This is a genomic window from Cryobacterium sp. TMT1-62 (assembly GCF_004403145.1).
In the GTDB taxonomy this organism is placed as follows: Bacteria; Actinomycetota; Actinomycetes; order Actinomycetales; family Microbacteriaceae; genus Cryobacterium; species Cryobacterium sandaracinum.
On sequence record NZ_SOGZ01000040.1, the window covers coordinates 1 to 57,671 of the forward strand.

A 57,671-nucleotide genomic window follows, 5' to 3' on the forward strand; every position below is an offset into this window, starting at 1 on the left:
GACTTGATCGGTCTTTCCAAGAATCACGCGGTGGCCGCCTTACATCGGTGCAACACGCCCATCAGGGCCGGGGGTTACACCACGCTATTGGACGCAACCGAGCGCTTCGCGCGCTGTACCGGGGAAAGTGACATAGATCTGCGGCGCCATCATATGCAAAGCATACAGATCGACCTACCACCGATCGCTAGAACGCTGTGAGGGTTCGTTGTCTGATCGAGCTGGTGATCGTCGATTCGCTGAAGTAGGACATCCCTTGGCCGCGGTCGCGCCCTGGCGTTGGTGCACGTCATCAAGATCGGCGACGGTGTACCGTCCTCTACGGTTACGGTATCGGCTATTCACTGGCAACGGTCGCGCCATGATGCGATGGTACTGTCAGCTCGCCCGAGCGACACAGCCGCAACGATGGTGTCAGTCGGAAAACGAGAGAGGCACACCACTCAGGCCAAAATTCGTGCACGACACCCACTTCAAGATCAGCGGCGACCCGACATGATCCGTGGAGACTCGTCACGGCGCATGTACGCCGGCGGGCGCCCGAACCGGTGGGCGCGTTTCCTGAACCGAATAAGCGCGATGGTGTTCTCGCTCGGTATCGCTGGCCACGGCGCGGTAAGCCTCGAGACCGTCAATCCGAAGTCGCACACCCTGCTCACCCTGCCGCTCGTGGTGGCCCGCTACGAAGGTTGTGAGTACGTGGTTTCGATGCTGGGCCAGGGCTCGCGGTGGGTGCGCAATGTGCGGGCCGCGAATGGGAGCGCCGTCATCCACGCGGGGCGCAGGCGACCGGTGCTACTTGAAGAGGTTCGCGCGGATGCCTGCGCACCGATTACCAAGTCATACCTGGCGCAAGCACCCGGCGCCCGACCGCACATTCCGGTCGATCAGTCGGAGCCAGTCCAGGCATTCGAAACCATAGGAGCCGACTTCCCGGTGTTCATGATCCGGGATGTCCAGTAAGGCGCAACGGGCACCACTGGTGGTCGCGCACTATCCCGCTGAACCGTGGCTCACTGTTTGCGTAAGCGTTCCTTGACCCCGTGTTCGACGAGAACGGGAACAAAGTCACGTATCGGGCGGCCGGAGAAGTTCTGATGCTCCTCGCGGACAGCTCTTTCAACGCTCGACCGTGGCACATTTGGGAATCGTTTCGTGAGTCGATCCACCACTTTTTCGACGGCCTGCAATTCATCGTTGAGGTTCACAGTCTCCAGTGTGGCACCGTCGGGAGCTGCCTATCAAGGCGTTGCTATCACCGAAAGTTGCGCACTCTGCCCATCGCTTTCGTCAGCGACCAGCACGAAACGGGAATTACGCATCTCCCGGTCGAGGGTGCACGATGAAATCATGGGATCTTCACAAGATGCGCCTTGAGTTCGGGCCTTGCGTCCATCGCGATCAAGCCGGGACGAGCGAATACCGGGCCGAGACTTGATGGGGTCCGACGGTTGCCGCTGCCGCGCCGGCATTCATTGGCAGCGTGGTTGGGCGCGCAATTGACGGGATAGACGACAGCCTGATCTCGCCAACCCGATCGCCACGGCCTTCCTAGTTTTTCTTCTCCTGACGTGCCCGCCGATTCTGATCACACTCTTCATGCAAGAACATCGCCGTGCTCGCGCTCCTCGGCATCATCCCAGCAATGGTCAACATCTCGGGTACTCGGCGTCGTTCGAGTTATTCCCGGGCAGGAGCTATGACGAGACGGACCTGAAGACGTCGATGCGCCACAAGCCGGTCGCGCGGGTCACCCTGGCGAAGCACGCATCCGTGGCCACCGAGGACTACTCATCCCTGTTCCGGTCCGACACGAACCGCGCTCCCTACACCCAGGCACCCCTCAGCACGTCGCAAACGAACGCTCTGATAACCCTCGACCGACAGCTCCGCGTGGGTCCTGGCCGCATCCTTGCTCAAGCGGTTGTCGATACCCTCGTGCCGATGCCACTCTCGTGGGGGCTCCTTGCGACCCTCGATGCGCACCGCCTCATCAAGCGGGCGGTCTTCGAGCCATTCCCAGACCCTCAGCAGTCAATGATCCTCGACGGTTCCCGATCCCTGTCACCGCTGCGAAACAAGGTGAGAGGTTGCGATCGGCTCCCTGGCTGTCCCCGTGGCCTCGACCCCGGATGACAGCACGGTCCGCCGCACACCGCGGTATGCGGCGGACCCCCGACTTGCCGGTGCTGTCCCGCAGGTGGTTCTACTGTACGTCCGTCGGTTCTGGTTGCCCCGGTACTTCATCCGAAGTCGAGTGCCGTCCGGGTTGAGACGGATCGCTCGTGGTCGCGCCGCGCGCATCCGGTCTTCGTCCCATTCGGCGTCGGACGGGTCCGCGGTCAGATTCTCGTGCGCGACGCCTCCGGAGCCGGGTTCGTCATTCCGGTCAGGTTCAGGCGGCGGCAGCACAGGCGCTCTCGATCACCGATCCCCAGTACGGTACGAACATGGTGTTCGCGACGTTGTTGTAGCCGAGACTGTTGACCGAGTTCTGATAGCCGGCCGAACCGCTGCCGATGAACCGCGGGCCGCCGGATGTTCCACCGGTCATGTCGCAGGGGATGCCCTGCGATTCGGACTGGGCATATGGGGAGTCCGTGGCGGTGCCGGAGCAGGACTGCAGGGTGTTGCCGGTGAACGGTGCCGCTGCCGGGTAGCCGAAGGCCGAGTAGGTGAACCCTCTGCCGTCATTGAAGGCCACGCCCGATGCGCCGCGACAAAATCGACACCAGGCAGGTGGGCACCGGCACCGTCCACAACGACGCATCCGATACGCTCTGGCTCGACGGGGAGACGAACGGCCCTGCGTGAGTCACGATTTCCCGACCGTGCAGATTTCTCTGAACCGTCGCCGTACGGGGCGCCGTCAGCCGCCGCCGACGTGGATTCCGGGTCGGCGTGCCGGATCAGCTTCGCTCTGGCGAAGGATTTCGCGCACGACGGGTGCGGTATCTCCTTGGCCGAGGAGGAGGTAGCGCAGGAGGTGCCCTAGGGGGTTGCCCTCTGACCATTCAAAGTAAGCGTGAGGTCGCACTCCGGATGCGTCCTGCAATGCCAAGAGGATGGCGGCGATGGCGTTCGGAGCCGCGGGGCTCTGGGCTCGAAGCACCCGAAGCCCGTTGACTTCTTCACCGCGAACATGGAGCGTCTCGCTGAAACTAGACGGATCCACCACCTCGATCTCCAGGAACAGCACGTCAGCGCGACCCGGCACGGGATTCATCCCCCGCTGCGCCGTCTCCTTTCCGGCATAATCGGTCTGTTTGCCCGGCTTCGGCTTGTTCGCAATCAGGTTCAACGCGCCATCGAAGGCGAGCGAGTCGGTGATGAAGCGCCGCGCCTGTTCGTCCAGTTCGACCGTTTCCACCCGCAGTTCGGTGGTGCGTGAAACTCGGGATACGAGTGAAACGACGATGATGCCCAGAATGAAGAACGCAGAAATGGCTATGCCGTCTGGCTTCTCCAAGATGTTCTCGCCCAGGGCGTACAGGAGGATCAAGGTCAGAATGGTGAATGCGACACTGGCTCGGCGCTGGTGGCGTCGGATCGCCGAGATCGTGACGGCGACGGCTCCGGACACCATCATCGCCAGAATGCCGGTGGCGTAGGCGCCCGCCTGCGCGTTGACGTCGGCGTTGAAGCCAATCGTGATCAGGATACTGATGCCGGTGTAGACGAGAACCACGGGGCGCACGGCGCGGCTCCACTCGGGGGCCATGCCGTATGACGGCAGGTAGCGCGGGACAATGTTGATCAGGCCGGCCATCGCGGACGCCCCCGCAAACCACAGGATGAGGATGCTGCTCACGTCGTAGACGGTGCCGAAGGTGTTTCCGACGAGTTCGTGGGCCAGGTAGGCCAGTGCGCGGCCGCTCGCTTCGCCACCGTCTTCGAAAGCTTCCTCGGGGATGAGGAGGGTGGTGACGAAGGTGCTCGAGAGGAGGTGGGCGCTCATGATGAGGGCCGCCGCGGTCAGGAGCTTGCGGGTGTTGCGGATGCGTGAAGCCAGGCGCTCCTCGGTGGTTTTCCCTGCCGAGGCAACCAGGGGCATCATGCTCACCCCGGTCTCGAATCCGGACAGACCCAACACGAGCAGCGGGAAAGCGATGATGGCGGGACCGAGAAGATCACCGAACCCCCCGCCGCGGGAGGTGAGGGCGTCTGTCCATCCGGCGAGAGCGGCTGGTTCCGTGAGGACGTCGTAGAGGCCGACGCCGATGACGACGGCGTTTAGGGTGAGATACACCGCCACCAGCGGGATGGCAACCGCCACGGCTTCGCTGAAACCGAGAAGGAAGACGCCGCCGAGGGTGAGGAGCAGGACGATCGTGATCGTCACGGCATGCCCCTCGAGGAAGCTGGGCGCATATGGATTCTCAAGAAGGTGGACCGTGGCATCCGCCGACGACAGGGTGATCGTGATGATCCAGGACGTTGCGACGAAGCCCAGAAGTACCAGCACGAAGAACTTGCCCTTCCAGAACGGGAGGAGCCGCTCGAGCATCGCCACCGAACCCTGGCCGTGCGGGCTCTCCTTCGCCACCCGCCGGTACATCGGCAACATCCCCAGCAGGGTCAGTGCAACGATCAGCAGGGTCGCCAACGGCGCCAGTGCTCCGGCAGCCAGCACGGCGATGCTCGGCAGGTACGACAACGTCGAGAAGTAGTCGACGCCCGTCAGACACATGACCATCCACCAGGGACGCTTCGTCACCGTGTCTTCGTGGCTCTCCGGTCCGACGGGCTGCACACGGTTCCGAAGCAGCCACCGCACAAGGCTGCCCGCTGGCGCTCCCGAACGGACGGGGCTGGCAACGCTCGCCGGGATGACCGGAACGTCCAATGAATCCACTGTGATCTTCCATCCCGCCCGCGCCGGTCACCAGAGGGTGCGAGCAGATCTATCGAATGCGAACAACACCTCTATTGTGAGCCACACACGAGCGAGCGCCGCACGCTCAGGGCAAAGATCTGAGCTCGAAGTGCTGTCGGCCTCGAGCGCGGGTCACAGCCACTTTTTTTCTCGAAGACCACGTACCGGGCAACGCCAAGGAAGACCATCTCTCCGAGTGCGATCGGGTATCCGAAAGTCCAGTGCAGTTCGGGCATGAAGTCGAAGTTCATGCCGTCGACCGTGCCGACGAGGGCTGGGGCGAAGAGGATGGCCGCCCAGGAGGAAATCTTCTTGACCTGTTCGTTCTGAGCGAGGCTCGTCTCAGACATGTGGCGCATTTCGTCATTCTGCCGTTGATTCACCAGGGTGGAGTGCACGGTCAGTGCGTTTTGTAGGATGGCGCGGAATGAGTCCGCTCGATCGACGACGCGGATGGCGTGGTCCAAGACGTCGCGGAAGGAACGTTGGAGCTCCAGTTCGACCTGGTATTTTTCCGAGCCGCGGAGGACCGCTTGGAGCATCCCGATAAGGAGGGGTGCACCGCGCGCTGGAACTCGATAACTTCCCGGGAGAGGTCATAGATGCGTCGGGAGACGCTGGGGTCGCCGTCAAAGAGTTGGTTTCCGATTTCGTCGATATCGTTCTCGAGTCCGGCGATGACGGGTGCATACTCATCGACTACCTCGTCAAGGATGGAGTACAGCACGGCTTGTGGACCCTTCGCGATAAGCGGGAGATTCGCCTCGAGGCTGTGCCTGACCCGGCTGAGGGTCGTCGATTCGGCGTGGCGAAGGGTGACAACAAAGTCCTCGCCGATGAAGAGGTGAAGCTCACCGAATTCCACCTCTTCCTTCTCGTCGATGTATCGTGCGGGGCGCAAGACGAGGAACAACGTGGATCCGTACCGCTCGAGCATGGCTCGTTGATGGCCGGTCAGGGCGTCGATCAGGATGGGGCGGGAGAGCACCGCACGTGAGTGCGGGTCAGGATCCTAGATTCAGTCGTTGCGTTTGAGAAAACAACAGCGTGGAGAACCCCACGATAAACGCTACCGAACTGAAGAAGCCTCCGATCTCGCTAAACCCGGGGTAGGGCACGTTTTGGCCGTAGAAGCCGGTGACGGCCGTCGATATGGCGATGATGGCAGTCCCGGTACCTTCTTGGTGATCACGTTGAGCCGGTTTCCCTGGAGGGCCAGATTCGCTTCGAGGATACTCGTGGCGAGGTCGCGCAGGCTCTCCGTCCATTTCATAGCGCGCAGTACATGGTCGTAGACATCCTGACAGTAAGGACCCATCTCGTCGGCCACAAGGTGAAGGTCGCGACGGAGGAGCGTGTTCACCACTTCGCGCATCGGTAGGATCACCCGCCGAAGCGTTACCAGGCTCTTCCGGAGCGCGAAAGAACTCCGTTGCAGGGCTTCCTGGTCGGCCGAGGGCACGAATAGCTGGTTCTGGAGCTCTTCGATCTCCTCGTCGAGGGCGTCTACCGCCTCGAAGTACCCGTCGACAAGTTAGTCCAACAGTCCGTGCAACAGGAAGGCGACACCATGCTTCGCCAAGTCCGGGAAAGAGTCCCATCTGGCAACCACATTGTCCAAATCGATGCTCTCCTCCTTGTGCACGGTAACCAGTGCACGGGCCGTGATGAAGGCGGCAATCTCGTCGGTGGTAACCGCTTTTGAGGCCGGATCGAAGCCGACAGCGCAAGCAGACAAGAACGAGTGATTGGGATAGTGATCGAGCTTCGGCCGCTGACGCAGTTTCGTGGCGTCTTCGACGGCCAACTCGTGCAAACCCAGCTCCTCGGTGAGTAATGCGAGGTCGGCACCATCCGGGGTACAGAAGTCCACCAAACCATGGAGTTGGGCAACTCAAGATGTTCGGACACATCGGCCAGCGCAAAGTTCTCGTCGATGAGGACATCATCACGGTAACAGCGGGTACGAGGAGTGGAAACAGCATAGTCAACCATGTACACCCGTGATCTTCTGGGACCCCGTTTCGCGATTCACGAAGGTGCGTTGGGCGACTATCCCTCTCCAAACGGCATGGTCTTCGCACTGTTACGCCTCTGGCATGCGCAAGAACCCAGTCCCTGATGGCCAGACAGATCCCCACCAACCCCCGGCTGGATTTTAGGACGCGAGTCCCGCTATAGGCGGCCCGGGCTTGGCTAATTCGACGCGCGGCCGGACTAGTGTTCGGTCCAGCAGCCCAGGATGGCAGTAGCTACTTGATAGGAAAACGCGGTGCGGGTGACGCCATGCGGCCCGATCCTATCCGTCAACTTTCTGGCGTCAACTTGTAACGTCATGTTGTCTTTGAGGAAGACGACCACGCCGCCTGTGGTTTCGTAAGCAGGCAATCCGAGATTCGCGAGTCCTTCAATGGGTTGGACTGGGGCAAGGTTTCCTTGCATTGTGTCGAAGTAGCTGCGGGCAGACGCTGCGTCCGAGGATTCCTGCACCGAGATCACGAATTCTCCATCAGTCAGATGGTATGTGCAGGTGTATTGGCGATTGATCCAGCTGTCGACGGAGTGTGGCGGGGCGGCGAGAGTTAGCGCACGTGTGATGTTGTCGCGTGTTTCGGTGCCACAAATCATCTGTGATGCTGCGGACGGTCCTGCCTCCGCGCTGCCTGCCGAGCTCGACTGCGGAGTCGGGGAGGCCGACGTGCCTGGCATGGACATTCCGGGGGCCATTGTGTTCACGGCGCCGGAGGAGGTGGTGGCGCATCCAACCAGCAAAGCCGTGGAAGCCACCGCGATCGCAAGCAGCCAGTCGGGCCTGTTGACACGCGTCTTTGTCCTGCTACGCCGCATGGCTGGACACCAAGCTGGCGTAGACAACAACATTATCTGGGTACGTACGAGTGGTTTCGTTGAACTCTCCACCGCAGGTGATCAGCCGTAATCCCGCATGGTCGGTGTTGCCGTAGACGGCGAACTGCGGAAAATCATCTTTCGGGTATTCCTCCACTCCGTCGACCACGAATACCGCCACTGTCGCATCGGCTCGGGTAACCAAAATCTCGTCGCCGGGACGCATCTCGCCAAGTCGGTAAAACACCGCGCGCCCCTGCACCCTGGAGTCGACGTGACCCAGGATGACGGAAGGTCCGATCGCGCCAGGGGTGGGCGAACCGGTGTACCAGCCGGCCGGAGAGGCCTCGTCCAACGACGGCGTCTGCACCGTGCCATCAGGATTCTGTCCCAATTGCATCAGGACAGAGTCCACTTCAATCGCGGGGACATTGATCTGAGTGGGCTCGGAGTCGGTCAAGGTCGGGCCGACAACCTGGTCAACCCGCGGAGTCGGCGGATCTGAGATGGGCTCCGGTGAGGGTGTAACGGAGACGGACTCCTGCGATGGGGCTGATACGGCAGCCGAGGCAGGCGGCCGTGGAGGAGGAGGAGGGTTGCCCCACAGGGCGAAGCCGATCGCCGCACAGCCGACGGTGAAGAGCAGAACCGCCGCCGCGGTAGCCAGACGGCTACCGCGACGACGCTTTTCAGCCGGGATAATCACCGGGGATCAAACCGATCTCAGCCTCGTGCGGCAAGACGCCGACGAATCATCACCGCGCCACCTGCCGCGGTCAGGGCCCCGGCACCGAGGGCGAGAAGGCCCATGTCAGCACCGCTCGAAGTGCTGCCACCGCCGGTTTCCACGCCACCGTCAGGCATGTTCGCCTGCGACGCGCTCAGGGCGCCACACAGAGCCGGCGACGTTGCTGCCAAGGGCAGACTCGGAACCAAGTCACTCTTTGCGTCCTGTGCTGCTTTCGTCAGCGTGGCCGGGTCTAGCCCGTGGACCACCACAACCGCCGTGCCTGCCTCCAGCGAGGCCGCGGTGGCGGCATCCAGAGTGAAGGTTCGGTTGTAGTCGTAGTTTGCACCCATCCCGGCAAGCGTTAGATCAGTTCCGGCCGCCGGACTCGTGTCGCCGCTCGTGGACAACGTTGTGCCAATCTCTCCGTAGGACGGCTGACCTTCGGTCGTGCTGATCACACCATCTCCATCGGTGTCAGCTGCCGTGGTGGGACATTCCCCCTTCGCACCGATGTGGATGTGCTGTACGTGCGGGTACGGCTTACCGTCGAAGGTCTCGGCCAGACCCTTGACGGTCTGGGTGACTGTGGCCTGATCACCGGAAACCTCAACGGAGATGGTGCCGCTGCCGTTGCTGCCGTTGATCGCATCGAGCGTCCCCTGGTAGGACGCGTCACCAGTGGCTGCAAAGGCTGGACCACTCGTCAATACGGCGACACCTAAAGCAAACGCGGGCATAAAAAACACTGCTGTTTTCTTATTCATCAAAGTCCCTTACTAGGAGGTAGTTTCGAAAACATATCGGAGCGAAAACATAAAAGAGTATTCTTCAGATGAGTTTGTGCGTACAGGCCTTATATGTCAAGAGTGGCCCTGGCCCTGGTGGCCGACAACTCACAGGACACACTGTTTACTCTGGAAAGAACACGTCGAGAGTTCACTTTTGAGTAAGCAGACGAGGCCGTGAAGCTGATCATCACCACCGGCAAAACGGTCGCGACCGTCACCCGAGAGCGGAGTCAACGAGGCAACCCTGGGCCGCATGGTGACCGCGTTCAAGGCGCTCAACGAAACCCGACGGGCCGAAGTAATGGAGTCTGAAGGGGCCGAGCTGCAGCGGCTACGGCAAAAAGACGCGGATCTGAAGATGGACAGGGCGTGCTTGAAAAAAGCGTCGACCTTCTTCCACCAGGAAGCATCGAATACGAGGTCCAGGCGTATGAATCGATTGGCGTAATAGAGATCAATTTCACCATCACCCGCATGGTCCGCCTCGTCGACATCGGCCGTCCGCCATCGCCGGCGTCGATTGGGGGTGGAAATCATTTCCCGAAGAACTGTCGCCACGACCAGGAAACGCCTAACGATGGCGAGATCTGTCCGAAGAAATAGAAGACCTCCACCACCGCCACCACCCTTGGCCGAAACTTCTGTCGCGGCACCGCCGCCGGCGCCACTCCTCGATCGGGCCTGTCACACCAGTGGACTTCGAGTTGCCAGAGCTAATCGGACCTTCAAAGGTCGACCCGGGCGCTCGCTGGCAGAGCGTCATGAAGCCAGTCTCTAAGCGCCAATTACGTCGCTGCATCACAACATCGCTCGCGGAGCGGATGCCCTACTTAGCTCATATCCTTCGTCATCGGTGAGGCACACCTGCTCGCCAACACCCACCTCAAAATGCTCCGCATGCTCACAAACGTCGACATGGACACCGGATCGCACATCGCGATACGCCTTATCGGGCAGCACACACTTCGGCGTCGGTGAGCTCAAACTCGCGGTGCTCCCAGCGCCAGACCGAAACATCTCCACCCGGAACAATGATCGGGATGAACGCAGCCGATACGACCGATTACATCCGCAGCACCTTGAAGCTGCCGGCCAGTCCAACCCACAATTCGCCAACGACACCATCCACGCCGTCACGCCATCTACCTCGCACCGGAAACTTCCGACAAGGCTTTAACAAACCCGGTCGACGTCACCGACGGTGACCCCGCCACTGTCAAACAACGCGACGGGCGACACCAACGAGCGGGCGTAGGTCTTTGGCAATGTCACTGAGTCGTGGTGGCAGACGGTCGGTTTTTCACAAAAAGGATCGTGAAAATCAGAGCGGCCAGAGCGGTACCAGCGAGGAGAATTAGTCCGATCGCGTAGCTGTTTTCCGCAGCGTTGTAGGTGGCCCCCATCACCAGTGGCGGGAAGTATCCGCCTAACCCACCGGCAGCGCTGACGATGCCACTCACCGCCCCCACTCTGGCGGCCGGTGCGCTCCTCCCGATCCAGGCGAACACTCCCCCAGCACCGAGACCGAGTGCAGACGCCATCGCGACAAAGGTGAGGCCGGCGGGGATCTCGCCATCGGGACGGAGGTTCACCACCCAAGCGAGAACGGCCACCGCCGCCAGCGACCCGATTACCACTGGCTTCGGACCGATGCGGTCGGCAAGAATTCCGCCGATGGGGCGGAGAATAACGGCGGCAACCGCAAACCCAGCCGTTCGTGTCCCCGCGGCAGTGAGGTCGAAATCGTATATCTGGCGGAGATACGTGGGCAGGTAGGTGGAGAAAGCGACGAATCCGCCGAAGACCAGCGCATAGAGAAAACTCATCTGCCACGTCACGCTGAGCCGCGCCGCCGCGGTGAGCTTGGGAAGGAATGGATCAGTGCTGGCCGTGAATCCGGGGGCCTCTGCCATAAGTGTCCATACGCATATTGCGGTGACGAGGAGGAGCGTCGCGATGATGAGGTGAGTTGGAACGTATCCGAGCCATTCCACCAAACGTGGAGTGAAGAAGGCCGACACTGCGGTGCCGCCCATCCCTGCCCCGAAGACGCCGGTTGCAAAGCCTCGGCGGGATGGTTGGTACCACTGGCTCACGAATGGAATTCCCACGGCGAACACGGTTCCGGCTACGCCGAGCAACAGCGCTGCCACGACCAGGAAGGCAAATGCGTTGAGGGTTCCGGCAAGCGCGACGAGCAAGAGGGCGGGGACGGATGCAAGCAGTACCAGTGTGAATAGGAGGCGTCCGCCGAATCGGTCGGTGAGCACGCCCACTGGAATGCGGCCGATCGATCCGACGAGTATGGGCATCGCCACGAGTACAGACGTCTGGGCCGACGAGAGATTCATCGACTCGGTATAGCGGATGCCGAGCGGCGAGACACTCGTCCACGCCCAGAAGCACACGACGGAGGTGAGAGTCGCGAGGGTGAGGTTCACACCCTTGCTGTGGTGTGCCTTCTGCCGTGCAGTCATTTTCGAGCCCATCGGTGTGCCCATTACCCGCACCTCCGATCAGCGTTTGTCCCGGGTGCGATCCTGGGTTCCGATGGGCGCCCACCCGCGGCGCACCGGCCGAATCTGCCCGGGCTCTTGATCTCTGGACCGGTAGACGATGTAGGGCCGGAACAGGTAGTGCAGAGGTGCGGTGAAGGCGTGCACCAGCCGGGTGAAGGGCCACACGACGAACAAAATCATGCCCACGAGGGTGTGAATGTGGAAGGAGAACGGAGCTGCGGCCATGGCCGCGATATCTGGTTGCAGAATGAAAAGCGAACGAAACCAGGGCGACACGGTTTCACGGTAGTTGTGGCCATGCTCGCCGCTGAAAACGCTAGCGAGGGTGGTCCAGAGCCCCAGGACGATCGCGGCGGTCAACACGATGTACATCATCTTGTCGTTGGTGGTCGTGGCCATGAAGACCGGCCCGGTTTTGCGGCGCCGATAGATCAGGATCACAATGCCACCGAGAGTGCAGACCCCCGCAACGCCGCCGACCAGCAGAGCGTTGAGGTGATAGAAGTCCTGGCTCATCCCGAAAAAGAGTGTCCAGGACATCGGGATCACCAGGCCGAAGAAATGCCCGGCGATGACGGCGAGGAACCCGAAATGAAATATTGGCGATCCAATGCGCAGGAGCCGGGATTCGTAGAGCTGGGACGAGCGGGTGGTCCAACCGAATTGGTCGTAACGGTAGCGCCAGATAGTTCCACTGATCAGGATCGCCACCATCACATAGGGGAGAATTCCCCAGAGCAGCACGTCCCACATCACGAGCTCGCGTTCAAAGGAAGCAGGCGCGGGTCGTACGGTTCAAGTCCGACACTTTCGGCGGGGGGGCCGACGCCGGCCATGGCTTGCACGGCCTGCCGGTCGGCGGGCGAGGGGCCTGGAAGTGTGGCGCAAATGCCGTCCATCACGGTGGCGTACGGCGACCCGTGCTCCGTGAGTGAAAGCCGGAGCATTTCGACGCTGGGCCGGTACTGGATGAGCAGGTCCCGGCCTGCTACTGGGCTGGCCACAGCCGCGAACTCGAGCACCAGCGGCAAGAAGTCGGGCAACTCACCGTGCGTATTGGTCAGATAGTCGCTCCCCCGGTACACCTGCTTGAACGCAGCCAGCACGTCGCCCCTGCGCCGGGTGTCGCCATCCGTCCAATAGGACAGGTAGAGCGGATGATGCTTACTGAGGTCGAACGTCTCAACGTAGGAGCGCTGGAGGGTGCCGATCGCGGTGTTCTCAAGGTACGCGATGACCGCGGTGAGATCAGGTGCTGCCGGGCCCTGTTCGGCCAGTGCGGACCGCATCAACTCGCACCTTCCCACGAGTTGAGCGTCCGGATACGACAGGCACCACGAGGCAGCCTGGTAGAAGACCCGCAGCGCCAGGCTATGAGCTGCAGCCCGGTCACGCCTCACAGCGCACCGCCATCCGTCGGTGGGCGCAAATCAGCCGGTGACGGCGGTGCAGCGCGCGGCTGGTCGCGTTTCTCGGAGAAAGAACCCACGGGGCTTCCGTTGCCGTCCCAGTTGAGGAGGTTTACGCGGCCCCGGAGCGACTGCTCGCCGGCGGGAGTGTCGGAAGTCTGCCGATCTTTGAGCGCGTAGAAGTTCTCCACGGCGACGGGCGTCGGTCGACCACTCGCCTCCCCGAACGGCGAGTCTTCATACATGCCCGGCCCGCCCTCGAAATCGACCGAGCAGCCCATCTCCTCCAGGTCATGCGCCTGCTCGACGTGCGCCTTGGGGATAACGTAGCGCTCGTCGTACTTTGCGATCGCCATCAGCCTGTACATTTCATACATGTTGCCTGGCGTCATCCCCACAGCCGCGGGGATCGACGGGTCAGGTTTTTGTCCCATCGTGATGCCGCGCATGTAGGCGCGCATCGCCGCGAGTTTGCGCAAAACCTCGGTGATCTTGTCGGTGTCGCCAGCGGTAAAAAGTTCGGCGAGGTACTCGACGGGAATGCGCAGCGCGTCGATGGCGCCAAAGAGGTTGCCGTTGTCTTCGGCATCGTGGCCCTGTTCGCTCAGGAGATCGACAATGGGAGACAGCGGGGGCACGTACCAGACCATGGGCATCGTGCGATACTCCGGGTGCAGCGGTAACGCCACCTTGTACACCTTCGCGAGAGCGTACACGGGCGATTTCCGTGCGGCGTCCAGCCAATCGCTGGGAATGCCTTGGTCGAGGGCGGCAGCGGCCACTTCGGGGTCGTTCGGGTCGAGGAGCACGTCCATCTGCGATTCGTACAGGTCGGTGACATCCGTCACCGCTGCGGCGTCGGTGACGCGGTCGGCGTCATAGAGGAACAAGCCGAGATAGCGGAGGCGCCCGACACACGTTTCGGAGCAGACTGTGGGGAGGCCAATTTCCACCCGCGGATAACAGAAGGTGCACTTCTCGGCTTTGCCGGTTTTGTGGTTGAAGTAGATCTTCTTGTACGGGCAGCCGGTGATGCACTGGCGCCAGCCGCGGCACTTGTCCTGATCGACGAGCACAATGCCGTCTTCCACGCGCTTGTAGATGGCACCGGATGGACACGATGCCATGCAGGAAGGGTTGAGGCAGTGCTCACAGATCCGCGGAAGGTAGAACATAAAAGTTTGTTCAAAGGCGAACTTAATCTTGTCCTCCGACTCCCTCCGCACCTTCTCCACGATGGGGTCAAGGTGACCCATCTCAGGGGCGCCGCCGAGGTCGTCGTCCCAGTTCGCCGACCAACTGATTTTGGTGTCCTCGCCCGTGATCAAGGATTTCGGGCGGGCCACTGGGAAGTCGTCTCCCAGCGGTGCGTCGATCAGTGTTTTATAGTCATAGGTCCAGGGCTCGTAATAATCCTTCAACTCGGGCTGCACGGGGCTTGCGAAGATTCCGAAAAGCTTCTTCAGGCGTCCGCCCCCCTTCAGCACAAGTCGGCCCTTCTTGTTTAGCTGCCAACCGCCCTTCCACTGTTCCTGGTCCTCGTAGCGTCGCGGGTACCCCTGCCCCGGCCGGGTTTCCACGTTGTTGAACCAGACATATTCGGTTCCGGCGCGATTCGTCCACGCCTGTTTGCAGGTCACCGAGCAGGTGTGGCACCCGATGCATTTGTCGAGGTTCATCACCATGCCCATTTGAGCCATCACGCGCATCAGTACCGCACCTCCTGGGAACGCTTTCGGATTGTGGTGACCATGTCACGCTGGTTCCCGGTTGGGCCCAGATAGTTGAAGGCGTACGACAGCTGCGCATACCCGCCAATTAGGTGGGTGGGTTTGACGAGCAGGCGGGTGGGCGAGTTGTGAATTCCGCCCCGGCGGCCCGTCGCCTCCGACTTGGGTACATCGATCGTGCGCTCTTGCGCGTGGTAAACGTAAACGACTCCCGCGGGCATCCGATGGCTGACCACGGCGCGGCACACGTACACGCCGTTGAAGTTGACACACTCGATCCAGTCATTGTCAGAGACCGAGATGGCCGCCGCATCCATGGGGCTAATCCAAGCCGTCGGTCCTCCCCTCGATAGAGACAGCATAAAAAGGTTGTCCTGATATTCTGAGTGGATCGACCACTTCGAGTGTGGAGTCAGATAGCGCACTGTGATCTCGGTTGTTCCGTTCGGGCCAAACCGAGGTTCGCCAAACAGGCGCTGCATATCCAGCGGTGGTCGGTAAATCGGGAGGGCCTCCCCGAGGTCGCGCATCCAGTCGTGGTCGAGGAAGAAGTGCATCCGGCCGGTGAGGGTGTGCCAGGGTTTCAGCCGCTCGACGTTGATCGTGAACGGGGAATACCGACGCCCACCAGTCTCCGACCCGGACCACTCAGGCGAAGTGATGACAGGGACGGGCCCCGCTTGCGTCTGCGCAAAGGTCACCCGCTTCTCTTCGGATCCCTCGGCAAGGTCGACGAGCTTCATGCCGGTCTGCTCTTCCAGTTCGCGAAACCCCTGCACGGCCAGTTCGCCATTGGTGGTGCCGGAAAAGCTCAGGATGGCCTGGGCGAACTTCGCATCGGTATCGATGGCCGGGCGGCCGTTCCCCGCACCACCGAGCATCACCCCGTTGCTTCGGGCGAGCCGCTCGATCTCGTGCCCCATCCGATAGGTGATGTTCTTCACGGTGAAACCGCGTTCCTCCGCGAGGGGTCCAACCGTGGCTAGCTTCTCCGCGATAGCGGTGTAGTCCCGTTCGACGATCGAGAAGACAGGCATATTTTGACCGGGGACCGCCGGTATATCGGTGTTCCGCCAGTCGCGCACCACTCCACCCGGCTGCGCTATCTCCCCCGGCGTATCGTGTTGCAGCGGCACACTGACCAGGTCCCGTCGGGTGCCGAGGTGCGTCACCGCCTGCCGGGAAAACTCCTCGGCGAGCAGTCGAAACGTGTCAAAGTCGGTTTTCGCCTCCCACGGTGGGTCGATTGCGGGGCTGAAGGCGTGCACGAAGGGGTGCATGTCGGTAGAGGAAAGGTCGTGTTTTTCGTACCAAGTTGCAGCCGGAAAGACGATGTCCGACAACAGTGTGGTTGACGTCATCCGGAAATCAGCTGAGACGAGCAGGTCCAGTTTTCCTTCCGGAGCCTCGTCGTGCCATTTCACATCACGCGGTCGGGCAGCGTTCATGTGGTCGGCACCCATCACGTTGTTGTGAGTGCCGAGAAGGTTGCGCAAAAAGTACTCGTTGCCCTTGGCAGATGAGCCGAAAAGGTTGGAGCGCCAGAGCACCAGGGTGCGCGGCCAATTTTCGGGAGCGTCGATATCGTCGATGGCGGGGGTCAGCCGCCTGCTTTTGAGGGCATCGGCGATCCAGGTGGGGGCGTCGGGCGCCTCCCCCGCATCCACCGCCGCTTGCGCCTCATCGGCGAGGTCAAGCGGGTTGCGGTCGAACTGAGGGTAGAACGGCATCCAACCGAGCCTGTTCGACTGCGCGATCGTGTCCGCGGTGTGCATACCGTCGAAGTGCCCATCAGCGAGAGGGGACTTGAGCGAGTCGGCCGAGTACCCATCTGAGCGCCATTGGTCGGTGTGCATGTACCAATACCCGGTACCGATCATGGTGCGCGGCGGTCGACTCCAGTCCAGAGCGTTAGCGAGAGAAATCCATCCCGTGATCGGACGGGTTTTCTCTTGGCCGACGTAATGCGCCCATCCGCCGCCGTTTCGCCCCATGCATCCGGTGAGCATCACGAGCGAGAGAACCGCACGGTAGGTGGCGTCACCGTGGAACCACTGGCAGATACCGGCCCCCATAATGATCATGGACCGCCCCTTCGATTCCTCAGCGTTGCGGGCAAATTCTCGCGCCACCCGGATGCACGCGGCGGCCGGCACGCTCGTGATCTCCTCCTGCCAGGCCGGCGTGTACGGCGTCGACGCGTCGTCGTAGTCGGTCGCCCAGTCGCCCGGCAGTCCTGGACGCCCAACCCCGTATTGAGCGAGCATCAGGTCGAACACCGTGGTTACCAGGTGCCCGGCCACTCGCCGGACGGGAACGCCGCGAGTCACGATCGACCCCTCCCCGGAGGGTGCCTCGAAGCAGGGCATCCGGATCTCAGCGGTCTCCGGGGGCTGGCCTGAGACGGACTCATCGAGAAGGCTCAACGCCGGGTCGACACCCTCGAGGTCGAGGTTCCACTTGCCCTTACCCGCTTCACCGTACCGGTAGCCGATGGAACCATTGGGCACCACGGGAGCGCCAGTGGCTGAGTCAAGCAAGACCGTTTTAAACGCAGCATCCGGAATATGCGCCTTGTCGGGCAAGTCAGCCGCCATCAAAAATTTCGTGGGCACCAGCCCACCGCCAGCGTGCTCCTCGAGCCGGACAAGGAAGGGCAGATCTGTGTAGCGGCGCACATAGCCGCTGAAATAGGGCACCTGCCGGTCGACGAAGAATTCCTTGAGCATCACGTGCCCCATCGCCATCGCAAGCGCCGCGTCAGTGCCGGCCTGGGCGGGCAGCCACTCGTCGGCGAACTTCGTATTGTCGGCATAGTCGGGGCTGATCGCGACCACCTTTGTGCCGCGATACCGCACCTCCGCCATAAAGTGCGCGTCAGGCGTGCGCGTCACGGGAACGTTTGATCCCCACATCATCAGATAGGTGGAATCCCACCAGTCACCTGATTCAGGCACGTCTGTCTGGTCGCCGAACACCTGCGGAGAGGCCACGGGAAGGTCGGCATACCAGTCGTAAAAAGACGTCATCACCCCGCCGATGAGCTGGATGAACCGGTTACCCGCCGCGTGCGACACCATAGACATGGCCGGGATCGGGGAGAACCCGGAACACCGATCCGGACCGTACTTCTTGATCGTGTGGACGTGGGCGGCGGCGGCGATTTCGATCGCCTCCTGCCACGGAATCCGGACGAGCCCGCCCTTCCCTCGCGCTTGCTGGTAGCAACGACGTCGTTCAGGGTCGTCCACAACGTCGGCCCAAGCGAGCACGGGGTCCTGGAGACGAACCTTCGCCTCACGGTACATTTCGACGAGAACTCCACGGGCGTACGGATACCGCACCCGCGTGGGTGAGTAGGTGTACCAACTGAACGCCGCACCACGGGGGCACCCCCGCGGCTCGTACTCCGGACTGTCGGGGCCCACCGACGGGTAATCCGTCTGCTGCGACTCCCAAGTGATAATGCCGTCCCGAACGTAAACCTTCCACGAACACGACCCCGTGCAGTTCACCCCGTGGGTGGAACGCACCACCTTGTCATGGCTCCACCGGTCGCGGTAGAACACATCGCCCTTGCGCCCGCCTTCACGGAACACTGCGCGCCCATCATCTGTTTGGTCCCACCGAGTGAAAAAACGGCCTAGCGCCAACATGGTGTCCGACGCTTTTCCGTCCAAACCGGCAGGCACTGGAGCAGCTGCCATGGGGAGATTCTATATATCGCCCTTGCAGTCCGCTAGTAGTGCCCGTGAACGCGGATGGTCAACACCTAACACGAGACTGTCATCCTGGGAAACAGGGTTGAACCGGGTTTCTCAAAAACACCTCACTTCTTAATCCAGGACGCCATGGATAGTAGAGCTAAGTGTTCGCACTGACGTCGGTTGAGAAGACGTACTTCAGCAGCGTCCGCAAGGAAGTGCGCCGTGCGTGGAGGGCTGCGGCTCGCCAGGCAATTCGTTTCGGCGTCCGACGGTTTTAAGCTGCCCCTTCCGCGGAGCGGTGATGGTGACACGGTTTGCCTCTGTGCTCATCAGCTCAGCATTCTCCCAGCGAACCCCTATTGTCTCTGTAGCACATTTCGTATTGCCTCCAACGAACCGCCCCGATTAAGAGGAGAGACCATGCCCTTCATCACCGCCCCGGATCACAACGGTCCCGACGTCGAACTGCACTACGAAGACGTCGGAGCCGGTAAGCCCGTCGTACTGATCCACGGTTGGCCCCTGAGTAGTAGGTCCTGGGAGGGGCAGGTACCCGCACTGGTCGAGGCCGGCTACCGGGTCATCACTTTTGACCGTCGCGGGTTCGGCCAGTCGTCACAGCCTTGGGATGGGTACGACTACAACACGTTCGCCGCCGACCTGAAGGCCGTGATCGATACCCTCGATCTGCGGGAGGTCACCCTCGTCGGATTCTCGATGGGCGGTGGAGAGCTCGCTCGATACGTCAGTACCTATGGCACCGCCCGCATCGCCAAGCTCGTCTTCGCCAGCGCCGTGCCGCCTTACCTCTGGAAATCGGATGACAACCCTGACGGGGGCGTCGACGCCGATTTGGCTCAATGGTTCCACGACGGCTTGACCGGAGACCGGCCGGCGTTCCTGCACGAATTTTTGCAGATGTTCTTCACCGCCGGCAAGCCGTCCCCGGTCAACACTCCAAAGGTTAGCTCCGAGCAGATTGCCTATAATCTCGACATCGCTCAACTGGCATCGCCGAAGGGGACGCTCGACTGCGTAACCGCATTCTCCACTACCGACTTCCGCGACGACCTTACGAAAATCACGGTGCCGACTCTGGTCATCCACGGTGACTCCGACACCATCGTGCCATTCGAGGTGAGTGGCAAACGTACTCACGAGGCCATTGCCGGCAGCAAACTCGTCGTGATCACAGACGCCCCGCACGGGGTCACCGTTTCGCACAAGGACGAATGGAACCAGCACGTACTCGCATTCCTCGCGAAATAGCCAACCGCGTAAGGACCTCGCCGACGGGGTTACGTACCCTTTAAGCAGGATTATTTCGCCTTGTGATAGGTCGTAGCCATGCATGAATAGCCCGACACTAAAGTCTTGTCCCGGGCTTTCTTATCCGCGTCCTTCCGAGCCAGAGCGGCCGCGTCGGCCTCCAATGCAGCGCGCGCCTCGGCAAGTTTCACCAGGCGGGACTCCCGCCGCGCGAGCTCCGGCGGCAACTCATCGCCGCGTTTGTCTTTCCCGAACCGCGCATTCTCGGCAACGCCGATCGCGTCCGCGTCAGCCAGCAGCGCGGAGACTTCAGCGGCGAGGACCTTCTGCTTCTCTGTCAACCGACCGTGACTCATCGCCTTGCGCAGGGACGCGTTCGCGCACACCTTCGTGCCGTCCAACGCGACCTGCCCGAGCGATACCATCCCGGCAGTGCGGCCGAGTTCCAACGCCTGCAAGAACACGTTCCCCAAGCTGGAGAGGTGGCGTTTCCGGAACTGGGCAATGGAACGAAAATCTGGGGCCTGCTGCGCGGCCAACCAGCGAAACGCGACCATATCCACGCGGACCCGTGCCAGCTCCCGCGATGACCGGATCCCGACGCAATACCCGTAGAGCAGGACACGCACCATCAGCCGGGGGTCATACGGCGGCTGTCCCTTCGACTTTGCATACGACGCGTAAACCTTCGTCAGGTCGAGCTGGGTTTCGACGATATCCGCGATGAAGGGAGAGAGGTGATTCTGCGGCAACCACTCAACCAGCGATGTGGCACCAACATCACCGCCGCCGGCTCGAACACTCAAAACCGTTTATTCACATTCGCGCCAGCCTCAACACCGTCATCCACGACCAGGTCAACATGCTCAAGCTTCGTCGCGGGAAACAGACCATCCGAATCGCTCACAAGTAGTTTTCCAGACCCCATACCAAAGCCCGGGAACGCGACCGGCGTTTTAAACACTGCTACGACTGGCCCACGCTCCTAAGGCTTGTCGCTGACCCCGTTGCCGAGTCCGGGGACTCCCCCGCGCTACCCCGACTGCTCGCCGAACTGAAGGTTTCCGTGTTGCCTTCCAAGGATGCCCAGACCGGGTCCGCGCGGACAAGGCGTACCCGTGCCGGGTCATCTGCACCCAACTATGCAACCGCAGCATCCCTCGCGGTCACCAAGCCCGACGACCAGATTGGACACGCGTTGTGCCGAGGATCCCGCGGCAGGCGCCCGCCACGATTGGACAACGATTATTGCGCCACCCCTGTGGCGCTGCGCGCGCTTCCCGTATAGGTCACCGCGGTGGCGTTGGTCGTCTCTACGCTTCGGTCAGACGGTGTCGGCGCAGAACCGCCCATGTTCCGCGTCGCTGGCCGCGCTGAGCCCGCAGTCAGAGCCATTGCCGTCACCCGCGCAGAGGTTGTGCGGCCAGCACCCAGCTGGCCGCACAACTCCTCGGTTCAGTGGATGGTGATGTTGCCGCCCCTGAGGGCCACCGGCGTCGAACCCGTGGTGAAGACCACGGTACCGGAGGGGTTCTTGATCACGACCTTGATCGTGTCGCCCTTTTTCCCTCCTGAGGCCCCGTTGTCCACGACCGACACCTGGAAGGTGTAGCCCGCGGTGCCGTTCCACTTCCCGCCGCCGGTCCACGTCGCCGTGTTCCCTGAGACGACCAGGCTGATCGCGGTGTTGCCGTGGAACTTGGCCTTGTCGGCCTTGGCGCGCAACTGGAACTGTCCCTTGAAGCCGGTGGCTTCGGGGATCACGTTGAACCCGAATGACGTACGGCCCGTCGAGATGGATGTCCAACCGCCACCGGTCACCTTGGCCCCGGTGGCCTGGACGGTAACCAGCGTGTCGGCAGCAGTCGCAGATCCCAGGTAGTAGTCGTTGCCAGCGAACTCGGCCTTGACCGCGTACACGCTCGAGGCGAGCGGCACGGTGATGCTGGCCACTCCGCTGGCGTTGGTCGTCGCGGAGAACGTCTGCGTCACCATGTTCGAGTCGGTCACGGTAAAGACGACCGTCTTGTTCGACAGGTCACCGAGATGCGAATCGTCATGACACCGAGGCTGCTCCGCCTACGACGCCTAGTGAGCGGAGAGGTCAGCCGCTTCCCCGAACTGGCCCAAGCCCTATTCGAAAACGGTCCCCGACGATCGATCCAATCATTGGCCATCGTCATCTCCAAGCTCGTACAGCGCGGACTCCTGAGCACACCGAGCCCAGCAGTAGCAGCCACGACCCTGAATTGGCTGGTACTCGCCGCGCTGGTCAACGAAGCCATGCTCCTGGGCGACGAGGCCCTCCCGACGACCACCGCAATGAGGGCCCATGCAGCGGAGGCCACGCGCGTATTTCTCACCGCCTACGCCAGCGATTCCGGTCTCGACGATCTGCGCTGAGACTGACGAGGAAGACTGGGAACACGCACGACCGGCCACAATGCGCCAACGCGATACCGCCGCTTAGCTTTGCGACTCACACACTTGTTCGGGGGTCTGTCGGACTGGTCTCCCGGCTGCTAGACAAAACCCGTATGGATGGGCGCCTGGGCGAATTGACGTGGGGCAACATGGGGCATGGTCCTAGAGACTGGAACCCGCCGGGATATTGGGACGCACCGAGGGCCGCCACATCGTCGATGAGCAGCTCGTCGAGGATGTCAGCGCGGGTGTGGGTGGCGCCCTTCCGTGGGTTCGCGCCGACGCTCCCGATCATGGCTTGGATGACGTCGCCGCCCTCTTCATTGACCTTCGCGATCCGCCCAGCGTCCGGCGGTATAGGCCGCGCCGACACCTGCAAATACCTCTCCCGCGGGCGGAAGGGCGAACGAACCGATGCTCGTGATCGTTCCCGCGACACCATCGGCGAGAGCCCACCTGTCGTCTGAGCTGACGTCGCCGTCCAACATCCCGTTGACGCCGGTAGCCATGTTGAGAACGCCCACACCGACCCCGAGAACCGAGAACACCGAAGCCCTTGCCGATCCGCGCTATCCCGGCGAGATGCTGAACAGATACTGCAGCTCGTGCACCCAGAAACCGATGTCATCCACATTCGGGGACGCCGGCGTCGCGGGTAACGAAGACGTGGGGGTCATCGTTTCGGTATCGGTCATGTTCATCCTCTCCCGTGGAAAGTCGTACGGTCACGCATTCATTGCGATGTGGACATATGGCGGACGCCGCGAAGTGTCGACGAGATGACGTCCCTCGTCGCTGGCGGGTACCAGTCCCCGGCGATGATCGACAGCAGACCCGTCTCTCCACGGTACGTGCCGTTGTTACGCAGCAGGTCGATGACCGCCCCGATTCGGGGATCCGACACCGTTGCTGGCAGGGTCCGCGCCCGCGCCAGAACGGACTTGCGCTCGAGGAACACAGACTCGTCAGCGATCTCGAGTCGATCACGTCCGGTCGGATAGCCGCCGGTTTCGCGTACGACCCCGCGCTCGACGAGTGCCACATAGAGGTGGGGCACCACGGCGACAGTCACCGGCTGAAGCACCTTGTAGGCGAATGGGGGTCGTCGCCGAGCAGATACCGCTGCAAGGGCGTCATCCAACATGGCGGACCCGGTCGGCGAGTCGTCGACGACCACGAGGCGGGCGTTGTCAGCGGGCTCGGTTAGAAATCCGGCCTTCGGGTCTGTCAGGATGCGTCCTTCGAGCGCGAGTTCGATCAAAGCGCCGGCGCCCGGCATGATCTGGTCGGGTTCGAGCTGTCCCGGCCTCTGCTGGAGCATCAGCTGGACGTCTTCGGCGATGCTCGGCATCGACGTGGTGGCGTCTGTCATGGTCCTATTCTTTCAGGCCGACGGGGCAAGGTCACCATGGCCACGCATCCTCGACGAAGTCGCCTACTGCTTCGGCGCCATCAGAGACGGCATTTCCGACGTCCGATGCGACATCGGATACGACCCCCGCCGTCGCCTGTCCGAAGTCGCCGATCTTGTCGATCTCCCGATTTGCCGAATCGGGGAGGAGTCCCCAGCGGGAATGTCGCTGCTCAAGGTCGATGAGCTGCTGACTCTTTCTCCGACGGACGGCCGAGGCTCATGGTTTGGCCCGGCGCCGGTAGATCGTGGGGCCCGTGTCTCCGAACTCCTGGAGGGAGTTCGATAGATCGAGGAGGTTCTCCAGCGACAGGCTGAGCCGGTCGAGTTTTTGTCACGACGAGCGGATCGCCGGTCCGGTTCGCTGAGCGAGCGCCTTGTGGCCTTGCCCACGGTTAGTGGATACGGGGTTACGCAGCTTTAGCGAAGACCGCGTTCTGGTTTGAGTATTGCAGTTCGAAGTCGACGGGGCTGATCTGGCCGAGGGATGTGTGCCGGCGGCGCCGGTTGTAGCGGTCTTCGATCCAGGCGCCGACTTCCCGGGATACCTTGTTGTTGCTGGGCTAGACGCGTCGGTGGTAGAACTCGGTCTGGAGCGTGGCGAAGAAACTTTCCGCCATCGCGTTATCCCAGCAGACCCCGGTGTAGCCCATCGACCGGGTGATGCGGTGCGCTTTAGCGAACGCGGTGATCTGCGCTGACGCGTATTTGGTGCCGCAATCGGAAAGAAAGATCACCTGCTCGGGCCGCTCACCGCAGAGCGCCATGGCCATGACCAGGGCGTCCTGGATGAGGTCGGTTCGCATGTGGTCGGCGATGGCCCAGCCGATCACGCGGCGCGAGTGCGCGTCGATCACGGTGGCTAAATACAGCCACCCTTCCCAGGTCCTCAGGTGGGTGATATCGCCCACCAGACCTGGTTCAGAGCCCCGGTATCCCACTGCCGTTTGACGGCGTCGACCGGATAGGCGTCCTCGGTTTGGCTGACCGTGGTGGTGCGCCAGCGTTTGGGGCTGATGCTCACCAACCCAGGCGGCGCATGGTGCTGGCCACGGTCGCGCGCTGAGTTGCCCCTAACGTGGCGACAGCTTGCGAAGGGCACCGGCCTTATGCGCGGCTTCGGCATCCGTTTTCTCAGATTTCACGATAAATGCAGGGTCATCTTTCGAGGCGTGGAACGTTTTGCCCGCGAAGTCAAAATCGCTCGTCTTCTTCTCGATTACCTCCCCCTGAGTTCGCCCCTGAGACGTCGCCCAACTGACCCGGTCGCCTGTGCTGAAGTCTGTCATCCTTGAAGCATACGGACGGAGACGGACCTGGGCTAGAGGGGTGGGCTGAGTGTCATGTTCCTGTCTGTTCTAAGGAATGATCGTGCCCGCGTAATTCGTTTTCCACGCTTGATTTGCCACGCGCTCGTGACGGCCCTCGGTTACGTCCCCGTGAGTGGTGTGGTTTCCCGCTCTTGAGTGTTGCTTCGTCAACGTGAAGAGCCACCGTGGGATGGTCAGTGAGTACCGATCAAAGAACTCACAAAGGACACCACACGATGGCTCTAGACCAGTCTGCCCTGCTCGACCTGCTGGGAGAACTCAAACTCACCGATGTCACCGACCGAATCCGCGTCGCGACCGAAACTCTCTACCAAGAACTGATCGATGCGGAGGCGACCGCGTTCATCCGTGCCGCCCCGTTCGAGCGCTCGGGCGACCGCATCACCTACCGCAACGGCACCCGGCCGCGGACGTTGACGACGACGGCCGGGGGCCTCGATCTGAAGATCCCGAAGCTGCGCGCCGGCTCCTTCTTCCCCGCGCTGCTGGAGCGCCGCCGTCGGGTCGACCAGGCGTTGTTCGCTGTCGTGATGGAGGCTTATGTCCACGGTGTATCGACCCGGAAGGTCGACGACCTGGTCAAGGCCCTCGGAGCGGACACGGGGATCTCGAAGTCGGAAGTGTCCCGGATCTGCGCGGGCCTGGATGCCGAGGTGGCCGAGTTTCGCGACCGCACCCTCGCCGCCCAAGACTTCCCCTACGTCTTCCTCGACGCGACCTACTGCAAAGCGCGCGTCGGGCACCGGATCGTGTCCCAGGCCATCGTCGTCGCGGTCGGCGTGGCTGCCGACGGGCGCCGGGAAGTCCTCGGTTTCGACGTTGGCGACAGCGAGAACGAGGGCTTTTGGACCAGCTTCCTGCGGTCGTTGAAGACTCGCGGCCTCGACGGGGTCAAGCTGGTTATGTCTGACGCGCACACCGGCCTGAAGAAGGCCATCGGGACCGTGTTCCAGGGCGCCGGCTGGCAGCGCTGCCGGGTGCACTTCATGCGCAACGTCCTCGCCGTGGTGCCGAAGGGATCGCAGGACATGGTCGCCTCGATCATCCGCACCATCTTCGCCCAGCCGGACCGCGAGCACATCGAGAAGCAGTTCCGAGAAGTCACGACCATGCTCGGCCGATCGCACCCGAAGGTCGCGGCGATGCTCGTCGACGCGCTACCCGACCTCCTCGCCTTCGCCGGCTTCCCGCGGCGACACTGGCGCCAGATCTGGTCCACGAACCCGCTCGAACGGGTGAACAAGGAGATCAAACGCCGCACCGACGTCGTCGGCGTGTCCCCCAACACCGCGGCCCTGCTGCGCCTGGCCGGGTCGGTGTTGATCGAGCAGCACGACGAGTGGGAAGCCGGCGAACGCCGCTACTTCTCCGAGGCCTCGATGCTCGAGCTGGCCGTCATGAACAACCCCATTGAGGTCCTCGACGAGGCGGTGATCCTCCCCGAACTCGCCGCCGCCTAAACTAGAACCACTGACCTGCATGGTGTTGAGAAATTCCACCACTCAGCGGGACGTGACCGAGCAGGATGCCTTGGCGCCCCTGCCAACGATCCAAGACGATGCCGACCCCCGAGAGCTGTGGGTTGAGTTGACTGGACTATCAGTGGGCCGCCTGTTACCGGAACAGATCCACTGCCGCACCTCTCGTCACCGTTTTGACACGAAGCGTGCTGGAGCAGGCACTCCAAATAGAGGACTGAAGCTTGCGTCTGAAACACGCACAGCGCAGAACGCACAGCTGTGCAGGCGTTCGTCGTTCCGATGTCTGCGCCTCTCTCTACGCTTGAGATTGCCGAACCTCGCGGCGAAACGAAGGCAAAGGAGCCTGATATGCGCGTACTTTGATACCACTCCACGAATGCAACCGATCCCGACGTGCACCACACTCACGACAACTGCCCCAGCGGACAGCAGATCCCCGCCTATAACAAGCGGCCCGGCACCAACAACTGGCCACTATGTGAGCACTGCGCCGGCATGTGATCGAAAGGGGAGGTATCTCAACTACCTCCCCCCGAGATCCCTGCAGGGATCTCGGCGCCGAGCCGCCAGCACTTCGCCTCCCGCCTGTCCGCTCGCTGGGCCCGACCTTGCGCGACGCTCCGCAGTACCGAGGCCAGACGTGTGCCACGGGAAGTCTCAGAAAAGTACAGTTTTCCAAGACACCAAGCGAGCCTGGATCTTGCTCGTCACTTCCCGTTAAATCTCGGGGTGCCTGAACGTCTCAGAAAGTCATCTCATCACAATTCATATCTCACCGTTCTGGTTGGGGTTTTTCGAGGCAGAGTGGGGCGTATGAGATTGCTCCGCTACACCCGCATCAACACTTCGAGCCAGGACGCTCAACTCCAGCTGGATGCGCTTATCGCCGCCGGGGTGCAGAAGCGAGATGTGTTCGCCGATGTCACGTCTGGGAGTAAGACCGCGATTGAGCGGCCGGGGATGAAGAAGCTGCTCGAGCCCAACACCCTCACATAACTACACGATCAAGGGATACGAAGAAAGTAACGGGGCGAACGGAGGAACCTGCACTCCTACCGGGGGTTGGTCAGGGGCGCGGCGAAGAATTCTCGCTCGTGCGCGGCCGAGGCGCGGAACGCCTGAGCCATGCGGCGCCGGGCCGGTTCAGCCGCTGCTGCGGCGGCGGCGGTAACAAACTTGATCGCACGTGCGGTGGAAGCGGCGAACTCCTCATCCGCGTAGGTGTCCAGCCAGCTGCGGTACGGATGCGCGTCGTGCGAGAGCGGATACAGCCGCGTGCCGACATCCTGGTACATCCAGAAGCACGGCAGCAGCGCCGCGGCGAGGACGCCGTAGTCGCCGCTCGCGCCAGCGGTCGACAGGTGGTTGAGGTAGGCCGTTGTCGTATCGCTGGGCTGCACGCCGGTCAGGGTCTCCTCGGCGATCCAGCTGGAGTGCAGGTCGAGTTCGGCGGCAATCGCGCCGTGCGCGCTGGCCGCCCAGAACGCCTGCTCGGTGGCGGTCGGGGCGAGCCGGCTCGCGACGGCCAGCATCCGGGCGTAGTCGCGCAGGTACAGGGCATCCTGGGCGAGGTACCAGATGAAGGCGTCCCGGTTCAGGGATCCGTCCCCGAGCGCTCGGATAAACGGCAGCTCGTCGGTGTCGGTGCGGATGTCACGGATGTCGTGCCACCATTCCTCGGCGACCTGGGCCGGGCTGGGGCTGGTGTGCAGGCCGCCGCGCTGCCACAGGCCGGCAAAATGCTGGATCGGTCCGTGGCCAGAGCCAACCTGCAGGTCGCCAGAGTGGGCGATGCTCTCGCTCAACCATAGTTTCGCCTCGGCTACCGCGTCCCCCCAATCTGCCAGGCTCGGCCCTACCGTGCCGGCCCGAGCCGCTACCCGGGTCGCGACAGCGGAGGAGAAAGAACACCCGGTTCCGTGGGTGTTCGGGGTGTCGATCCGCAGCCCGGGAAACTCCCGCACGGTGTGGGCGCCGACGAGGGCGTCTGGTACGAGGTCACCGGCGAGGTGTCCGCCCTTGGCCAGCACGAGGACCCCGTACGTCTCGGCGACGTGCTGCGCCTGGCGCAGCACCGCCGACCAGCTCGTCGCCACGGGAGAACCGACAAGGATGGCCAGCTCCGGGATGTTGGGCGTCACCAGGTGCACGACGCTCAGCAGGTCGCGCAGAGCCTCCTCAGCATCCTCGGTTAGCAGGCGGTCGCCGCTAGTGGCGATCATCACCGGGTCGAGCACTACGAGCCCAGGCTTCACTTGGCCGAGCCACCCGCTCACGGTGCGGGTGACGTTCACGTCGGCCAGCATCCCGATCTTGACGGCATCGATGTCGACGTCGTCGCTCACGGCGTGCAGCTGCTCGCGCAGGAAGGAGACCGGCGGCACGTGCACCGAGCGCACACCGTGGGTGTTCTGCGCGACCAGTGCGGTCACCACGGCCATACCGTAGCCCCCGTTCGCCGCAATGCTTTTGAGGTCGGCCTGAATGCCCGCTCCGCCGGTCGGGTCGGTACCAGCAATGCTCAGCACGCGGGCAATGCGGGGGGATGCGCCGGTCATGCCGTCACGCCCCACGCGGCTCGCAACTCGCGGGCCGCCTGCTCCGGATGCGGTGCCGCACAAATCGCCGACACCACGGCGACGCCCGCCGCTCCGCACTCACGGAGGGCGGCCAGGTCGCGCAGGCCGACCCCGCCGATGGCCACGCTCGGCAGCGTGCTGACCCCGACCAGGCGTGCGAACTCGGCCAGCCCCAGGGCAGGGGGCGCGTCGCTCTTGGTGCGTGTGGCGTGCAGTGCGCCAATGCCGACGTAGTCGATCAGGGCAGGATCCTCGGCCGCGCGGCGCAGCTGGGCATCCGTCGATGCGCTGAGCCCGATCACCGCGTCACCCCCGATGAGGTCGCGCACCGCGCCGACGGGCAGGTCGGATTGCCCGACGTGCACCCCGATCAGCCGGCGCCCGGCGGCACGGGCGGCCAGGAACACGTCGACCCTGTCGTTCACGATCAGCGCCACGGTGTCGGGCAGCACATCCGCGATGCGCAGCACGGTGTCGAGGAACTCCCGCCCGGCGGTCTCCTTCTCACGCACCTGCACGGCGCTCACGCCTCCGGCAACGGCGTGCCGCACCACGTCCACGATGCTGCGCCCGGCCGCCGCGGCCTGCCCCGAGTCTGTCACCAGGTACAGCGACAGGTCGAGGATCATCGGAGCACCGCCCGGCGTGCGATGTCCTGCGCGTTGACGGTGGCTAGGGCGTCCACAAAGGCGACAGCGAAGCTGCCCGGACCGGCGGCGGACTCTGCCGCGAGCTCGGCCGCGACGGTGTACACCGTGGCCGCGGCCACCGTGGTGAAGAACCTGTCGGCGTCGACCGTGGCGAACGCGGCCATGACCGCGCCGAGGGCGCAGCCCCCGCCGGTGACGCGGGTGAGCAACGGATGCCCGTTGTCGATGTGCACCAACTCACGGCCATCCGTGATGATGTCGACCGGCCCGGAGACGGCGATCACCCCACCGGTCATCCCGGCCAGCGCGTGCGCCGCGGCCAGGGCGGCATCCACCTCGTCGGATGAATCCACCCCGCGGCCGCCAGATCCGGCGCCCGCCAACGCGATTATCTCCGACGCGTTTCCGCGCACCACCGTGGGTCGCAGGTCGCGAAGGGCGAAGGCCAGCGGCGTGCGCACCGGCAGGAAACCGACGGCAACGGGGTCGAGCACCCACGGTGTTCCAGCATCGTTCGCGGCTGTGACGGCCTCGACCATCGCGTCGCGTTGTTCGGCGGTGGGCGTGCCGAGATTGACGAGCAGCCCAGATGCGATCCGCGCGAACGCGCCCGCCTCGCCCGGAATGTCGACCATCGCGGGCGCCGCACCGAGCGACAGCAGCACGTTAGCGGTGAAGTTCACCACGACGCTATTGGTGAGGCACTGCACGAGGGGCGGGCGGGACCGCACCTCGTCAAGCGCTGAACAGGTGAATGAAATAAGTTCTTCTGGCGTGCGCATTTGCGCGACATCCCTTCGCTAGTACTAACTAGATCAGGTTCAACGGGTGTTATCTCAGCTCCAGATGGAGCACCCCGTGTCACTTGGCTTATGGCCCAGCGTATCGCAGCGTCTTCGTTCTAATTCATGGTTGGACGCGGCCAGTATCTTGGCGACTGGCCGACGGAACGAGGTCATTGCGCGAGCGCACCAAGAGCTGGCCGAGCGTCTCGTATTCCATGGGCGGCGGATTCATCGTTAGTTGCGAGACACCGAGAATTAGATGACTGATGCTGCCCGGGGACGAGTCAGGACGCCGCACCCTGGTCTCAGAAGCTTCCCTACGGTCGGCCAGCCAGGATCGTGGCTACCTCGCTGTTGGCTTTGAAGTGAGCAAGCGCATCAGCAGAGAGCAACCGGATGATGTGGATAATTCGGCGGCGTTCGCTTTCAGAACCGTTGAGGATGTTCTCGTGGTGAGCCACTCTGTTTCGGAAATCTCGCAGCGCGGCCAATGCGTCATTGAGCGGGTTTCTGTCGGTACTTGGTGGGAAGGCTTTGTGGAGATGAGGAACCCAGATGGTTTTCTCGTGAGCGTCCACGAAGAGGTAGGTCCAGAAGCCAAACATGAGTTCGGCGACGACCTTGCCGGGTATTGGCGGCGTGTGTGGTGACGTCGCTGCGTTGATCCGCGCCCGCTCGACGTTGCCTCGGGCGATCTTGTTTGTGACTTTAGCGCGCTGTGGCGGCGTTCTGTGATCGCTATTTGGCGCATTTAGCTATATGCCCGCGTCGCTTCGGAGCAGGTGTCAGTGTCTTGTATCCCATAGGTTTCGACGCGCGGAGATCGCAAGAGAGAAACAGCTAAGTGCATCCGCTGTGGTGACGTTCACGTTGAACATGTGGGACAGTCACTCGGCTGCCAGGGCAATCTGGCAGCATCCGATGAAGGTGACGGGTTCGGTGCTTCTTCCCGTCAGTGGGCAGAGCCTCAGCCAGGAAGAAATATTCACCGAGATCGCGAAAGCAGAGGAGGCACAAGGTTTCGTCCGAAGCGATCGAGCATTAGGCACCGACATTTACACCGGCGATAGTCTGCAACTACACATCCGCGGCACCAGCGAGGGCGTCTCCATCAGCGCAACGTCGGCCTGCAGCGGGCTACCCCAGCTGCCAGACATACAGCCACGACGCGGTTTCAGGTGCGTCGAGGAATAGGCTCCACGTTATGGCGTCGCAAATTGGAGTCACCCTCATGGTTCTTCGCGACCTAGGCGCGTCGTCGTATGGGCACCGCACGCGACCACGATTGCCCGGCTTGAGGCCATCCTTTCTCATGACGGCAACTCCCCGCCTCGTTGGCCTCATGGCGGTCAGCGCGCTAACCCTAACCGGATGCTCACAGCCGACATCGTTGACGACCGGGTCAGCCTCCACGGACGACGCCACCCCGGAGGTCGTCGCGCAAGTGCGGGCGGCCGACCTCGCGCGCGATATCGGCGGGGAGAGACCCGACGACATCGACGGCTGGGCGCGCGCTGCAGTCGCTCAAGCCATTAGCGACAGCGCGGACATCGAGCTGGTCGGCGTCGACACCCGGCAGTCGACCGACCTAAGCGAACCGTTCGGCAGCCTCGACTTCCGGGTTTTCGTGCCAGGGCTCAAGAACGCGTCCACGGGCGCACCTGGCCCCTTTTGCTTCCGAATCGAGTTCGACTACTACGGCAAGGTCGGCACATGGGAATCGTCTGACGGCATCGACCCGATCGGTTGCCCACCGGATGCCGCCATCGTGACGCCTCGCGTCGACGACAGCATCGTCCCTGTCGTGTCGGACACCGCGCGCGAGGTGGCATCGGCGGTGCTTCTCGCGCGAGTGCAGACTGGTTCGCCGGCGACGGTAGACGCGATCATCGGCGCGATTTCCGCGCAACTCACCACTCCGACCGGCGAGTTCGAGGTCGTCGCTCCGCCGCGGGTCGTCGTCCAGGTGAGCAGCGCCGGAGATCGGGTCGGCGTCGCGTTCGGTTCCGCCGAAGATTGCGTCCTGATCAAGAGCGAGAACGGGACGGTCGACGACGTCTACCCACCCCCGGTGACGCTGCAGCCAGGTGAATTAGGCTGCACGCCCGAGACGGCACTCACTGACCCTGACCAATTGGGATCGCCGCACTGACGTGAGAGTCAGCCACGCCGAGACCATAAGCTCTTGCCCGTAAGACGGTCCTCTTGCGGAACTCCGCACGGATCCGTGGATTGCCCGGCCGCATGCACCGATCGCAGGTGACTCCGCACTAGGTGCTGGTCAGCGGTTTCTGATGATGCGTGCAAGCTCTTTCTCGAGGATGACGGTTGCCCAGGTGCTGTCGTTTCCGGGTGGTTCCATGAGTAGGTGAATGGCAAGGCCATCGAGAACGGCGTGCAAATGGCGCGCTCGTTCTACCAGTTCAGGGCCGCTGGGCCTGCAGGCCAACTTTTCGGCCAGTCGGAGGCAGCCGTTCCCCAGTTCTTCGTAAGCGCGATTTCTGATGGAAACAAGTTGCGGCAACGCAGGGCTTTCCGCAATCAGCGCGATATTGACCTCGAGTTCCGCGCGACTATCAGCGGTAAGAGGCAAGAAGTTTTTCAGGACCTCCAGCGCGTACTCCGCTGGGTTCGAGCCTTCACGAATAGCGAGAACGCGGTCGGTGGCGCGCTGCACCATGAGCTCGGCGGAGAACTGCAGGAGTTCAGCGCGGGTGGGGAAAACATGACGCAGGGAGCCGACCACCACGCCAGCCTGCTCGGCAACGGTGCGCACCGATACCGCGCTGATTCCTTGGTCGAGGATGATCTGCCACACCGCTTGAGCGAGCTGTACCTTGCGTGCGTCCCGGTCGATCGTTCTCGCCATAAATTGATATTAGCACGGGCGTGCTAGTTTGTTTTCAGGGCCTAGACGCATCGACTGGGGGATTTATGATCATTGCCATCATCGTCGCCTCCGAAATTGGCTTCTGGGTTTTGATCGCATTGGGTCTCGTCGCCCGATATATGCTGCGTCTGAAAAGGACCGGACTGACCTTGCTGGCGATGACGCCGGTGGTCGACGTCATCTTGCTCGTGGTCACGGCGATGGATCTGACATCGGGCGCGACGGCGACGGTCTTCCACGGGATCGCTGCGATCTACCTCGGCTTCTCCGTGGCTCACGGGCACAAGATGATCGCGTGGGCCGACCGCCATTTCGCCTATCGGTTCGCGAATGGGCCGCAGCCGATCAAGCTCTACGGGGGGGGGGGGGGGGTATGCGGNGGTTATGCGGTCGAGTGTTGGAAAGACGTCGCGCGCACAGCGTTGGCTGTGGCCGTGGCTCTGGGGACCATTTGGCTGTTGACCGTGGTCGTCGATAACGAGACCAGAACCAGCGCGCTCAACGACCTCAACAGCATTTTTCTCCTGGTCGTTGCGATCGAAGTGTTGTGGGCCCTCGGGTATACCCTCTGGCCGAAGAAGCGACCGACATTGAGCCCATTGGTCGACGTGCACGCGAACGCCACATCCGGGCAGCAGTAGAAGCCGTGACTCTGCCGACAGCGCCTCCGGGGAGCGATCGACGGACTGTCACCAAGCTCGGTCGAGTCCTCATCTGGTCAGCCGGGGCGCTGGGCGTGCTTGCACTGATCGTTTTACTGACTCTCTCAACCGACGGGATTCGTCAATCCTCGGATCCCGGGTCACCGATCACCCCTCTGTGGGTCGTGCTCGTGCCTCCCTTGGTCGCAATTGCCTTGACACGTGCACTGCCGTGGAGCGCTCCAGCGCTCGAACCTACGGTTTCTAATGCCCGTGCGATTCGACGCAGCGGCATGGCGCTCCTGGTATGCGCGGTCCTCTTTCCCCTGGTCACTAGCATCACGGAAATTGACGACTCGGCCTGGTACTTTCCAGCCAAAGTAGTCATTCTGGACGGGATACCCGCAGCATTGGTGTGGAGATCTTGACGCAATATCAAGATTGCCCGCCCCCGTATGGCCTGGCAGTGGTGGGCGCCGATTGTTCTCATTGTGGTCTGGACAATCCTCTCGCAAGCGAGCCCCTGGATAGCGGTCCCTACTTTTCAAGGCGTGGACCTGGGCTACCTAATCGTTGGCGCAACGCTGACCGCGCTTACCGCTGGCGTGGGCGAGGAACTGTTTTACCGGTACTGGTTGCAGACACGGGCGGAAGCGCTTCTCGGACGCTGGGGCGGCGTCGTTCTGGCATCGTTTGCTTTCGCGATCATGCACCTTGGAGGAGACCGACAAGGCAACGGGCTTCTTGTCGAGATTGCGGCCGTCATCATCGTTCAGGGCTCCTTCGGCATCATGCCACGAGCTGGCGAAGCAACGTCTAACCGGGTACCCGAAATGACGCACTGAGCGTTCCCTCCTGACACCCAACCTGAAAGGCGGGAATAGGTGTGTTCTTGACCCGAAGCCTGCTGATGACTAAGCGCTTGGGTTGCCGATTCGTTCCATCCATGTCTCGGGGATACCCAAAGCGGTGAACCCTGATTTGGAATACAACCCGTGCGCATCGTTGGTCGAGAGAGCGATGCGCCGCAGACCAAGCGGCTCGAACTCTTCCAAGACTCCCTTGATGAGGACAGCGCCAATGCCGCGGCCTCGAACCTGGGGGTCGACGAACACATCGCAAAGCCATGCAAAAGTCACTCCATCCGTGATGACCCGCGCGTAGGCGACTTGCTTGTTCGATTCGGTGTCGTAGACGCCGAAGTTTCGTGAGCCGTCTATGGCTGCATCCTGCCGGGCACGTGACCTCCTTGGCGCACAATAGGACTGTTCGCTGATCCAGCGGTGCACTTGGTCACGGTCTATATCGGCAACGTCGGCTGAGAACCTATAGTTCGAATCCATCCGCCCATCTAATCGGTCTTGGGCGGACTGCGCCCGACCAATCGCCGTAATGCAAGGAGTATGCCCGCCCGTCGTTCCTGCAATCATTCAATTAGGCGGAGGGTCGTCGCCAGAGTCTCGCGGAGATGCCGGCGCTGAGAGCGACGAAGACGGCGGCTGCCGCAGCTGTGGTGAGGAAAGTTGAACTCACGTTCCAGCTCTCGACGAGGAAGCCGCTGAGCGCGCTCCCGGCCGCAGCACCGACGTTGTGAGCGGTGTTCACCCACGTTGTTGACTCGGTCTGTCGGGTCGTCCCACCAAAATCGTTGGCTGCAAAATACGCCACGATCATGACCGGGGAAAGGAAAAGTCCAGCGGCCGAAATGACCAGTCCCAGGGAGATCGTCGACGTTGCGAGGCCAGCACCGGCAGAGGCCATGATGAACAATATCGCCAGGATCACGAGTTGGCGCTGCGAGGACACCGTGATGTGAATAGCGCCATAGGCCAGGCCTCCAACGGCGCTGCCGGCCGCGAACAGGGCGAGGACAACCCCCACCGCTGCGGCATTACCGAGGGTGGCAATCATGGCCGGGACCGCAACGTAGATGGTGCCGACCACGAGGCCGACTGCCAGCACCGGCAGGAGCAGCGCGATGAATCGCGGTTCTGTGAGCAGGGGCGCAGCGCTGGCTGCGTCCCTGCGTGACGCGTCGACCGGGGTCGCGGCCATCGCGGGGGAAGACATCATCAGTGCTGTCCCGACCAGAATCAGTGCGGCAGGGATGAGTAGGGCGGTACTCGGCTCGATGATGACCAAGAGCAGGCCGGACAAGGCGGGGCCGACAAGGTAGAGCAACTCCTCGAGGACTGCGTCCAGACTCAAAGCCTTTTTCAGGAGAACTGGAGTCGGGGTCAACGATGCCCAGGCGACCCGCATTGTCGGGCCTAGCGGTGGAGCAAACGCGCCGAGGAGGCCGGCCACCGTCACGCATAACCAGACTGGTGCGCCCGAGCTCGTGAGCAGTGCGAGAGCGACCAAGCTCAACCCGAAAACGCTGCTGAGCAGGAGGAGGACAAGGCGGCGACCAAATCGATCGAGGAGGCGGGCTCTGGCTGGTGCGAGGAAACCGGCACCAGCCCCGTAGGCGCCGACCGCGATACCGGCAGCGGAAAAGGACTGAGTCGCTTGTTCAATAGCGAAGAGGAGAGGCAGACCAACGAGAGGATAAGCGAAACGTCCGGTCAGGGCGCTCGAGAAAACAAAGGGGACGTGTTTGAGTCTGAGAACATCCGCGTAGGTCGCGAACAGAGTCGTTGCGGGCATGGTTAAGCTCCGAGAGAAATGGCGCGGCTTTTGCGCGCAGTGAATGAGGACCTGCTAGCTGAAGAAGTCAGCCCGGTCTTCAATCACAGATAGGGAGCATGCCGCAACGATAGCGGACGGGTGGCCAGACCAACGTCCGCCCACCAACACTGACCGACCCGGCTGGCCAGCGGAGATGTCGCGCAGACGTTCCCTTATGTGTGCCGTGTACCGTCGAGTGATGCCAAGCTGCGAAAGCTCCGACGGGTCAGCACTTCACTACGATGACGTGCGCCGCAAGGGCAGTGACGGCGACGAATGCCCGGTTATTCTCCTTGCCGGAGGAGCTGCCCGCCACCCCAGCTACCTTGGTGATCTGGCCGGGCTCAGCGATCGGCACCGGCTCATCGTGCCCCATCTGCGAGGTGTCGGACGCACGGCCGCGCCGGACCAAGAAGAGCTGGGGTCGTTCTGGTCTCAAGCCGACGACATCGAGCACCTGCGTGTCCATCTCGGCCTCGATCGCGTCGTCCTGGTGGCTCACTCAGCGGGAACGAGATTGGCCATCGCCTACGCGGCCCAATTCGCGCTCCGCGTTGCCAGATTGGTGCTGATCACTCCTCCGGCGGCTTATCTCGTCGATGAGCCATCCGATGCCCATACGCTGAGCGAGAAGCGGCGCGGAGATTTGGTTTTCGAAGCCGCTTTCGCAGCTTTGGAAGCGGGGCCCCAGACGGTTGACGATGACGGGTTCAACGCCTGGCAACAGGAAACGGCGCCGGCCGGATACTCCAACTGGGGCGCAACAGAGCGATCCCATGCGACCATCGGGCGATGGAGCCTGCCCGCCACGAAGGCGTATTTCAGTATCGCCCCACCGCGCGACCTCACGGTGCGGCTGAGGCAGGTGTTGGCCCCCGTGTTGGTGATTGCCGGAGCCGAGGACTGCCTCATCGGATTAGCGCCGGTGGCCGCACTGGCACGCCTCTTTCCCACAGGTGAATGCGTGGTCATCGAAGGGAGCGGTCACTACCCGTGGGTCGAACAGCCGGCTGCCTTCCGGGGAGCGATCGACGCGTTCCTCAAGCAGTCGTCCAAATCGGCTACGACGAGTGGCTGATTGCCCGGAAAAGGTTCCCGACCGAGAACTGGCTAGAGTCCGAAGCCACCGTCCGTCGTCAGGACCTGCCCGACGATCCATCGGCCTTCATCAGTGGAGAGCCATCCGATCAAACGCGCGGGGTCGGCGGGAAACCCGAAACGTCCGAACGGAGTGTTCCGCACGAATTCTTGAATCTCCTCAAGCGGGCGATCCGTCGTTTCCGGATCCAGATATCCCGTATTGACGGGTCCGGGGTTGATGGTGGTGAGAATGATGCCCCGCGCCAAGAGTTCGCTGGCCACGTTGGTGTGACCCCAGCCCGGGCTGCCTTGCTTGCCGCATAGGTAACCTCGCCCTGCATCGCGCCGTGGAGCTGACCCGACGTCATCCAGATGACTCGACCAGTCGCGAATTCGTCGACCGGGACGGCGTGCTCGGGTCGTTCTCCCGGACGTCTTGGTGCGGTGTCTCTGTGACCGGAGAACTGCTCAGCGAACGCTCTTGTCAGCAGAAGCGTGGAGCGGGTGTTGACCTGCCAGTGACCATCGAGCAGCTCCGGGGTCATGTCGAAGATGGAGCCATCGCTCCCGCTGCGGGCGTGGTTACAGACGAGGATGTCGACTCCCCCGGTGAGCCCGCAGGCAGCCTCCATAAGCAGGCTGGCTGAATCCGGCACGGCCAAGTCGAGGCTTACGTCACCGAAGACTGCGTCTGCAATCTGCGCTGATGTGATGCCTACTAGGACCTCGCCGAGGTCGTCGCTTCCCCAGGGCTGTTCGTCGTCGTGGGGCGAATAGTGCTGAATGAAAACGTTAGCGCCGAGTTCGGCGAAGTGATGGGCCACGGCAAATCCGATGCCCTTGCGACGCGTTACGCCCGTCACGAGTGCGGTCTTGCGGAGGACGGGCAATGAGGGAAACGGCATGTGGAGACTCCAATATGTGTAGTGAAAAACAGCAAGAAGAAGGGATGCTGGCCCGCTGACGCGCGGACTCACTACTGGGCGTCATGCCCTACAAAACCACGTATCTGCCGCACATGCAGTTGAAACTAGCTCTCCCCCGGCCTCGTCAGCAATGGGATCGTCCTGTTTGCCCGCCAACGCAAGGTCAGCACCCTCAACATCGCCACCCTCGGCTCCCTCCTCGAATGGCGCGCCATCGTCTTTAGCTCCAAATGCCGACCCATCATGGTCAACACTGGCCGCTGGTTCCGCGATGATACCCTCACCACCATCATCAACCGCACCCCGACCAGGACACCAAGCCCCACGCCAGCGCCGATCCCAGCGCCGGATGACACCACTGCAGCGGAGGCGGCAGCTAATGGCTAAGCACGACGATTACGACTCGGCCCACCCCGAAGACGACGCGGTCGACGTCCGATTGGCCCTGACCCCAGCGAGTCAACAACGAGCTCTTAGCGTTAGGCATAAAGTTCAGATACCTGACCAAACTTTTTATTCGGCGCTGGCCGGCTAGCGCGGCTAGGTTTCTATATCCCGGGTCACGCTGATCATGACCTGGTAATTATCGTCAACGGGTCGGTTGACGATCATTGTGGGTGATGCTGCGCAGGGTCGTGTTCATTTTCGGGCCTATCTGCTTCGTGGCGCGATAGCTCAGCTTGTCGCGATGAAAGTGTCCCCTTCTGATTTGAGCAAGAACGGCACTGTACCTGGTGCGATGTATGCGGCTTCTCCCTGCTTTAGCACCCAAACGTTGCTGCCTTGGGTGACGGTCGTGGATCCAGTAGTCGCGAAGACCACGGCAGATTCGTTCGGGATGAAGTTGACCGTTGTGCCGGCATCGGCCCTCATGAGTTGGAAGTCGGAAACGGGTACGTGGTACTCCACGAAGCCGTCGACACGGGTAACCGGCTTAACGTACGGGACGCGTGTAGGCCGGAAATCCAGCACCCGCAAGAGCTCTGGGACATCGATGTTCTTGCTCGTGAGCCCACCCCGAACGACGTTATCGCTGGCGGCCATAATCTCAACGCCCAGGCCTGCAACGTGGGCGTGGATGTTTCCAGCGGGCAGGAAGAGTGCCTCGTTTTTTCGAAGGCTCACGAAATTGAGTAGGGCCGCGATCGCGATCCCTTGGTCCCCGGGGTAGCACTTGTCGAGGCTTAGCAATAGCTGGGCCTCGGCTGCCCAGACCTGGCTATCGTTCGATCGTGAGGCGCCGACGAGCGCCCTTACTAGAGTAGCGGGCTGACGTGTGAGGACAGCCCTGACCGTCGGTTCGATCCCGACGTTTTCGAGCTGGTCCCGGAACCCCTCAATGAGGATTGACGGCCTCGCGTCTGCGGGGGCTGCAAGGTGTTGTAGGAGCTTCAGAGACTGGTCAATAGCGCGGAATCCGCAGAGTGCTTGAAACCCATCGGCTAAGGCCACGATGAGCTCAGGCTTGTGCCATTCATCTTTGTAGTTGCGATCTGGGGCGTCTCTCGGTGCCCCTCGTCGATTCTCTTCGACGTAGCCCTCTCGGGCGCGTTCGAGGGACGGGTGTGCCTGCAGGGAGAGCGGCTTTGCGGCGGCGAGAATTTTGAACAGGAACGGCAGCCGGGTCCGTTCGCCCAGCGCTGCCTCCGGTTGTGTTGCGATCCACTCGTTCAGCGTGGCCGGCTGGCCGGCATGAGGATCAAGGATGTAGGTGGTGCTGTCCGGGTGGGCCCCCATCCAGAGCTCCGCCTGCGGTGACCCATCGGGCGCGACGCCGAGAAGCTGCGGAAGAGCCGTGGTGGACCCCCAAGCGTAGGTCTTCGGCGTAGCGGTAATTCGGTTGAACATGGTGACTCCAAGGGACGGTAGTTGTACCAGGAGAACTCGAGAGGATGGCGAAGGGAAGCGGACGCTCATCTGCGATGCGTTAGATTACGGAGCGCTCAACTGGGGGATTTGGTCATGTGCGATTCATCGGCCAGTCGGCGAATATTGTCACGCGGGGCGTCTGCCAGCCGGGTGGGGCTGTCAAGAATTAGTGTGCTTCGGCGGTTGGGCTCGTATTCTGGCCAGTAGTCGAGAGCACCTGTCGTTGCAAAAGCGACCCAATATTGGCTAATGACGTCGCGCAGGGAGTATGGGGCGTTGAGCCCCGCTTCAGCGCGGGCCCGTTGCGAGTCATCGACGTGGCGGAAAAGAAAGGGCAATTCGAGGGAATGCCCGGCCCCTCTAGCCCACGTTGCGTCCTGTTGTTCCCAAACGAAGAGATATGACCTCGTCGAGCCAGTCGCCTGTGTACGCGCGTCAAGAAGGCGCTGGCTAGGTTGGCGGTATGTGGTGTCCGTAAGGCAGGCTTCGAGTAGTTCAGCGGGTGTTGCGCCGCGGCCGGTGTCGAGTTGAAAGGCATCCCTGTAAGCCTCGAATCGGCTGAGGGATCTTTCTCCGAGTGGTTCTTTGGACAGCAGTGTGCTGAGGGAGCCATCTAGGACTGCTTGTGACGCGTGTGTGCCGCGTTCACGCAGATCCACGTGCCCGCTTGCCTCGTTCAGGTTCGTTCCCACGATCAGGTCAATGGCCGCCGACGCTCCCCCAGCGACAGCGGCCACAGGGTTGCTCAGCAGCAGACGCCCATCAATCGATGGGCGAAAGACCGGAACAGGTTGGGGTCGCCCGGCGGAGTGCTTTGCAAGCAGGTGTTGTTGCGCGCGGATAATAGTGGACCACGGCAGGTCGATGATGCCGGCGGGATCGCCGCCGAGGTGGAGCAGATCGAGCAGTTCGTCGGTTACGGCCTCTCCGTAGGCACGTGAGCCCACCCGTTCGGGATCTCCGCTTTGGACGATGGCGCGGCGCATCAGCCCTGCCGCGCGTGGTGATGCGAGAAGGGTGGCGACCATGGTCGCCCCCGCGGACTGGCCGGCGACGGTGACGTTAAGGGGATCACCGCCGAATTGGGCGATGCTGTCGCGCACCCATTCGAGCGCGGAGATGATGTCGACCAGCGCGAGGTTGCCGGATTGGCTGTAGTCCGGACCGAGCAGGTGGTCGAGAGTGAGGTATCCCAGGGCGCCGAGGCGATAGTTGATTGAGACGACGACGATTCCGCCAGACGCAGCAAGGCGTACACCGTCGCGAAGTGGGTCGGCGTTAGACCCGGAGATGTGCAGGCCACCGTGTATCCAGACGAACACAGGCAGTTTGTGCGCCGACGGATCAGGCGTCCAGACGTTCAGGTTCAGGCAGTCGCGCTCATTGATGAGTAGCCCGCCAGGGTCGTCGACGTGCTGGGGCGAAGCTGGTCCGGCTTGTATGGCGTCTCGAGTGCCTTTCCACGGTTCGACGAGACGTCCGGGTCGGAACCGTTGGGTTGCCACGCGGTACGGGATACCGCGAAACGCAGCCGCTACACCGTCGGGCGTGGTGACGACGCGGCCGCGGAGAATACCGTCTGGTGTGTGGACTAGCGAAGCTGTGGAGTCAGCCACGGTCGATGGCTGATTGATGGAGGACTGGTCCGTGTCCGGGCGACAGCGTGCTTTGCAGGACCAATGAAGACGCGCCGATGGCGGCCGCGTCGCGCGGATTTGCAGAGAGTTCGACGCTGATGGGATGTGCGCGGCGGGCGAATCTCTGCGACTCGAGCCGGGCTCTGATGACGCGGGTGTAAATGGACCCGGCGATGGCGACGCCGGGTCCAGTCAATATGAGGGCGTCGAGATCGAATAGATTCGCCAGAGTCACGGCGCCCTCGGCCAGGTACGCCGCGGATCGTTGTAGGAGTTTGCCGGCTGCAGCGTGTCCGTTGATGGCGGCGAGTCCTATGACGTCGAACTCGCGGGCATTCCGTTCGATTTCGAAGGTGAGGTCCAGGTCGTCGAATGCATGCTTATTCTCCGCTGCTTCCTTGACCACGGCCGATGGGGCGGCGTAGCGTTCCAGGCAGCCGATGTTGCCACAGAAGCACTCGCGACCGCCGGGAACGACCGTTACGTGACCGATCTCAACCGCGTTGGAGCTTGCACCCCGGTACAACGCCCCGTCGAGCACGACCCCGGCACCAATTCCCGACCCGATGTATATGCTGCCGAAAGTCTCGTGCCGGGAGACGCCGCGGCTCCAAAACTCGCCTATCCCCGCCGCAGCGGCGTCGTTCTCGACGAGTAAGGGGACACCGATCCCGGAGCCGATTTCCTCGCGCAGCGGGAAGTCCCGCCAATGTTGGAGCGTCGGAGGGCCAAGCACTCGTCCTGCTTTCTGGTCGATCGGCCCCGGGGCGACGACGGCGGCGCCGGCAATCGTGGTTCGGTCCAGCCCGCTCCCGCGTACAAAGTTTTCGTACCCGCGAACGATGCGGCGAGTGACCTCCTCTGGCGGGTCCAGTGCCGCACCGTCGATCTGCTGGCGTGCGATGACGCCACCCGCGGTGTCGGTGGCCACGAGGGTAATGGCCTCGAAAGCGAGCTGAATGCCGACCGCGATGCGAGCACGGGCGTTGATCTCGAGCATCTGGCGCGGCTTACCGCCGGTTGCGGTGGATCCAGTTAAACGGACTATTCCGTCGGTCAGTAATTTGCGCACGATCAGAGAGATCGCCGGCTGCGTCAACCCGGTCGCCGCAGTCAATTCGACACGACTAATCGGACCGGAGGAGCGGATCAAGTCGACAACTAGGGCCCGGCTGCCCGGCGCCGCCGCTGTGGCCTCAGGACGAGCCATCGTTTCTCCTCTCGATCTGCTCGCTAGCGTACGGTAAAGCAGCAGGCGCACCGGTCTGTCCTCTGGCAACCGGTGTGTCACCATTCTGCCGACTGCTGCTGCGGCGGCATGAGTGCATGAGGCACCTACGCTGGAGATGTCTAACCGAAAGTAGGACCCCGTGAGCGATTTCCCCTTGCTGCGCCCGATCGGCCTCGCCCTCGTTCGGGCGACGGAGATCATGGGCGCAGAGCCGTATTTCCATGAGTTCATTGCGGGCGTGGAGCGGGCCGTGCGACCTGCAGGATATTCGGTTCTCTTGAATGTGCTTCCAGATACGGAAGCGGAGGCGAAGGCGTACCGCCGATGGAGCGCCGACGGCGAAGTGAGCGGCGTCATTCTTGTCGACCTCACTGTCAACGACCCTCGACCCCAGCTGGTCCACTCGCTTGGCTTGCCCGCGATTGTCGTTGGCCCGCCCACGGCAGCTCCGGGCTTTCGAGCCGTATGGACCAATGACGATATGGCCATGCGCGATGCCGTCGAATATCTTGCCGGACTCGGCCATATCCGGATTGCTCACGTCGGCGGCCCCGCCAATCTGCTGCATAGCCAAATCCGGCGCGACGTCTTCCTCAACGAATGCGCACGTCTTGGTATCGAACCGATCGAGCAAAACGGTGACTACTCCCGCGAATCCGGCGGGCGCTGCATCAGCGCCCTGATCAGGCACAAGAAGCCACCGACTGCCGCCATCCTTGACAATGATCTGATGGCGCTCGGTGCGCTGGACTCGGCGCAAGAGCTGGGGATCTCGGTTCCAGGTGCCCTTTCCCTGCTTGCCTGGGACGACTCCGCGCAATGCCAACTGAGCGAGCCCTCGCTGTCGGCGGTATCGCATGATGTCCAGGTCATCGGAATGCTCGCCGGTCAGGGACTGCTCGAAGAGATTGTCTCGGTCTCGGGGCAATCCATCGCGAGTCCCCCGGTGGTAGTCGTCGCCCGCGAATCGACCGGGGCGCCGATATTGAACGTTTCGAGCTAGCCGTCGAATCTCTTGCATGAAGATACCTCCTCAAAAAGTATTACATAAGTAATTTATATATGTTCTTGACTCCTGCTAACCAATCCGCGACCATGGGTTACGCCACAGCACCGTGCACTCGCTCGGACCGCTCGGCAACAGATACGTCCCCGGTCGAAGGAGCCCTGGCAAAACATGAAATCTGCCACCCACCAGTCCGCGTCACCGCGGCAGCAACATCGCTCATCCATTGCGGGACTAGCTCTCGTTGCGATTACCGCCGCGTCCCTCGTCGTAGCCGCTCCCGCCGGCGCCACCGAGAAGGGGTCCGACTGGAAGAACGAAAACAAGGCCTTCGTGCAACGCGATGGAAGCTCTCTGACCCTCGATGGCGAGCAATTCCGCGCTAGCGGAACCAACATCTACTGGCTCGGTCTCGATGAAAACGTCGGCGGAGTCGACTACCCGACGTTCTTCCGGATCAAGGACGCACTGGATACCGCCGCTGTGATGGGCATCACCGTGGTGCGTTCGCACATGACCACGTCCACCAGTCAGGACAATGCAGATCCGCTGGCGCTCATGCCTAAACTCGGTCAGTACAACGATGAGGCCTTCCGCACCATTGACTTTGCCGTGGCCTACGCCGGAACACTGGGCATCCGCTTGGTGCTACCTCTGACCGACGAGTGGGAGTATTACCACGGAGGCCACCGCGATTTCACAACTCCGCTCGGGCTTAACGCAGACCAGTTCTACTCTGACCCATCCGCCATCGCCGCCTACCAGGACTACGTAGACCACATCCTGACGCACACCAACTCGATCACCGGTACACGCTTCGTTGACGACCCGACGATCATGGCCTGGGAGCTCGGCAACGAACTCGAGGGAATGACCCTCGATTGGATCAACAGCCAGGTCGCCCATATTAAGGATCGGGCTCCGCAGCAGCTCGTCGCAGCGGGTCGCCGCTTCGACATTGACCCGGACACCCTCGCGGCCCCCGACCTCGACATCGTTGACGTTCACTACTACCCTCCAACGGCCGAGCGTGTCTCCGCCGACGCCGCAGTCGTTGCTGCCGCCGGCAAGATTTACATCGCGGGCGAGTACGCCTCCACGGCCGCCACCGGAGAACTCCTGGATGCCGCGGCCGCCGATCCGAACGTCTCTGGCATGTTCTTTTGGTCGCTCTTCGGCAACAACGACCGCGGCGGCCAGGTCCAGCACGACGACGGATTCACCCTTCACTATCCGGGAGACTTGGAGCGGGCGAAAGAAAACGTCGCCGCCATCCAGCACTACAGCGCCGCGACAGGAAGCGAGCCGGGTCGTCTCAAAGTCGGCATTCCTCTCATAACCACAATCGATCAGAATTACGGTATCAACGTGGTCGCCTGGCGCGGGACAGCGGGTGCTGCCGGATACATCGTGCAGCGTTCAACCGACGGGGGAAAATGGGCCGACGTGACTGACGGGCCGGTGTCCGCCTCAGCGTCACCCGTCACCGATTACGAATCTCCGGATGGTGCCGCCTACCGGGTGATCCCGGTCGACGCCAATGACCGACGCCGGACTGCCTCCGACGCGGTCGCGGCACCCAATGAAGGAGCTGTCCTCGTCGACCCGCTTGAAAGCTGGTCACTTACTTCCACACACGACGGGACCGACATCCTCGCCACACCTGCCGGCGGCGTTGCCGCAGGCACAAAGGGCGGCACCGCCAGCATCACCTGGGAGAGCGATGGTCTCCTCAGCGCGACGTTCAAGGTCACCGATTCTAAATCTGTCGTCGTGTCCACGAGCGTCGATGGAGTCAACTGGACTGACGTTCCTACCAAAAACGTGGTGCGAGCAGGGCACCGCTTCGTGATCGCGAACGGTCTCTCCGGAGACGCCGTTCGCCTGAGCTGGAAGGGCAACGGCAAGGTTGAACGCGCCACCATCACTAGCGCAGCAGTGACTATCGCATTGTTCGACCCCCTGAACGACTTCTCGAAGACTGCGCAACACAACGGGAACCTCTCGTTCGACAGCAGCAACCCGACATCATTCGGCGGCGATACCTCACGGGTGAAACGCGACAGCAGTAACCTGGCAAGTCTCTCCTGGGCGTTTGATGACATCAGCGGCGCCGACATCGACGCGTGGTATTGGCCCGACCAAGCCGTGGCCGCGCTCACGGTCGAGGGCTCCGCCGATGGGTCTACCTGGACAACTCTGCAAACGCAGACGCGCGCCGGTGTTGGAAATTGGAAGCCCTACACCTACAGTGTCGAGGACTTGACGGGCGTCAACCATCTCCGAGTTTCCTGGCCCCAGTTCGCGGGCGAAATCTGGACCCCCCAGATTGGCTCGGTCAGTATCTACTCTCCCAACGCAGCACCACTGACTGCACCCGGAGCGGTGGAGCTCGGAACTCCCGCAGCCGCCGCGGCATCGGTCACCGCCACACCAGCCTTCTCTTGGGAATCCGCCGTCTCCGCCGCCTACTACCGGTTCGAGCTCTGGAAGACAAACGCCCCCGGTACGCCCGTTACGTCCGCAACCGGCTTAACCGCGACGGGATATCGGCCGGCTCTCGAGCTGGACCCGGAGACCACCTACTCATGGCAGGTGACCGCGGTGAATGGCGCCGGATCGACAGCGTCAGAACGGCGCGACTTCTTTACCGCAGCCCTACCCACTGAACCCACAGTTGTCGACGACTTCGACGACTACGCAGCTGATTCGGACCTGCAGGCCGCTTACGTCCGAAATGCTGGTGGCGGCGCAATCAACCTCTCGCTCACCGCGAACGACGCCAACGGCACCAGGGCTGCTCAGTTCGATTACGATCTGGGTACCGCGGGCTACGCCGGCACTGTAAAGACCTTTAGCGGCGCACAAAACTGGTGGGGATACTCCGGTCTAACCCTGAACATCGATGCCGACGTCAGCAACTCCCTCTCAGTGCAGTTCGTCGCGAACGGCGCCTACTGGGAAGCGTCTGTGACGCCACTGACTAACGGACCACAGACAGTCAATATCCCCTTCACTGACTTCGCGCCACCGTCGTGGGCACCACAGGCCGATCTTGACCTCACCTCCGTCACCCAGTTCGCGCTGTATATCAACGGGACTGGCACGGGAACCATGACTATCGACGACATCACCACCGTCGTGGTCGCCCACTAACACCAACCTGCTTCTACCCCTCTGTACATCAATCCGAACGCCCCGGCGCCGATGACGGCGACGGCCAACCAAGGAGAATCATCGTGCAACACACGCCACACACCCGACGAAACGCACTGATGGGCGCTACGGCCATCGCTGTGACGGCCGCACTTGCCCTTACCGGATGCACCGGCAACTCCGCAGCCAACGACTCTGGAGAACCGGCCGGCGAGATCACCGTGCTCACCAACCGCACCGACCTCGTTGACACCACCTTCGCCGACTATGCCGAGACCTTCGAGAAGAAGTATCCGGGTACCACGGTGAAGTTCGAGGCTCTCACCGATTACGAGGGCGACACGAAGATCCGCCTCAACTCCAAGGATTTCGGCGACGTTCTGCTCATCCCCAGCTCAAACGTCACCAAAGACAAGTTCGCGAACTACTTTGAGCCTCTCGGCTCGACTGAAGACCTGGCAAAGAAGTACCGCTTCACCAACGAAGGCTCCTTCGACGGCACCGCCTACGGCATCTCCACCTTCGGCTCAGCGATGGGCTACGTTTTTAACCGCGATGTCTGGGCAGATGCTGGCATAACAAGTCCCCCAACGACGGAGGCCGAATACCTGGCGGCTCTGAAGAAAATCAAGGACAACGGCGTCACTCCTTACTACACCAACTACAAGGACGGCTGGCCACTGGCCACGATCGAGGGCAATCTCGGAACCGTTCAGGGCGCCGACGTGCGCAGCCAGATGATCGCTGACGATGCCCCCTGGACGGAAGGTAACGACCAGTTCAACATCGACGGTCTGCTCTTTGACACGGTCGCGGCTGGCCTCAGCGAGGATGACCCCACCACTACCAACTGGGAGGAATCCAAAGACCTCCTCGCCACCGGCAAGATCGGTTCGATGGTTCTTGGTTCGTGGGCCGTCGCGCAGATGCAGGATGCGGCAGAAAAGGCCGGCGAATCGCGCGACCTCATTGGCTTCTGGCCGATGCCCTGGGCGCAGGACGGCACGTTCACCTCGGTGACCGCGTCCGACAAATTCCTCGCGATCAACAAGAACTCCGAGAACAAGGCCACTGCCCGTGCCTGGGTCGACTGGTTCACAGATGAGTCCGGATTCGCCGCGAGCCAGGGCGCGATCAGCCCCGTCATCGACGCCGCTGCTCCCGATACCCTCTCCGACTTCACCGAGATCGGCGTTGAGTACCTCGAGCTCGCTCCGGACCCGGTCGGCAAAGAGGCCGTCATCACCGATATCGCCAACGAGGCCGAGATCGACCTCTTCGGCAACTCCTACCGCCAGGGGCTCATTGACGCCGCCCGCGGCGCGGGAGACGGCGACAAGAAGTCACTATTCGATGACTTGAACGAGCGCTGGGCTACCGCCCGCGCCGCCGTCGTCGAATAAACGACTCGACGGGCGGTCCGCCTAGCAGCGGGCCGCCCGTTTCCTCCCACCTTCAACCGCATCCCCCGAAGATGCCGAAAGGATCGACATGTCGATCACCGACACTCCTTCCCTCGAGGTGGGAGCCAGCAAACGGATCCGGCCGGAACGCAAACAGCGGCTGGCCGGCCGACGGATCACGCCGTGGCTGTTCCTGGCAGTCCCGCTTGCGTTCCTCATCGTTCTCACCTACATCCCCGTCGCGAATATGTTCTGGTACAGCGTCACTGACTGGGACGGCCTTGATCCAGAGAAAAGCTTGGTCGGGCTCGACAACTACATCAAAATCTTCACTGAACCGGAGATCTTCCGCGTCTTCTTGGTCAGCCTCTTCTACCTTGCCGGCGCCATCGCCCAACTCGGCTTAGCGCTGTTCTTCGCGGCCCTGCTGAGCTTTCAGACACGGTTCCGTAACTTCTTTAAGGGCGTTATCTTCTTCCCATACCTGATCAACGGTGTCGCGATCGGGCTGATGTTTCTGTACTTTTTCCGTCCTGACGGGACGCTTGACGCCGTCCTCGGCGCTTTCGGCGTGCAGAACACCCCGCAGTGGCTTGGCGATCCGTCGGTTGTCAACACGTCGCTGGCTGCGACCTCAGTGTGGCGATACATGGGGTTGAACTTCGTACTTTTCCTCGGCGCCATCCAATCCGTTCCTGCGGAGCAGTACGAAGCGGCTGATCTGGACGGGGCGAACTCTTGGGACAAGTTCCGGTACATCATCGTGCCGAGCATCCGGCGCATCCTGGGCCTGTCGTTCATTCTCGCCATCGCGGGTGCCCTCTCGGCGTTCGAAATGCCCTACATCATGACCGGCGGTGCCAACGGTTCTGAGACGTTCGTCATCCAAACCGTCGACACCGCATTCCGCTACTCCAAGGTAGGTCTCGCCTCGGCGATGGCTGTTGTCCTCCTCGCAATTGTCCTCATCATTACCGCAGTGCAACGACGCGTCTTCCCCGACGAGAAAGCGGGCCAGGAATGACCAGCACCCAGCCCAGCCCAGTGGACGCCACGGGACTGCCCGTGACGGACCACGCAATCGCAGCGTCTGGGAGTTCGGGTACGAAGAGCCCCCGTCGGCGACGCCGTGCAGGTGGATTTTTCGGCCGGCTTGGCAAGTACGCGTCCCTGGTCATCGCCTGCCTGTTCGCGCTAATTCCGATCGTGACGATATTCATGCTCGCCTTCAAGACGTCTGCGGAGTATCGGAGCACGGGTCCCCTCGTTCCCCCGAGCAACTGGTTCAACTTCGACAACTTCGTCATCGCCTTCACCCAGGGCGACATGATCACCGGATTCGTGAACACGGCAATCATCCTCGTGATCTCGATCACTGGCACTGTGCTCATCGGTACCATGGCTGCGTACGCTATCGACCGGTTCCGATTCCGCGGCCGGTCCCTGGTCACCGCACTGTTTCTGCTCGCGACCCTCGTCCCGTCCGTTACCACCCAGGTGGCGACCTTCCAGGTCATCAACGCCCTCGATCTTTTCAACACCCGATGGTCGGCCATCCTTCTGTTCACCGGCACTGATATCGTCGCGATCTACATTTTCCTGCAGTTCATGCAGTCGATCCCGATCTCCCTCGATGAGGCCGCCACGCTCGACGGTGCCAGTCGATTCACCGTGTACTGGAAAATCATCCTGCCGCTGCTAAGACCCGCCGTTGCCACGGTCGTGATTATCAAGGGCATTGCCGTCTACAACGAGTTCTACATCCCTTTCCTCTATATGCCCTCACGGGATCTTGGCGTGATTTCCACGTCCCTCTTCCGATTCATGGGCCCATTCGGGGCGCAGTGGGAAGTCATCGCCGCCGGAACCATCCTCGTCATCGTTCCCACGCTCATCGCCTTTCTCTTCCTTCAGCGTTTCATCTACAACGGACTCACCTCAGGAGCAACAAAGTGACCGACACCATCACCGATCCGACTCTCATAAGCGCGGCCGTGCGCCCCCTGCACGACGGCTGGAGCGTCCGCGCGCAGCGCGGCCCCATCCCTTCCTCGGTAGCCAGAAAGTCATTCCCCGCAACTGTCCCAGGACTGGTACACACCGATCTGCTTGCCGCGAACCTGATCCCCGACCCCTACCTCGATCAGAACGAGAAGAAGGTGACCTGGATCGGCGAAAGCGACTGGGAATACACCACAACATTCGAGTGGACTGCCGACGGGCACGACCGCCACGAGTTGGTCTTCGAGGGACTGGACACTATCGCCACGGTAACCCTCAACGGTCATCAGATCGCTACCACCCGCAACCAGCACCGCACCTACCGCCTCGCGATTGATGAACTTCTCATCGATGGACCGAACGAGCTTTCCGTGTTCTTCGCCTCCCCCGTTGCTGAAGCCGACCGGGCCAGCCTCGAAATCGGCTACCGGCCGCACACCTACACCCACCCCTTCAACGCCATCCGCAAGGCCGCCTGTAACTTCGGCTGGGACTGGGGATTGGATGCGGCATCCGTCGGCATCTGGAAGCCCGTATCTCTGCACGCCTGGAGCACCGCACGGTTGGCGACGGTGCGACCCGTGGTGGTCGTCGACGAGTCAACCGGGCGAGTCAGCGTGAACGTGGCCATCGACCGCACCTCCGACGAACCAGTCGTCCTCACGGCAAGCATCGCCGGGGAGAGGTCCTCAGCCACCATCCCCGCTGGCAGCACGACAGCAACAGTCGAGATTGCCATCGCCAACGTTGATCTGTGGTGGCCACGCGGATTCGGAGACCAGCCCCTGTATGACCTCGCCGTGGACGCGAGCGTGAGCGGCGCCTCCGTCGACACCTGGACCACCCGGATCGGCTTCCGCACCATCGAAGTGCAACTTGAGCCAGACGCTGAAGGTTCCTCCTTCCGATTTGTCGTGAACGGCGAACCGGTATGGATCCGAGGCGCGAACTGGATCCCGGACGACGCCTTCATCACCCGCGTCGACCGCGCCCGCCTGGCACGGCGAATGGACCAGGCGGAATTCGCCAACATGAACCTGCTGCGCATCTGGGGTGGCGGCTACTTCGAGTCCGACGACTTCTACGAACTTTGCGACGAGCGCGGCATCCTGGTCTGGCAGGACTTCCTGTTTGCCTGCGCCTCTTACGCCGAGGAGGAGCCGCTGTGGAGCGAGGTCGAAGCTGAAGTCCGCGACAACGTGACTCGGATCATGCCACACGCGAGCCTGGCTCTCTGGAACGGCAACAACGAGAACATCTGGGGCTACGAGGAATGGGGATGGGCCAAGCGCCTGCAGGGACGCACCTGGGGGCTGGGGTACTACCTCGACCTCCTCCCCCGCCTCGTCTCCGAACTCGACCCCGGCCGCGCCTACACGCCTGGAAGCCCCTGGTCGGGCGACCCGGAAATTTTTGCCAACGACTACAACCACGGATCAGTGCACCTGTGGGAGCTGTGGAACAGAGTTGACTACCCGGCCTACCGCGACATCCACTCCCGATTCGTCGCTGAGTTCGGCTGGCAAGGCCCGGCATCCTGGTCGAGCATCCAACGGTCGATTTCTGACAACCCCCTCACCCCGGAGTCGCCCGGCATGATCCATCACCAAAAGGCGACGGACGGCAACGACAAGCTCACCGACGGCCTCGTCGCGCACCTACCCCTTCCGGACAACACCGAGGACTGGCACTGGGCCATGTCCCTCAACCAGGCGCTCGCAGTCACCCTCGCAATCGAGCACATGCGATCAGAGAGTCCTCGGTGCATGGGCTCTATCGTGTGGCAGCTCAACGACTGCTGGCCGGTCACGTCCTGGGCCGCCATCGACGGTTACGGTGTCGCCAAACCGCTGCTCTACGCGCTCAAGCACGTCTACCAGGACCGCCTTCTGACCGTCCAGCCACGCGCAGACTCTCTCGCAACCGTCGCCGTCAACGACAGCGCCGAGGACTGGGATGGTGAGTACGTGATCCGTCGCCTACGGTTCGACGGGACCGTCCTTGCCGAGAACCGGCAGGACGTGCACGTCGACGCGCGTTCCGCAGCGACGATCGCGATCGATGAGGAGACCGGCACACCTGGAGACGTTAACGATGAGCTGTTGGTCGTCGACTTCGGTGACACGCGTGCATTCTGGTTCTTCGCCGAGTATCGCGACTCCGCCCTCGAAGCCGCCCGCCTGTCGACCACAGTCAAGACGGTCGACGGAGGTGTGGACGTCACGGTGACAGCGGACAACCTCGTCCGCGACATCACTCTGCTGATCGACAAGGTCGACCCCCAGGCAGTCGTAGACGATCAGCTCGTCACCCTGCTCCCGGGCGAGTCCGTCACCTTACATGTCACTACTGACCGCCCAATCGATTTTCGCCAACTGGTGTCAGACCGGGTACTTCGCACCGCCAACCAGCTCGTGGCGGACTGGGCTTAGTTCACCGTCACACACGAGGCCTGACGGATGCCCCCATCCGCCGGGCCTCGTGTGCCCGGATGCGTTACAAACCTAAGGAACACCAATGCCCAACTCACTCGCGCTTGCAATCGATATCGGCGGAACCAAGATCGAGACTGCTCTTGTCGACGATGACGGACACATCGTCGCCCAGAGCAGGCACCGCGTCCCGACCGGCCGGGATATGGATTCACACGGCCTCGGCCTTGCACTAGAGGGCTGCGTGATGGCCTCCACTGCGAAGTCGGGCGGCACGGTGATCGTCGGTGTCGGGATCGGATCCGCAGGCCCCGTCGATCTCGCCGCAGGAATGATCCTTCCGAAAAACCTGCCTCTTCTCCGCGGCTTCCCAGTCCGCTCGTTCGTCGAAGACCTCGTCCCCGACCGTCCTGTCGAGTTGCGCCTCGACGGCACGTGCCTCGCCCTCGCCGAACACTGGATTGGTGCGACCCGCGGGACCTCATCGTCCATGAGCATTGTTGTGTCGACCGGTGTCGGCGGCGGCATCATGTTGGACGGCCGGATAGTCTTCGGCCGCTCCGGCAACGCTGGCCACATCGGGCAGATTCACCTTGACCGCTCGGACGACGGGACCTCGGACGGCGGAACACTCGAAGGGATCGCCTCCGGACTCAGAAGCGTTGACTGGGCTAGGAGGCACGGGTGGTCAGGGCAGACCGGTGAGGACCTTGGACGTTCAGCAGGCGCCGGCGACGCCATTGCTATCGCCGCGGTTCAGCGTTCGGCAGCAGCCGTGGGACGCGCTATTGCGAACGTCGCCACACTCCTTGACCTTGAGGCAGTGGCAATTGGCGGAGGGTTCTCCCATGTGTCCCCCTCCTACCTGGACATAGTCCGCGGATCGGCGCGCGACCATGCGGTGTTCGACTACTCCCGCGACGTCGCGATCCTCTCGTCAGGCTTAGGCAGCGACGGCCCCCTGATCGGCGCTGCGGCCCTCATCCACCGACCACATTTGATCGGTCACCCTGGCGAGGTCACGCTAGCCTCAACCCTCTGACTCTCCGCCATCCATCCCTGGGTAGGTTCTGACATCCCACGACCGGTCACCAACAACATGCGGAGCACCATGGCACCCTTTTGTGAGATCCGACCCGACCAGCTCCTTCGCTCGGCCCTGCGTCCGGCGGCCGGACGCATAATGGTCGCAGCGTCAGCCTTTGTTGTGAAAGAAAGCCCTCTGTGGCTCCTTCCTCTTGTAACGGCGGCAGTCGTCGACGCCCTAGTTGACCAGAAGGCACCAGACGCGCTGATCCTGCCGGCCGCCGTCGGGGCGGCCACCATCATTGCGAACATCGCCGCCAACAACATCTACGTCCGACTGTATTCGTCCGCGGTGCGTTCGATGGGCTCTCGGCTCCGGGAAGCGCTGGCGGTGCGCCTTCAACTCATGTCTTTCGAATACCACGCCCGCGGCAGCGCGTCGATCGTGCAAACGAAGGTAGTACGCGACGTTGAAAACTTGGAGCTGATGCTTCAACAGGCATCCGGCCCGCTTCTGAATGCCATAACCATCCTCATCGGCGCGGGTGTCGTAACCGCAGCGCGAGTGCCTCAATTTCTGGGGGTGTTCGCACTAACCATCCCCCTTGCAGCCGCTCTCATCATCTGGTTGCGACGCCGAACAGCCGAGAGCAACGCTTCGTTCCGACGCGACGTCGAGACCATGTCCTCGACCGTGGGAGAGATGTCCTCCCTGTTGGAAATCACTCGAGCCCACGGTCTCGAAGGCGTGTCCGTGGGGCGAGTCGTAGATGCCGCACGCCGTGTCGAGACTGCGGGAGTCGCCCTGGATCGGCTCAACGGCCGTTTCGGCGCATTGTCATGGAGTAGCTACCAGCTCATCACCCTGGGGAGCCTATTCGGAGCAGCCATCGTCGCCATGACCGGTCTCCTTCCGATCACCGTAGGCGAAGTTGTCCTCCTCAGCTCCTACTTCGCTCTACTCACTGGATCCATCTCCGGCGCGTTCCAAACCGCGCCTATTATCACCCGAGGGCTGGAATCCCGGCGATCCATAGCTGAGGTCCTGACCGAACCGGACATCGAGGACAACGAGGGAAAGATGGTCGTCCTCGCTACCTCCGGTCGGATCGACTTCGAATCGGTCACCTTCCGCTATGGCGAACACAATGTTCTCACCAATGTGAGCCTTCAGATCCGGCCGGGAGAGACGGTAGCGTTCGTCGGTCCTTCCGGGTCGGGAAAATCCACCCTCACACGTATCGCCCTCGGGTTGCTGCGGCCAACCGACGGCCGCGTATTTCTCGATGGGCTCGACGTCAGCACGCTCGACATGCGCACCGCCCGCCGTTTCATCTCCGTTGTCCCTCAGGAGCCCGTCCTGTTCAGAGGCACCATCAGAGACAACGTTCTTGACGGACTGCCCGAGACGAGCGACACACGGCTCGAGGATGCGCTTCTCGCCGCCAACGCACAATTCGTCCTCGACTTGCCAGAGGGATGGCACACGCCCGTTGGAGAGCGCGGCGCACAGCTTTCCGGCGGTCAGCGACAGCGGTTAGCAATTGCGCGCGCGCTGATCCGTAATCCGCGACTGCTGATTCTGGACGAGGCGACCGCCTCTCTCGACCCAAAAACGGAAGCCGAAGTCCGTGATGCCCTCGAACGCCTTCGTCACGGGCGGACCACCCTTATCGTCGCGCACCGGCTCAGCACCATCCGTGACGCGGACCGCATCGTAGTTCTCGACGCCGGCCGCATCGTCGAAGTGGGCACCCACCAACAGCTCCTTTCCGCGGGTGGAGCTTACGCAGAGATGTCGGCCGCGGCCTAACTAATCTTCCTCGAACCGAATTGCACAAGCAGGGAGGCCCCAGCCTGAGACCTCAACCGGTGCGCCTGTCAGCGCAGAGTCACCTCACCCTGGTTCAGAAAACGCGGATGAAAGTAGGTACTCTATATCGCCGCATTCGTGTTGTTCCCGCATAGCTGCTCAGACCACATCACGAAGTAAGACCAGCGTGTCTGGCTCTAAAGCAAGGCACTATCCGGAACCTTCCCCATTTCCGCGATCGCCGCATAGAGGCCGGCCGCAGCCAGCACATCGCCATCGCCGTGGATGAAGTAGGGCTGTCTCCCGTCTTCCATCTTGCTGCCACTCGTAGTAGCCGGGCATAGGCACCAGGCACCGTTGGCTGGCAAACGGGCTGCGGAACATGCCGTTGCTGGCCACCGATTCCAGGCGTGCGTTGATGGGGGCCGGGCCTCCCGGCTTTGCCCAGCCTCGCTTCAATTCCCACGAGGCCAGGTCCACGTCCCGCTGCACTGTTTCATCACGGGTCCATTCCCGCACGATAGGTGCCGGGTCGGTGGGCGCAACACTGTACGAGGGCTTCCAGTCGGCGGCGTTGGCGCCGGTGGCGTCGAAGAGGCTCAGCAGCTCGTCTGTCGTATTGGGAACCACGTATCTGCCGCACATGCAGTTGAAACTAGCTCTCCCCCGGCTTCGTCAGCAATGGGATCAACCCGGCGCTGTCTGGGTAGTGCGAGGACGGCCAACGTCACACGAAGCGAACGAATCCGCACTCCAGGCAGCATCAGAAAGGGCCTTCATCGGTGCCCAAGATCACCATACGGACCAAGCATCGTTGACAGTTCGGCACACCCAGGTCGTCGTCCATGCCGGTCACACTACGCGCACATCACCCGCCAGCATCTGAGCAGCCGATGCGCTCTCATTCTGGATCTACAACGAGATCTGGTGCTGGTACATCCCCACCCACGGCGACGACCTCGCCGAACTACGCTCAACCCTGTGGCGCCAACGAATAAATGCCATCTCCGGCCTGCAGCGCCTCACCCCACAAATCGTGGACGCCCTCATCAACCCGCCCCCGAGCCGCCTGACCTACCGGGAGAGTGCGAAAGTCCGCGGTCGGCGTCACCGTTCTTGCACCGTGTAGTAAAAACCAGACCATCAGGAGTTCCGCTATTTTGGAAGCCGCCGCGCTGGAAAGTGTGAAGTCAGTTGTTAATCAGTAGGACGTTGAAATGACCTTGGCAGGAGAGGTCACGTTCACACCCTGCGGGGACCTTGGTCGGGTACGCACGCTCCGAATTCGAAGGGACCACACCTTGACGCGCCCCCTGATCCGACTCCTGTCCATTCCGGCCTTTGCGATAGTACT

At 62.2% G+C, this 57,671-nt stretch carries 47 protein-coding genes, 5 pseudogenes and 1 riboswitch (1 of these 53 running past the window's edge); of the genes and pseudogenes, 20 read left to right on the plus strand and 32 right to left on the minus strand.

Annotated elements, in window-relative coordinates; translation table 11 throughout:
* Positions 1 to 579 precede the first annotated feature (579 nt).
* Positions 580 to 963, plus strand: coding sequence for a nitroreductase family deazaflavin-dependent oxidoreductase (locus E3T34_RS11450; protein WP_198412284.1), 384 nt, complete (start codon positions 580 to 582; stop codon positions 961 to 963).
* A gap of 50 nt (positions 964 to 1,013) precedes the next feature.
* Here the strand turns inward: E3T34_RS11450 and E3T34_RS11455 are convergent, their stop codons facing one another.
* From E3T34_RS11455 to E3T34_RS11490, 8 genes and pseudogenes are all read right to left on the minus strand, one after another.
* Complete coding sequence (locus E3T34_RS11455) at positions 1,014 to 1,208, minus strand: three-helix bundle dimerization domain-containing protein (RefSeq protein WP_134343049.1); 195 nt, start codon at positions 1,206 to 1,208, stop codon at positions 1,014 to 1,016.
* Positions 1,209 to 2,395: 1,187 nt separating this feature from the next.
* Positions 2,396 to 2,716: pseudogene (locus E3T34_RS11460) on the minus strand (hypothetical protein); the annotation flags it as partial.
* Positions 2,717 to 2,869: 153 nt separating this feature from the next.
* Entirely contained in the window at positions 2,870 to 4,831 is a 1,962-nt protein-coding gene (locus tag E3T34_RS11465; RefSeq protein ID WP_370327556.1) for an amino acid transporter, read from the minus strand.
* A 188-nt stretch (positions 4,832 to 5,019) separates the two neighbouring features.
* Positions 5,020 to 5,840: pseudogene (locus tag E3T34_RS11470) on the minus strand (magnesium and cobalt transport protein CorA); the annotation flags it as partial.
* 105 nt (positions 5,841 to 5,945) lie between these two features.
* A pseudogene (locus E3T34_RS16555) lies at positions 5,946 to 6,749 on the minus strand (magnesium transporter CorA family protein).
* Positions 6,750 to 7,093: 344 nt separating this feature from the next.
* Positions 7,094 to 7,375 carry a hypothetical protein gene (locus E3T34_RS16560; RefSeq protein WP_241977402.1) on the minus strand — a complete coding sequence of 94 codons (282 nt, stop codon included), beginning with the start codon at positions 7,373 to 7,375 and terminating at the stop codon, positions 7,094 to 7,096.
* 337 nt (positions 7,376 to 7,712) lie between these two features.
* Positions 7,713 to 8,183 carry a class F sortase gene (locus E3T34_RS11485; RefSeq protein ID WP_166785893.1) on the minus strand — a complete coding sequence of 157 codons (471 nt, stop codon included), beginning with the start codon at positions 8,181 to 8,183 and terminating at the stop codon, positions 7,713 to 7,715.
* Positions 8,184 to 8,446: 263 nt separating this feature from the next.
* Complete coding sequence (locus E3T34_RS11490) at positions 8,447 to 9,217, minus strand: hypothetical protein (protein WP_134343052.1); 771 nt, start codon at positions 9,215 to 9,217, stop codon at positions 8,447 to 8,449.
* Positions 9,218 to 9,610: 393 nt separating this feature from the next.
* Between E3T34_RS11490 and E3T34_RS11495 the strand changes: the two genes are divergently transcribed.
* Positions 9,611 to 9,844, plus strand: coding sequence for a hypothetical protein (locus E3T34_RS11495; RefSeq protein WP_134343053.1), 234 nt, complete (start codon positions 9,611 to 9,613; stop codon positions 9,842 to 9,844).
* Between the two features lie 665 nt (positions 9,845 to 10,509).
* Here the strand turns inward: E3T34_RS11495 and E3T34_RS11500 are convergent.
* From E3T34_RS11500 to E3T34_RS11520, 5 genes are read right to left on the minus strand one after another with little or no spacing between them, the layout of a single operon-like run.
* Positions 10,510 to 11,730, minus strand: coding sequence for an MFS transporter (locus E3T34_RS11500; RefSeq protein WP_134343088.1), 1,221 nt, complete (start codon positions 11,728 to 11,730; stop codon positions 10,510 to 10,512).
* 27 nt (positions 11,731 to 11,757) lie between these two features.
* Entirely contained in the window at positions 11,758 to 12,513 is a 756-nt protein-coding gene (gene narI, locus E3T34_RS11505; RefSeq protein ID WP_104101842.1) for a respiratory nitrate reductase subunit gamma, read from the minus strand.
* A complete protein-coding gene (gene narJ / locus E3T34_RS11510; RefSeq protein WP_347232574.1) occupies positions 12,513 to 13,160 on the minus strand; it encodes a nitrate reductase molybdenum cofactor assembly chaperone in 648 nt (215 codons plus the stop codon). The genes narI and narJ overlap by 1 nt, the downstream gene beginning before the upstream one ends.
* Positions 13,157 to 14,878 carry a nitrate reductase subunit beta gene (narH, locus tag E3T34_RS11515; RefSeq protein WP_104101839.1) on the minus strand — a complete coding sequence of 574 codons (1,722 nt, stop codon included), beginning with the start codon at positions 14,876 to 14,878 and terminating at the stop codon, positions 13,157 to 13,159. The genes narJ and narH overlap by 4 nt, the downstream gene beginning before the upstream one ends.
* The gene (locus E3T34_RS11520; RefSeq protein ID WP_104101837.1) at positions 14,878 to 18,606 is read right to left on the minus strand and encodes a nitrate reductase subunit alpha; all 3,729 of its coding nucleotides are present in this window, start codon (positions 18,604 to 18,606) and stop codon (positions 14,878 to 14,880) included. Before E3T34_RS11520 ends, narH begins: the two co-directional genes overlap by 1 nt.
* A gap of 420 nt (positions 18,607 to 19,026) precedes the next feature.
* Between E3T34_RS11520 and E3T34_RS11525 the strand changes: the two genes are divergently transcribed.
* A complete protein-coding gene (locus tag E3T34_RS11525) occupies positions 19,027 to 19,875 on the plus strand; it encodes an alpha/beta fold hydrolase (RefSeq protein ID WP_104101834.1) in 849 nt (282 codons plus the stop codon).
* Positions 19,876 to 19,925: 50 nt separating this feature from the next.
* Here the strand turns inward: E3T34_RS11525 and E3T34_RS11530 are convergent, their stop codons facing one another.
* Positions 19,926 to 20,681: a transposase gene (locus E3T34_RS11530; protein WP_134343054.1), complete on the minus strand. Its 756-nt coding sequence runs from the start codon at positions 20,679 to 20,681 to the stop codon at positions 19,926 to 19,928.
* A 649-nt stretch (positions 20,682 to 21,330) separates the two neighbouring features.
* Entirely contained in the window at positions 21,331 to 21,885 is a 555-nt protein-coding gene (locus E3T34_RS11535; RefSeq protein ID WP_134343055.1) for a post-COAP-1 domain-containing protein, read from the minus strand.
* Between the two features lie 36 nt (positions 21,886 to 21,921).
* Here E3T34_RS11535 and E3T34_RS11540 point away from each other — a divergent pair, with 36 nt between their 5' ends.
* A complete protein-coding gene (locus E3T34_RS11540; protein WP_134343056.1) occupies positions 21,922 to 22,278 on the plus strand; it encodes a TetR/AcrR family transcriptional regulator C-terminal domain-containing protein in 357 nt (118 codons plus the stop codon).
* A gap of 590 nt (positions 22,279 to 22,868) precedes the next feature.
* On the opposite strand, the gene E3T34_RS16760 is transcribed toward E3T34_RS11540, so the two are convergent.
* From E3T34_RS16760 to E3T34_RS11555, 5 genes are all read right to left on the minus strand, one after another.
* A complete protein-coding gene (locus E3T34_RS16760; RefSeq protein WP_255570936.1) occupies positions 22,869 to 22,994 on the minus strand; it encodes a hypothetical protein in 126 nt (41 codons plus the stop codon).
* A 38-nt stretch (positions 22,995 to 23,032) separates the two neighbouring features.
* A complete protein-coding gene (locus E3T34_RS11545) occupies positions 23,033 to 23,671 on the minus strand; it encodes a GPP34 family phosphoprotein (RefSeq protein ID WP_134343057.1) in 639 nt (212 codons plus the stop codon).
* A 602-nt stretch (positions 23,672 to 24,273) separates the two neighbouring features.
* Positions 24,274 to 24,621, minus strand: coding sequence for a DDE-type integrase/transposase/recombinase (locus E3T34_RS11550; RefSeq protein ID WP_166785303.1), 348 nt, complete (start codon positions 24,619 to 24,621; stop codon positions 24,274 to 24,276).
* Entirely contained in the window at positions 24,600 to 24,734 is a 135-nt protein-coding gene (locus E3T34_RS16765; protein ID WP_255570364.1) for a hypothetical protein, read from the minus strand. The genes E3T34_RS11550 and E3T34_RS16765 overlap by 22 nt, the downstream gene beginning before the upstream one ends.
* A 49-nt stretch (positions 24,735 to 24,783) precedes the next feature.
* Positions 24,784 to 24,999, minus strand: a complete 216-nt coding sequence (locus E3T34_RS11555; protein ID WP_104101798.1) for a DUF2945 domain-containing protein — start codon at positions 24,997 to 24,999, stop codon at positions 24,784 to 24,786.
* A 257-nt stretch (positions 25,000 to 25,256) separates the two neighbouring features.
* Between E3T34_RS11555 and E3T34_RS11565 the strand changes: the two genes are divergently transcribed.
* Positions 25,257 to 26,501, plus strand: coding sequence for an IS256 family transposase (locus tag E3T34_RS11565; RefSeq protein ID WP_134343059.1), 1,245 nt, complete (start codon positions 25,257 to 25,259; stop codon positions 26,499 to 26,501).
* 834 nt (positions 26,502 to 27,335) lie between these two features.
* Positions 27,336 to 27,500, plus strand: a pseudogene (locus E3T34_RS11570) (recombinase family protein); the annotation flags it as partial.
* A gap of 74 nt (positions 27,501 to 27,574) precedes the next feature.
* Here E3T34_RS11570 and E3T34_RS11575 read toward each other — a convergent pair.
* From E3T34_RS11575 to thiM, 3 genes are all read right to left on the minus strand, one after another.
* Positions 27,575 to 29,080, minus strand: a complete 1,506-nt coding sequence (locus E3T34_RS11575; RefSeq protein WP_134343060.1) for a bifunctional hydroxymethylpyrimidine kinase/phosphomethylpyrimidine kinase — start codon at positions 29,078 to 29,080, stop codon at positions 27,575 to 27,577.
* The gene (gene thiE / locus E3T34_RS11580; RefSeq protein WP_166785359.1) at positions 29,077 to 29,730 is read right to left on the minus strand and encodes a thiamine phosphate synthase; all 654 of its coding nucleotides are present in this window, start codon (positions 29,728 to 29,730) and stop codon (positions 29,077 to 29,079) included. Before thiE ends, E3T34_RS11575 begins: the two co-directional genes overlap by 4 nt.
* On the minus strand, positions 29,727 to 30,533 hold the full coding sequence (gene thiM / locus E3T34_RS11585; protein WP_134343061.1) for a hydroxyethylthiazole kinase: 807 nt from the start codon (positions 30,531 to 30,533) through the stop codon (positions 29,727 to 29,729). Before thiM ends, thiE begins: the two co-directional genes overlap by 4 nt.
* Positions 30,527 to 30,620: riboswitch (TPP riboswitch) on the minus strand. Its footprint overlaps the gene before it by 7 nt.
* A gap of 281 nt (positions 30,621 to 30,901) precedes the next feature.
* On the opposite strand from thiM, the gene E3T34_RS11590 reads away from it, so the two are divergent.
* Positions 30,902 to 31,186, plus strand: a complete 285-nt coding sequence (locus tag E3T34_RS11590; RefSeq protein ID WP_134343062.1) for a hypothetical protein — start codon at positions 30,902 to 30,904, stop codon at positions 31,184 to 31,186.
* Positions 31,187 to 31,926: 740 nt separating this feature from the next.
* Positions 31,927 to 32,688: a hypothetical protein gene (locus E3T34_RS11595; protein ID WP_134343063.1), complete on the plus strand. Its 762-nt coding sequence runs from the start codon at positions 31,927 to 31,929 to the stop codon at positions 32,686 to 32,688.
* A gap of 129 nt (positions 32,689 to 32,817) precedes the next feature.
* Here E3T34_RS11595 and E3T34_RS11600 read toward each other — a convergent pair whose 3' ends face one another.
* On the minus strand, positions 32,818 to 33,405 hold the full coding sequence (locus E3T34_RS11600; RefSeq protein ID WP_134343064.1) for a TetR/AcrR family transcriptional regulator: 588 nt from the start codon (positions 33,403 to 33,405) through the stop codon (positions 32,818 to 32,820).
* A 65-nt stretch (positions 33,406 to 33,470) separates the two neighbouring features.
* Between E3T34_RS11600 and E3T34_RS11605 the strand changes: the two genes are divergently transcribed.
* Entirely contained in the window at positions 33,471 to 34,067 is a 597-nt protein-coding gene (locus E3T34_RS11605) for a hypothetical protein (RefSeq protein ID WP_134343065.1), read from the plus strand.
* 551 nt (positions 34,068 to 34,618) lie between these two features.
* Positions 34,619 to 34,912: a CPBP family intramembrane glutamic endopeptidase gene (locus E3T34_RS11610; protein WP_166784743.1), complete on the plus strand. Its 294-nt coding sequence runs from the start codon at positions 34,619 to 34,621 to the stop codon at positions 34,910 to 34,912.
* 69 nt (positions 34,913 to 34,981) lie between these two features.
* Here E3T34_RS11610 and E3T34_RS11615 read toward each other — a convergent pair whose 3' ends face one another.
* Both E3T34_RS11615 and E3T34_RS11620 read right to left on the minus strand, forming a co-directional pair.
* Positions 34,982 to 35,410, minus strand: coding sequence for a GNAT family N-acetyltransferase (locus tag E3T34_RS11615; protein ID WP_134343067.1), 429 nt, complete (start codon positions 35,408 to 35,410; stop codon positions 34,982 to 34,984).
* A 91-nt stretch (positions 35,411 to 35,501) separates the two neighbouring features.
* A complete protein-coding gene (locus tag E3T34_RS11620) occupies positions 35,502 to 36,716 on the minus strand; it encodes an MFS transporter (RefSeq protein ID WP_134343068.1) in 1,215 nt (404 codons plus the stop codon).
* Positions 36,717 to 36,936: 220 nt separating this feature from the next.
* Between E3T34_RS11620 and E3T34_RS11625 the strand changes: the two genes are divergently transcribed.
* Entirely contained in the window at positions 36,937 to 37,815 is an 879-nt protein-coding gene (locus E3T34_RS11625; protein WP_134343069.1) for an alpha/beta fold hydrolase, read from the plus strand.
* 32 nt (positions 37,816 to 37,847) lie between these two features.
* On the opposite strand, the gene E3T34_RS16565 is transcribed toward E3T34_RS11625, so the two are convergent.
* From E3T34_RS16565 to E3T34_RS11645, 5 genes and pseudogenes are all read right to left on the minus strand, one after another.
* Positions 37,848 to 38,099 carry an SDR family oxidoreductase gene (locus tag E3T34_RS16565; protein ID WP_241977403.1) on the minus strand — a complete coding sequence of 84 codons (252 nt, stop codon included), beginning with the start codon at positions 38,097 to 38,099 and terminating at the stop codon, positions 37,848 to 37,850.
* Positions 38,100 to 38,335: 236 nt separating this feature from the next.
* Positions 38,336 to 38,722 (minus strand): annotated as a pseudogene (locus E3T34_RS16570) (SDR family oxidoreductase); the annotation flags it as partial.
* A 696-nt stretch (positions 38,723 to 39,418) separates the two neighbouring features.
* Entirely contained in the window at positions 39,419 to 40,591 is a 1,173-nt protein-coding gene (manA, locus tag E3T34_RS11635) for a mannose-6-phosphate isomerase, class I (RefSeq protein ID WP_166785895.1), read from the minus strand.
* Between the two features lie 95 nt (positions 40,592 to 40,686).
* Positions 40,687 to 42,228, minus strand: coding sequence for a carboxylesterase/lipase family protein (locus tag E3T34_RS11640; RefSeq protein ID WP_166785896.1), 1,542 nt, complete (start codon positions 42,226 to 42,228; stop codon positions 40,687 to 40,689).
* Positions 42,221 to 43,510, minus strand: a complete 1,290-nt coding sequence (locus tag E3T34_RS11645) for an ROK family transcriptional regulator (protein ID WP_198411498.1) — start codon at positions 43,508 to 43,510, stop codon at positions 42,221 to 42,223. Before E3T34_RS11645 ends, E3T34_RS11640 begins: the two co-directional genes overlap by 8 nt.
* Before the next feature lie 109 nt (positions 43,511 to 43,619).
* Here E3T34_RS11645 and E3T34_RS11650 point away from each other — a divergent pair, with 109 nt between their 5' ends.
* From E3T34_RS11650 to E3T34_RS11685, 8 genes are all read left to right on the plus strand, one after another.
* Positions 43,620 to 44,483 (plus strand): LacI family DNA-binding transcriptional regulator, encoded by an 864-nt coding sequence (locus E3T34_RS11650; RefSeq protein WP_134343072.1) that lies wholly within the window; start codon positions 43,620 to 43,622, stop codon positions 44,481 to 44,483.
* Positions 44,484 to 44,972: 489 nt separating this feature from the next.
* Positions 44,973 to 47,642 carry a carbohydrate binding domain-containing protein gene (locus E3T34_RS11655; protein WP_370327559.1) on the plus strand — a complete coding sequence of 890 codons (2,670 nt, stop codon included), beginning with the start codon at positions 44,973 to 44,975 and terminating at the stop codon, positions 47,640 to 47,642.
* 83 nt (positions 47,643 to 47,725) lie between these two features.
* A complete protein-coding gene (locus tag E3T34_RS11660) occupies positions 47,726 to 49,045 on the plus strand; it encodes an ABC transporter substrate-binding protein (RefSeq protein WP_241976919.1) in 1,320 nt (439 codons plus the stop codon).
* A gap of 88 nt (positions 49,046 to 49,133) precedes the next feature.
* Positions 49,134 to 50,069: a carbohydrate ABC transporter permease gene (locus E3T34_RS11665; RefSeq protein ID WP_134343074.1), complete on the plus strand. Its 936-nt coding sequence runs from the start codon at positions 49,134 to 49,136 to the stop codon at positions 50,067 to 50,069.
* Positions 50,066 to 51,001, plus strand: a complete 936-nt coding sequence (locus E3T34_RS11670) for a carbohydrate ABC transporter permease (RefSeq protein ID WP_134343075.1) — start codon at positions 50,066 to 50,068, stop codon at positions 50,999 to 51,001. Before E3T34_RS11665 ends, E3T34_RS11670 begins: the two co-directional genes overlap by 4 nt.
* Entirely contained in the window at positions 50,998 to 53,478 is a 2,481-nt protein-coding gene (locus E3T34_RS11675) for a glycoside hydrolase family 2 protein (RefSeq protein WP_241976918.1), read from the plus strand. Before E3T34_RS11670 ends, E3T34_RS11675 begins: the two co-directional genes overlap by 4 nt.
* A gap of 85 nt (positions 53,479 to 53,563) precedes the next feature.
* Positions 53,564 to 54,520, plus strand: coding sequence for an ROK family protein (locus E3T34_RS11680; protein ID WP_134343076.1), 957 nt, complete (start codon positions 53,564 to 53,566; stop codon positions 54,518 to 54,520).
* 141 nt (positions 54,521 to 54,661) lie between these two features.
* Positions 54,662 to 56,317, plus strand: a complete 1,656-nt coding sequence (locus tag E3T34_RS11685; protein ID WP_198412286.1) for an ABC transporter ATP-binding protein — start codon at positions 54,662 to 54,664, stop codon at positions 56,315 to 56,317.
* A gap of 210 nt (positions 56,318 to 56,527) precedes the next feature.
* Here E3T34_RS11685 and E3T34_RS16975 read toward each other — a convergent pair whose 3' ends face one another.
* Entirely contained in the window at positions 56,528 to 56,962 is a 435-nt protein-coding gene (locus E3T34_RS16975) for an SOS response-associated peptidase (protein ID WP_134343078.1), read from the minus strand.
* A gap of 656 nt (positions 56,963 to 57,618) precedes the next feature.
* Here E3T34_RS16975 and E3T34_RS11700 point away from each other — a divergent pair.
* Positions 57,619 to 57,671 carry the 5' end (the start) of a bifunctional UDP-sugar hydrolase/5'-nucleotidase gene (locus E3T34_RS11700; protein WP_134343079.1) on the plus strand. The gene runs 1,495 nt beyond the window's last position, so only the first 53 of its 1,548 coding nucleotides appear in the window; its start codon is at positions 57,619 to 57,621; the stop codon falls past the right edge of the window.

Coding starts and splice junctions, on each gene's coding strand:
- E3T34_RS11450 (WP_198412284.1), top strand. CDS start 580: ATGGTGTTCTCGCTCGGTATCGCTGGCCACGGCGCGGTAAGCCTCGAG.
- E3T34_RS11490 (WP_134343052.1), bottom strand. CDS start 9,217: ATGAATAAGAAAACAGCAGTGTTTTTTATGCCCGCGTTTGCTTTAGGT.
- E3T34_RS11500 (WP_134343088.1), bottom strand. CDS start 11,730: ATGGGCTCGAAAATGACTGCACGGCAGAAGGCACACCACAGCAAGGGT.
- narI (WP_104101842.1), bottom strand. CDS start 12,513: ATGTGGGACGTGCTGCTCTGGGGAATTCTCCCCTATGTGATGGTGGCG.
- narH (WP_104101839.1), bottom strand. CDS start 14,878: ATGCGCGTGATGGCTCAAATGGGCATGGTGATGAACCTCGACAAATGC.
- E3T34_RS11520 (WP_104101837.1), bottom strand. CDS start 18,606: ATGGCAGCTGCTCCAGTGCCTGCCGGTTTGGACGGAAAAGCGTCGGAC.
- E3T34_RS11525 (WP_104101834.1), top strand. CDS start 19,027: ATGCCCTTCATCACCGCCCCGGATCACAACGGTCCCGACGTCGAACTG.
- E3T34_RS11540 (WP_134343056.1), top strand. CDS start 21,922: ATGCGAATCGTCATGACACCGAGGCTGCTCCGCCTACGACGCCTAGTG.
- E3T34_RS16760 (WP_255570936.1), bottom strand. CDS start 22,994: ATGACCGATACCGAAACGATGACCCCCACGTCTTCGTTACCCGCGACG.
- E3T34_RS11545 (WP_134343057.1), bottom strand. CDS start 23,671: ATGACAGACGCCACCACGTCGATGCCGAGCATCGCCGAAGACGTCCAG.
- E3T34_RS11555 (WP_104101798.1), bottom strand. CDS start 24,999: ATGACAGACTTCAGCACAGGCGACCGGGTCAGTTGGGCGACGTCTCAG.
- E3T34_RS11565 (WP_134343059.1), top strand. CDS start 25,257: ATGGCTCTAGACCAGTCTGCCCTGCTCGACCTGCTGGGAGAACTCAAA.
- E3T34_RS11575 (WP_134343060.1), bottom strand. CDS start 29,080: ATGACCGGCGCATCCCCCCGCATTGCCCGCGTGCTGAGCATTGCTGGT.
- thiE (WP_166785359.1), bottom strand. CDS start 29,730: ATGATCCTCGACCTGTCGCTGTACCTGGTGACAGACTCGGGGCAGGCC.
- thiM (WP_134343061.1), bottom strand. CDS start 30,533: ATGCGCACGCCAGAAGAACTTATTTCATTCACCTGTTCAGCGCTTGAC.
- E3T34_RS11600 (WP_134343064.1), bottom strand. CDS start 33,405: ATGGCGAGAACGATCGACCGGGACGCACGCAAGGTACAGCTCGCTCAA.
- E3T34_RS11615 (WP_134343067.1), bottom strand. CDS start 35,410: ATGGATTCGAACTATAGGTTCTCAGCCGACGTTGCCGATATAGACCGT.
- E3T34_RS11620 (WP_134343068.1), bottom strand. CDS start 36,716: ATGCCCGCAACGACTCTGTTCGCGACCTACGCGGATGTTCTCAGACTC.
- E3T34_RS11625 (WP_134343069.1), top strand. CDS start 36,937: ATGCCAAGCTGCGAAAGCTCCGACGGGTCAGCACTTCACTACGATGAC.
- manA (WP_166785895.1), bottom strand. CDS start 40,591: ATGTTCAACCGAATTACCGCTACGCCGAAGACCTACGCTTGGGGGTCC.
- E3T34_RS11655 (WP_370327559.1), top strand. CDS start 44,973: ATGGGCATCACCGTGGTGCGTTCGCACATGACCACGTCCACCAGTCAG.
- E3T34_RS11665 (WP_134343074.1), top strand. CDS start 49,134: ATGTCGATCACCGACACTCCTTCCCTCGAGGTGGGAGCCAGCAAACGG.
- E3T34_RS11670 (WP_134343075.1), top strand. CDS start 50,066: ATGACCAGCACCCAGCCCAGCCCAGTGGACGCCACGGGACTGCCCGTG.
- E3T34_RS11680 (WP_134343076.1), top strand. CDS start 53,564: ATGCCCAACTCACTCGCGCTTGCAATCGATATCGGCGGAACCAAGATC.
- E3T34_RS11685 (WP_198412286.1), top strand. CDS start 54,662: ATGGTCGCAGCGTCAGCCTTTGTTGTGAAAGAAAGCCCTCTGTGGCTC.
- E3T34_RS16975 (WP_134343078.1), bottom strand. CDS start 56,962: ATGTGCGGCAGATACGTGGTTCCCAATACGACAGACGAGCTGCTGAGC.